Source organism: Belliella alkalica (genome assembly GCF_022549785.1).
In the GTDB taxonomy this organism is placed as follows: Bacteria; Bacteroidota; Bacteroidia; order Cytophagales; family Cyclobacteriaceae; genus Belliella; species Belliella alkalica.
Genome location: NZ_JAKZGO010000020.1, coordinates 1 through 57,671, shown reverse-complemented (window position 1 = coordinate 57,671; position 57,671 = coordinate 1). Strand labels below are relative to the sequence as shown.

At 36.9% G+C, this 57,671-nt stretch carries 54 protein-coding genes and 1 pseudogene (1 of these 55 running past the window's edge); 37 read left to right on the top strand and 18 right to left on the bottom strand.

What is annotated here, in order from left to right; translation table 11 throughout:
- The 3 genes in view from MM213_RS17790 to MM213_RS17780 are tightly spaced (at most 32 nt apart) and all read left to right on the top strand, a layout consistent with a single transcriptional unit that may run on beyond the window.
- Positions 1 to 32 carry the 3' end of a DUF6728 family protein gene (locus tag MM213_RS17790; RefSeq protein WP_241414248.1) on the top strand. It extends 160 nt beyond the left edge of the window, so only the last 32 of its 192 coding nucleotides appear in the window; the start codon falls outside the window, past its left edge; the stop codon is at positions 30 to 32.
- A gap of 32 nt (positions 33 to 64) precedes the next feature.
- Complete coding sequence (locus tag MM213_RS17785) at positions 65 to 418, top strand: MmcQ/YjbR family DNA-binding protein (RefSeq protein WP_241414247.1); 354 nt, start codon at positions 65 to 67, stop codon at positions 416 to 418.
- Positions 415 to 1,368 carry an ABC transporter ATP-binding protein gene (locus MM213_RS17780; protein WP_241414246.1) on the top strand — a complete coding sequence of 318 codons (954 nt, stop codon included), beginning with the start codon at positions 415 to 417 and terminating at the stop codon, positions 1,366 to 1,368. Before MM213_RS17785 ends, MM213_RS17780 begins: the two co-directional genes overlap by 4 nt.
- 196 nt (positions 1,369 to 1,564) lie before the next feature.
- Here the strand turns inward: MM213_RS17780 and MM213_RS17775 are convergent, their stop codons facing one another.
- The 5 genes from MM213_RS17775 to MM213_RS17755 form a co-directional block, all read right to left on the bottom strand.
- Positions 1,565 to 2,089 (bottom strand): FKBP-type peptidyl-prolyl cis-trans isomerase, encoded by a 525-nt coding sequence (locus tag MM213_RS17775; RefSeq protein ID WP_241414245.1) that lies wholly within the window; start codon positions 2,087 to 2,089, stop codon positions 1,565 to 1,567.
- 349 nt (positions 2,090 to 2,438) lie between these two features.
- Positions 2,439 to 2,756 (bottom strand): hypothetical protein, encoded by a 318-nt coding sequence (locus tag MM213_RS17770; protein WP_241414244.1) that lies wholly within the window; start codon positions 2,754 to 2,756, stop codon positions 2,439 to 2,441.
- A gap of 145 nt (positions 2,757 to 2,901) precedes the next feature.
- The gene (leuS, locus tag MM213_RS17765; RefSeq protein WP_241414243.1) at positions 2,902 to 5,676 is read right to left on the bottom strand and encodes a leucine--tRNA ligase; all 2,775 of its coding nucleotides are present in this window, start codon (positions 5,674 to 5,676) and stop codon (positions 2,902 to 2,904) included.
- Positions 5,677 to 5,790: 114 nt separating this feature from the next.
- The gene (locus MM213_RS17760) at positions 5,791 to 6,738 is read right to left on the bottom strand and encodes a hypothetical protein (RefSeq protein WP_241414242.1); all 948 of its coding nucleotides are present in this window, start codon (positions 6,736 to 6,738) and stop codon (positions 5,791 to 5,793) included.
- 55 nt (positions 6,739 to 6,793) lie between these two features.
- Positions 6,794 to 7,696 carry a mechanosensitive ion channel family protein gene (locus MM213_RS17755; RefSeq protein WP_241414241.1) on the bottom strand — a complete coding sequence of 301 codons (903 nt, stop codon included), beginning with the start codon at positions 7,694 to 7,696 and terminating at the stop codon, positions 6,794 to 6,796.
- Positions 7,697 to 7,859: 163 nt separating this feature from the next.
- On the opposite strand from MM213_RS17755, the gene MM213_RS17750 reads away from it, so the two are divergent.
- The 18 genes from MM213_RS17750 (at position 7,860) to MM213_RS17665 (ending at position 27,355) form a co-directional block, all read left to right on the top strand.
- Positions 7,860 to 9,401 carry a bifunctional GNAT family N-acetyltransferase/carbon-nitrogen hydrolase family protein gene (locus MM213_RS17750; RefSeq protein ID WP_241414240.1) on the top strand — a complete coding sequence of 514 codons (1,542 nt, stop codon included), beginning with the start codon at positions 7,860 to 7,862 and terminating at the stop codon, positions 9,399 to 9,401.
- A 3-nt stretch (positions 9,402 to 9,404) separates the two neighbouring features.
- A complete protein-coding gene (locus MM213_RS17745; protein WP_241414239.1) occupies positions 9,405 to 9,965 on the top strand; it encodes a KdsC family phosphatase in 561 nt (186 codons plus the stop codon).
- On the top strand, positions 9,958 to 10,806 hold the full coding sequence (gene kdsA, locus MM213_RS17740; RefSeq protein ID WP_241414238.1) for a 3-deoxy-8-phosphooctulonate synthase: 849 nt from the start codon (positions 9,958 to 9,960) through the stop codon (positions 10,804 to 10,806). Before MM213_RS17745 ends, kdsA begins: the two co-directional genes overlap by 8 nt.
- Before the next feature lie 66 nt (positions 10,807 to 10,872).
- Positions 10,873 to 12,558, top strand: coding sequence for a L,D-transpeptidase family protein (locus MM213_RS17735; RefSeq protein ID WP_241414237.1), 1,686 nt, complete (start codon positions 10,873 to 10,875; stop codon positions 12,556 to 12,558).
- A gap of 352 nt (positions 12,559 to 12,910) precedes the next feature.
- Positions 12,911 to 13,321: a 6-pyruvoyl trahydropterin synthase family protein gene (locus MM213_RS17730; RefSeq protein WP_241414236.1), complete on the top strand. Its 411-nt coding sequence runs from the start codon at positions 12,911 to 12,913 to the stop codon at positions 13,319 to 13,321.
- Positions 13,281 to 13,976 (top strand): GTP cyclohydrolase I FolE, encoded by a 696-nt coding sequence (gene folE, locus MM213_RS17725; RefSeq protein ID WP_241414235.1) that lies wholly within the window; start codon positions 13,281 to 13,283, stop codon positions 13,974 to 13,976. The genes MM213_RS17730 and folE overlap by 41 nt, the downstream gene beginning before the upstream one ends.
- A 114-nt stretch (positions 13,977 to 14,090) precedes the next feature.
- Complete coding sequence (locus MM213_RS17720; RefSeq protein ID WP_241414234.1) at positions 14,091 to 14,777, top strand: SDR family NAD(P)-dependent oxidoreductase; 687 nt, start codon at positions 14,091 to 14,093, stop codon at positions 14,775 to 14,777.
- An 80-nt stretch (positions 14,778 to 14,857) separates the two neighbouring features.
- Positions 14,858 to 15,121 carry a hypothetical protein gene (locus tag MM213_RS17715; RefSeq protein ID WP_241414233.1) on the top strand — a complete coding sequence of 88 codons (264 nt, stop codon included), beginning with the start codon at positions 14,858 to 14,860 and terminating at the stop codon, positions 15,119 to 15,121.
- A gap of 24 nt (positions 15,122 to 15,145) precedes the next feature.
- Positions 15,146 to 15,589, top strand: coding sequence for a hypothetical protein (locus MM213_RS17710; protein WP_241414232.1), 444 nt, complete (start codon positions 15,146 to 15,148; stop codon positions 15,587 to 15,589).
- Positions 15,586 to 16,218, top strand: a complete 633-nt coding sequence (locus MM213_RS17705) for a flavin reductase family protein (RefSeq protein ID WP_241414231.1) — start codon at positions 15,586 to 15,588, stop codon at positions 16,216 to 16,218. The genes MM213_RS17710 and MM213_RS17705 overlap by 4 nt, the downstream gene beginning before the upstream one ends.
- Positions 16,219 to 16,476: 258 nt before the next feature.
- Positions 16,477 to 17,625 (top strand): DUF4221 family protein, encoded by a 1,149-nt coding sequence (locus MM213_RS17700; RefSeq protein WP_241414230.1) that lies wholly within the window; start codon positions 16,477 to 16,479, stop codon positions 17,623 to 17,625.
- A 650-nt stretch (positions 17,626 to 18,275) separates the two neighbouring features.
- Positions 18,276 to 19,376: a DUF4221 family protein gene (locus MM213_RS17695; protein WP_241414229.1), complete on the top strand. Its 1,101-nt coding sequence runs from the start codon at positions 18,276 to 18,278 to the stop codon at positions 19,374 to 19,376.
- Positions 19,377 to 19,574: 198 nt separating this feature from the next.
- Positions 19,575 to 20,708, top strand: coding sequence for a hypothetical protein (locus MM213_RS17690; RefSeq protein WP_241414228.1), 1,134 nt, complete (start codon positions 19,575 to 19,577; stop codon positions 20,706 to 20,708).
- 19 nt (positions 20,709 to 20,727) lie between these two features.
- Positions 20,728 to 21,735: a ligase-associated DNA damage response exonuclease gene (locus tag MM213_RS17685; RefSeq protein ID WP_241414227.1), complete on the top strand. Its 1,008-nt coding sequence runs from the start codon at positions 20,728 to 20,730 to the stop codon at positions 21,733 to 21,735.
- Between the two features lie 131 nt (positions 21,736 to 21,866).
- Positions 21,867 to 23,396, top strand: coding sequence for a glutamine-hydrolyzing GMP synthase (guaA, locus tag MM213_RS17680; protein WP_241414226.1), 1,530 nt, complete (start codon positions 21,867 to 21,869; stop codon positions 23,394 to 23,396).
- 342 nt (positions 23,397 to 23,738) lie between these two features.
- Positions 23,739 to 25,412, top strand: a complete 1,674-nt coding sequence (locus MM213_RS17675) for an ABC transporter substrate-binding protein (RefSeq protein ID WP_241414225.1) — start codon at positions 23,739 to 23,741, stop codon at positions 25,410 to 25,412.
- Positions 25,413 to 25,423: 11 nt separating this feature from the next.
- Positions 25,424 to 26,719: a glutamate-1-semialdehyde 2,1-aminomutase gene (hemL, locus tag MM213_RS17670; protein ID WP_241414224.1), complete on the top strand. Its 1,296-nt coding sequence runs from the start codon at positions 25,424 to 25,426 to the stop codon at positions 26,717 to 26,719.
- Between the two features lie 285 nt (positions 26,720 to 27,004).
- A complete protein-coding gene (locus MM213_RS17665) occupies positions 27,005 to 27,355 on the top strand; it encodes a Spx/MgsR family RNA polymerase-binding regulatory protein (RefSeq protein ID WP_255807019.1) in 351 nt (116 codons plus the stop codon).
- 338 nt (positions 27,356 to 27,693) lie between these two features.
- Here MM213_RS17665 and MM213_RS17660 read toward each other — a convergent pair whose 3' ends face one another.
- Both MM213_RS17660 and MM213_RS17655 read right to left on the bottom strand, forming a co-directional pair.
- On the bottom strand, positions 27,694 to 28,455 hold the full coding sequence (locus tag MM213_RS17660) for a hypothetical protein (protein WP_241414222.1): 762 nt from the start codon (positions 28,453 to 28,455) through the stop codon (positions 27,694 to 27,696).
- Between the two features lie 25 nt (positions 28,456 to 28,480).
- Positions 28,481 to 29,317, bottom strand: coding sequence for a hypothetical protein (locus tag MM213_RS17655; protein ID WP_241414221.1), 837 nt, complete (start codon positions 29,315 to 29,317; stop codon positions 28,481 to 28,483).
- A 59-nt stretch (positions 29,318 to 29,376) separates the two neighbouring features.
- Here MM213_RS17655 and MM213_RS17650 point away from each other — a divergent pair, with 59 nt between their 5' ends.
- On the top strand, positions 29,377 to 29,595 hold the full coding sequence (locus MM213_RS17650) for a hypothetical protein (RefSeq protein ID WP_241414220.1): 219 nt from the start codon (positions 29,377 to 29,379) through the stop codon (positions 29,593 to 29,595).
- A gap of 105 nt (positions 29,596 to 29,700) precedes the next feature.
- Positions 29,701 to 31,632 (top strand): T9SS type A sorting domain-containing protein, encoded by a 1,932-nt coding sequence (locus MM213_RS17645; RefSeq protein WP_241414219.1) that lies wholly within the window; start codon positions 29,701 to 29,703, stop codon positions 31,630 to 31,632.
- A gap of 76 nt (positions 31,633 to 31,708) precedes the next feature.
- Here MM213_RS17645 and MM213_RS17640 read toward each other — a convergent pair whose 3' ends face one another.
- Positions 31,709 to 32,662 carry an NAD-dependent epimerase/dehydratase family protein gene (locus MM213_RS17640; protein WP_241414218.1) on the bottom strand — a complete coding sequence of 318 codons (954 nt, stop codon included), beginning with the start codon at positions 32,660 to 32,662 and terminating at the stop codon, positions 31,709 to 31,711.
- A gap of 149 nt (positions 32,663 to 32,811) precedes the next feature.
- Here MM213_RS17640 and kbl point away from each other — a divergent pair, with 149 nt between their 5' ends.
- The gene (gene kbl / locus MM213_RS17635) at positions 32,812 to 34,008 is read left to right on the top strand and encodes a glycine C-acetyltransferase (RefSeq protein ID WP_241414217.1); all 1,197 of its coding nucleotides are present in this window, start codon (positions 32,812 to 32,814) and stop codon (positions 34,006 to 34,008) included.
- Between the two features lie 673 nt (positions 34,009 to 34,681).
- On the opposite strand, the gene cdaA is transcribed toward kbl, so the two are convergent.
- Positions 34,682 to 35,554, bottom strand: coding sequence for a diadenylate cyclase CdaA (gene cdaA / locus MM213_RS17630; protein WP_241276020.1), 873 nt, complete (start codon positions 35,552 to 35,554; stop codon positions 34,682 to 34,684).
- Entirely contained in the window at positions 35,551 to 36,435 is an 885-nt protein-coding gene (folP, locus tag MM213_RS17625; RefSeq protein ID WP_241414216.1) for a dihydropteroate synthase, read from the bottom strand. Before folP ends, cdaA begins: the two co-directional genes overlap by 4 nt.
- A gap of 14 nt (positions 36,436 to 36,449) precedes the next feature.
- On the opposite strand from folP, the gene MM213_RS17620 reads away from it, so the two are divergent.
- Genes MM213_RS17620 through MM213_RS17610 form a run of 3 tightly spaced genes read left to right on the top strand, consistent with a single transcriptional unit; the run spans position 36,450 to position 38,622 of the window.
- Positions 36,450 to 36,995: a DUF1599 domain-containing protein gene (locus MM213_RS17620; protein ID WP_241414215.1), complete on the top strand. Its 546-nt coding sequence runs from the start codon at positions 36,450 to 36,452 to the stop codon at positions 36,993 to 36,995.
- On the top strand, positions 36,988 to 38,082 hold the full coding sequence (locus MM213_RS17615; protein WP_241414214.1) for a BT_3928 family protein: 1,095 nt from the start codon (positions 36,988 to 36,990) through the stop codon (positions 38,080 to 38,082). The genes MM213_RS17620 and MM213_RS17615 overlap by 8 nt, the downstream gene beginning before the upstream one ends.
- A 9-nt stretch (positions 38,083 to 38,091) precedes the next feature.
- Positions 38,092 to 38,622, top strand: a complete 531-nt coding sequence (locus MM213_RS17610; RefSeq protein ID WP_241414213.1) for a shikimate kinase — start codon at positions 38,092 to 38,094, stop codon at positions 38,620 to 38,622.
- Here MM213_RS17610 and MM213_RS17605 read toward each other — a convergent pair.
- Both MM213_RS17605 and MM213_RS17600 read right to left on the bottom strand, forming a co-directional pair.
- Positions 38,612 to 40,102, bottom strand: a complete 1,491-nt coding sequence (locus MM213_RS17605) for an OmpP1/FadL family transporter (RefSeq protein WP_241414212.1) — start codon at positions 40,100 to 40,102, stop codon at positions 38,612 to 38,614. The genes MM213_RS17610 and MM213_RS17605 overlap by 11 nt on opposite strands.
- 110 nt (positions 40,103 to 40,212) lie before the next feature.
- Positions 40,213 to 41,574 carry a hypothetical protein gene (locus MM213_RS17600; protein ID WP_241414211.1) on the bottom strand — a complete coding sequence of 454 codons (1,362 nt, stop codon included), beginning with the start codon at positions 41,572 to 41,574 and terminating at the stop codon, positions 40,213 to 40,215.
- Between the two features lie 131 nt (positions 41,575 to 41,705).
- Here MM213_RS17600 and proS point away from each other — a divergent pair, with 131 nt between their 5' ends.
- The 3 genes from proS to floA all read left to right on the top strand — a co-directional run bounded on the left by proS (position 41,706) and on the right by floA (position 45,305).
- Complete coding sequence (proS, locus tag MM213_RS17595) at positions 41,706 to 43,187, top strand: proline--tRNA ligase (protein ID WP_241414210.1); 1,482 nt, start codon at positions 41,706 to 41,708, stop codon at positions 43,185 to 43,187.
- Between the two features lie 642 nt (positions 43,188 to 43,829).
- Positions 43,830 to 44,291, top strand: coding sequence for an NfeD family protein (locus tag MM213_RS17590; protein WP_241414209.1), 462 nt, complete (start codon positions 43,830 to 43,832; stop codon positions 44,289 to 44,291).
- A 3-nt stretch (positions 44,292 to 44,294) separates the two neighbouring features.
- A complete protein-coding gene (gene floA / locus MM213_RS17585; RefSeq protein WP_305037101.1) occupies positions 44,295 to 45,305 on the top strand; it encodes a flotillin-like protein FloA in 1,011 nt (336 codons plus the stop codon).
- Positions 45,306 to 45,723: 418 nt separating this feature from the next.
- Here the strand turns inward: floA and ftsH are convergent, their stop codons facing one another.
- Positions 45,724 to 47,796: an ATP-dependent zinc metalloprotease FtsH gene (gene ftsH / locus MM213_RS17580; RefSeq protein ID WP_241414208.1), complete on the bottom strand. Its 2,073-nt coding sequence runs from the start codon at positions 47,794 to 47,796 to the stop codon at positions 45,724 to 45,726.
- 64 nt (positions 47,797 to 47,860) lie between these two features.
- A complete protein-coding gene (gene rsfS, locus MM213_RS17575) occupies positions 47,861 to 48,211 on the bottom strand; it encodes a ribosome silencing factor (RefSeq protein ID WP_241414207.1) in 351 nt (116 codons plus the stop codon).
- A gap of 87 nt (positions 48,212 to 48,298) precedes the next feature.
- On the opposite strand from rsfS, the gene MM213_RS17570 reads away from it, so the two are divergent.
- Positions 48,299 to 49,054, top strand: coding sequence for a biotin--[acetyl-CoA-carboxylase] ligase (locus tag MM213_RS17570; protein WP_241414206.1), 756 nt, complete (start codon positions 48,299 to 48,301; stop codon positions 49,052 to 49,054).
- Between the two features lie 78 nt (positions 49,055 to 49,132).
- Positions 49,133 to 50,452 (top strand): adenosylhomocysteinase, encoded by a 1,320-nt coding sequence (gene ahcY, locus MM213_RS17565; protein ID WP_241414205.1) that lies wholly within the window; start codon positions 49,133 to 49,135, stop codon positions 50,450 to 50,452.
- Positions 50,453 to 50,565: 113 nt separating this feature from the next.
- Here the strand turns inward: ahcY and MM213_RS17560 are convergent, their stop codons facing one another.
- The gene (locus MM213_RS17560) at positions 50,566 to 51,375 is read right to left on the bottom strand and encodes a hypothetical protein (RefSeq protein WP_241414204.1); all 810 of its coding nucleotides are present in this window, start codon (positions 51,373 to 51,375) and stop codon (positions 50,566 to 50,568) included.
- Positions 51,376 to 51,500: 125 nt separating this feature from the next.
- Between MM213_RS17560 and MM213_RS17555 the strand changes: the two genes are divergently transcribed.
- Positions 51,501 to 52,373 carry an SDR family oxidoreductase gene (locus MM213_RS17555; protein ID WP_241414203.1) on the top strand — a complete coding sequence of 291 codons (873 nt, stop codon included), beginning with the start codon at positions 51,501 to 51,503 and terminating at the stop codon, positions 52,371 to 52,373.
- A 56-nt stretch (positions 52,374 to 52,429) separates the two neighbouring features.
- Here MM213_RS17555 and MM213_RS17550 read toward each other — a convergent pair whose 3' ends face one another.
- Positions 52,430 to 52,945 (bottom strand): lipoprotein, encoded by a 516-nt coding sequence (locus MM213_RS17550; protein WP_241414202.1) that lies wholly within the window; start codon positions 52,943 to 52,945, stop codon positions 52,430 to 52,432.
- A 125-nt stretch (positions 52,946 to 53,070) separates the two neighbouring features.
- On the opposite strand from MM213_RS17550, the gene MM213_RS17545 reads away from it, so the two are divergent.
- Together MM213_RS17545 and MM213_RS17540 are read left to right on the top strand one after the other, a co-directional pair.
- Complete coding sequence (locus MM213_RS17545) at positions 53,071 to 53,544, top strand: DUF4198 domain-containing protein (protein WP_241414201.1); 474 nt, start codon at positions 53,071 to 53,073, stop codon at positions 53,542 to 53,544.
- On the top strand, positions 53,541 to 54,158 hold the full coding sequence (locus MM213_RS17540) for a hypothetical protein (protein WP_241414200.1): 618 nt from the start codon (positions 53,541 to 53,543) through the stop codon (positions 54,156 to 54,158). The genes MM213_RS17545 and MM213_RS17540 overlap by 4 nt, the downstream gene beginning before the upstream one ends.
- A 268-nt stretch (positions 54,159 to 54,426) precedes the next feature.
- Here MM213_RS17540 and MM213_RS17535 read toward each other — a convergent pair whose 3' ends face one another.
- The gene (locus MM213_RS17535) at positions 54,427 to 55,338 is read right to left on the bottom strand and encodes an NAD(P)/FAD-dependent oxidoreductase (protein ID WP_241414199.1); all 912 of its coding nucleotides are present in this window, start codon (positions 55,336 to 55,338) and stop codon (positions 54,427 to 54,429) included.
- Positions 55,339 to 55,739: 401 nt separating this feature from the next.
- Here MM213_RS17535 and pyrR point away from each other — a divergent pair, with 401 nt between their 5' ends.
- Together pyrR and MM213_RS17525 are read left to right on the top strand one after the other, a co-directional pair.
- Positions 55,740 to 56,282 (top strand): bifunctional pyr operon transcriptional regulator/uracil phosphoribosyltransferase PyrR, encoded by a 543-nt coding sequence (gene pyrR, locus MM213_RS17530; protein WP_241414198.1) that lies wholly within the window; start codon positions 55,740 to 55,742, stop codon positions 56,280 to 56,282.
- Positions 56,283 to 56,290: 8 nt separating this feature from the next.
- Complete coding sequence (locus tag MM213_RS17525; protein ID WP_241414197.1) at positions 56,291 to 57,214, top strand: aspartate carbamoyltransferase catalytic subunit; 924 nt, start codon at positions 56,291 to 56,293, stop codon at positions 57,212 to 57,214.
- Between the two features lie 237 nt (positions 57,215 to 57,451).
- Here MM213_RS17525 and MM213_RS17520 read toward each other — a convergent pair.
- A pseudogene (locus MM213_RS17520) lies at positions 57,452 to 57,671 on the bottom strand (IS1634 family transposase); the annotation flags it as partial.

Sequence of the window (57,671 nt, the reverse complement as noted above, 5' to 3'; positions counted from 1 at the left end):
TTCTCATTTGGATTGCCAAGAGATTATTCTGATTGCTTAACTTAGCAAAAAGAATATCGAAAAAATGAATATCACTTTCTTCAGAGAATATTGTCTTTCGAAACCAGGTGCCTCGGAAGACACACCCTTCGACGCCAATACGCTATGTTTTAAAGTAGGAGGGAAGATTTTTGCAATAATTGATATAGAACTTTTTGAAAGTGTAAATCTAAAATGTGAACCAGAGTATGCTGTAGAACTGCGTGAAAAGCATGATTCAATAGTGCCAGGATATCATATGAATAAAAAGCATTGGAATACAGTGATTTTCAATTCGGGATTGTCTGATAAATTTATTTTGCAGCTAGTAGATCATTCGTATGATTTGGTTTTTGATAGCTTATCGAAGAAAGTAAAAGAAAATATTCAAGAAGGATGAGTTACCTAAAAATCGAATCAGTCCAAAAAACTTATCAAAATGATAAGCCAGCGATCGTAGATTTTTCTTTGGAAATACCGAAAGGTCAGATCGTTTCACTGATAGGAGAAAGCGGTTCGGGCAAAAGTACACTTTTAAGGATTATCGCAGGATTGGAAAATAAGAATTCAGGAGAGGTGTTTTTGGGAGAAGAAAAAATTCTGACACCCAAAGAAAAATTAGTGCCTGGCTATGACGAAATCCAATTGGTGTTTCAGGAATATCATTTGTATCCTAATTCTACCGTAGAAGAAAATATTGGACGGCCTTTGATTCAATATGACAAGGCATATAAAAAGAAAAGGATCGATGAGCTTTTGAAATTGTTGGGTCTAGATGCATTTAGTACAAAACTCCCCCGGCAACTTTCGGGAGGGCAGCAGCAAAAGGTAGCTATAGGAAGAGCTTTGAGTTTAGAACCACAAGTAATCTTGCTTGATGAGCCATTTTCCAGCTTGGATACGATCCAAAGAAGGGAGTTGATTGTTGAGTTGAAGACTATTTTCAAACAGTTAGAGGTAACAGTTATTTTTGTTACGCACGATTTGGATGATGCTTTGCAAATGACAGATTCTTTGGTTCTGATGCACAAAGGGAAGTTACTACAAAAAGGTTCGCCCGAGTCTATTTTTGAAAAGCCTAAGAATCTCTATGCAGCCAAGCTTTTCAGTCATTTGAATTTAGTCAGTGAAAAGCCAAAGACTTACATCAGACCATCCGATATTCAGCTATTCAAAAGTGTGGGACTAGCTGGAAAGGTGCTAGAGAAACAGTATCTAGTTCATTACAATCAGCTAAATGTACGATTGGAAAATGGAGCGGAATGGCTCGTTGAAGACAAAAAAAGAATGTTTGAGCTTGGAGAAAAAGTTTGCCTACGATGGGATGAAAAAAAGGAAATTTCATTTTAAAAAATAAAGCCTCTGAAAAAAGATTTCAGAGGCTTTATTTTTACATGTGTATCCGCTTTCTTGCACGTAGCCAAGCAATAGATTTTTGGATGAACGATTTTTGTGTTGACTGTGAACTGTTGTCTGATGACGAGTATCCGCAACTTACAAAGCTACTTCTTACCCTACGTGCAACATTGCGGATACTCATATATTTTTAATGCTCGTGTCCGTGTTCGCCATGAACATGACCATGTTCCAGTTCTTCTTCAGTAGCTTCTCTAACTTCAAACACCTCACCGTCAAAATGTAAGTCAAATCCAACCAAAGGATGGTTGAAATCCAATAATATTTCTTCTCCAAGATCTTTGATTACTTTTGCTTGCATAGGAAAGCCATTTTCATCTATAAGCGGAAGAAAATTCCCTTCTTCCAACATGTTTGGCTCAAAACCGTTTTGTGAGTTGAATTGGTCTTTTGGGAGCGCCATGATCATTTCTTCATCCGCTTGACCATAAGCATCTTCAGCTGTGATGATGAAATTAAAGCTATCACCTTTTGCTTTTCCGGCAAGTAATTCTTCAAATTTCTCGGGTAATCCGCTGTTGCCAAACAAGAAAAAGAATGGGTCTTCGCCATCTCTTACTTCTACACTGAATGGAGCTGATTCTACTTCTTCCTCGTCCTTGCTTACTTTGAGTTCATAGGTAAGCCCTACTACTGAGTTGTTTGTGATTTTCATGTGTTTATAATTCTTTTTCTATGGTCATCCCGATTTGTCGGGACAGGCGATGGAATCTCGCAATGTGGATAATTATCTTATGTGTATCCGCTTTCATGCACGTAGCCAAGCAATAGATTGTTGGATGTACGATTTGTGAGTTGACTGTGAACTGTTGTCTGATGACGAGTATCCGCAACTTACAAAGCTACTTCTTATCATAAGCTACTTCTTACCATACGTGCGACATTGCGGATGCTCATAAAATATTTCTAAGTTTTGCTTGAATCATGCTCGATTTCATAATGATTTTTTCAGAATGCAAAGTTACATTTATTTTCATAAATGCCCTGAGAATCATTTCATTTCCTTATTTGATTGCCCCATTGACCATGGTGAGGAAGATACATAGCATGCTTAGTACAAAAGATAAAAAAACCAAGCCTTCTTTCTTCTTCCAAGAAGCGTAAACAGCCAATATGAAAATTGTCAAAAACAGTAACCCAAAAATAAGTGTATTTGTAAGGTATAAATTTTCCGATGCATGGAAATAGGGAGCCTCTGGATTTCCGGTTTGTAGATTGATTTTTTCTCCCAAGAATTTTATACCGACCCACTCTCTAATATAAGAGTAAGTAAATATTCCGGAAGCTAGAAGTGCAGCGAATGAGAAGAAAATCTTGTTCAAAATATTTTCGTTGAGGGAGATTAGGGAAAATGGCAGGATTTTTCGATACTTAAATCTAAAATTAAAGAAAAATGACCTCATTAGAAAAATAAAATTTATGTCCTTAGGGTAAATTACTCCGTAACCTACCCTAAGGACATAAATTTTAGATTACGATATTCACAATCTTCCCTGGTACCACGATCATCTTTTTCGGTACATTCCCTTCCAGCCATTTCTGAACTGTTTCGTCCTCCAAAGCTGCTTTTTCTATTTCCTCCTTTGTCAAACTCAATGAAAGAGAAAGTTTGGTCCTCATTTTTCCATTGATGGAAACTGGATACTCATGGCTGTTTTCCACTAAATATTCTTCTTTGAATTCTGGGAAACTAGCCTTGATAATAGAGTCCGTATTTCCCAACAAAGCCCATAACTCCTCGGCAATATGCGGGGCGTAAGGAGATACCAACACAGCAAGTGGTTCTAATATAGCTCTTTTGTTACATTTGATTGCTGTCAATTCATTGACACAAATCATGAATGAAGCTACTGAAGTGTTGAAAGAATAATTCTCTAGATCTTCTTCTGTTTTTTTGATTGTTTTGTGAAGTGTTTTCAACTCATCCTTGCTTGGAGCATCATTGGATATTGATACTTCACCGGCATTGTTATGATACAGCTTCCAAAGTTTCTTCAAAAACTTGGAAACACCATCGATTCCATTTGTATTCCAAGGCTTAAATTGCTCTAATGGTCCTAAGAACATTTCGTACAATCTCAATGTATCAGCACCATATCTTTCTATGATGTCATCTGGATTGACAACATTGTATTTAGATTTAGACATTTTTTCCACTTCAGAACCACAGTGGTATTTGCCATCTTCAAGTATGAATTCAGCATCCGCCAAATCAGGCCTCCAAGATTTGAATTTGTCCAAGTTCAATTGATCATTGTGGACAATGTTGACGTCTACATGCATTGCAGAAGTTTCATATTGGTCCTTCAAGCCTAAGCTGACAAATTTATTTGTCCCCTTTACTCTATACACAAAATTGGATCTACCTTGAATCATTCCTTGGTTGATCATTTTTTGGAATGGTTCCTCAATATCGATTACACCAAGGTCAAACAAGAATTTTGTCCAAAATCTGGAGTACAAGAGGTGTCCTGTAGCATGCTCAGCCCCACCAATGTAAAGATCTACTGCACCCCAATATTTGGCGATTTCTTGATCTACAAATTTATCTTCATTTTTGGGATCCATATAGCGTAGGAAGTACCAGCTTGACCCAGCCCATCCTGGCATTGTGCTTCTTTCCAAAGGAAATTCTCCTTCAGTTGTCTTGTAGTTCCAATCTTTCGCCCTTGCCAAAGGTGGCTCTCCGTCTTCAGTAGGTAAATATTTGTCAACCTCAGGCAATACCAATGGCAAGTCCTTTTCCTCAATCAAATATGGAAGACCATCTTTGAAATATACTGGAAGTGGCTCTCCCCAATAGCGTTGTCTGGTGAAAATCGCATCTCGCATCCTAAATTGGATTTTTCCCTTCCCTATTTTTCTAGCTTCTACAAATTCAATGGCTTTATCCATCGCAGCCTGCATTTCCAAGCCCGATAGGAAATCTGAATTCATGATGATACCGCCCTTTCCTGGGAAAGAACCTTCTTCCATACTTCCTTCTATCACTTGGCGGATTTCCAAGCCAAAATGCTTGGCAAAGTTATAATCCCTCTCATCATGTGCAGGTACAGCCATCACTGCTCCTGTTCCATACCCTGCCAAAACATAGTCAGCAATCCAAACTTGGATTTCTTCTCCATTGAAAGGATTGATGGCGTAGGAACCTGTGAATGCTCCTGAGATAGTTTTGACATCTGTCATTCTATCTCTTTCCGAACGGTTTTTGGCGACTTCCACATAAGCTTCTGCAGTTTTTCTCTGGTCTTCTGTGATTAAGTCTTGTACAAAATCATGTTCAGGTGCCAAAGCCAAATAGGTGACACCATAAATCGTGTCGATTCGAGTTGTGAAAACCTTGATTTGCTTATCATGACCTTTTACTTCAAAAACCATTTCCGCACCCTTTGATTTTCCGATCCAATTCCGCTGCATCTCCTTGATAGGTTCTGTCCACTCCACAGTGTCCAACCCTCTCAATAATCTATCTGCATAAGCCGTGATCCTCATAGACCACTGCATCATTTTTTTTCTTTCTACAGGATGGCCACCTCTTTCCGAAAAACCGTCTTTTACTTCATCATTGGAAAGTACGGTTCCTAATGCTGCGCACCAGTTTACGGTTGTTTCAGCTAAAAATGTCAATCTGTATTTTAGGAGGATTTCTTGTTTTTGTTTTGGAGAAAAATTCTCCCAATCCTCAGAATTAAATTCTGGCGTATCTTCATCACAGACTGCATTGATCCCAGCATTTCCTGATTTCTCAAAATGCTCTATCAAGGCGCCTATCCCTTTGGCTTTGTCTTCAGACTTGTCATAGTAGCTATTGAATAGCTGCATGAATATCCACTGTGTCCAGCGATAGTATGCAGGATCGGATGTTCTTACTTCTTTTTCCCAATCGAAAGCAAACCCAATATTCTTAAGCTGTTCTGTATATCTTTTGATATTTTCCTCGGTAGTAATGGCTGGATGTTGGCCAGTTTGGATGGCATATTGCTCAGCAGGAAGCCCAAATGAATCATAACCCATTGGGTGAAGCACATTGAATCCCTGAAGTCTTTTGTAACGCGTGATGATGTCAGAAGCAATATATCCTAGTGGATGTCCTACATGAAGTCCTGCACCGGATGGATACGGAAACATATCCAAGGAGTAAAACTTAGGTTTGCTTTTGTCAACTTTGGCATTGAAGATCTGGTTTTGTTCCCAGTAAGCCTGCCATTTTTTTTCTATTACCTGCGGATTATAATCAGCCATTTTGAAAGAATGCTTTACTTAAATAATGAATTGCTTGCAAAAATAGAAAAATATGTGGTAAATGCCGGCAGTAATACCAATACTTCATCGAGTATTTTGTTGATTAGACAAAGGTTACCAGAACCTAAATCTCTTCTCGTTGATTCTATTTCTAAAAATCCAGTTGTCCCAAATATCTGGAGAAAGGTAGATTTCTATTCCCAAATTCAAACTCAAATATCCATCAAATCGCTCGTCTAAACCAGATCCACGCCTTATTCTTCCTCCATTATTCAATATGTCTTGAACAGCAGGACGTCCATTTTCGTCCAAAAATCTTGGGTTACGGATTGCTAATCGCAATCTATCAGGGTTTGGGCCATCACCAAAAGTCCCGTAATCGGCAATCAAGTCTTGATAAAACTCACTCACGTTGTACGCACTTATATCATCTAAATAATCGGTCAAAGTCCACCTATAATTCAATTCCAATGTGAGGTCAGCGTAGACATTCAGCTTATATTTTGCCCCAATGCCCGTTGGGAAAACCATGATATATTTGTTGTAGGGATTGTTTTCGAGCTGTAAAGGTCTAAGTGCTTTCCATTCCCCATCCAATCTAGCCTTCGGATCATTGGTAGATACACCAACTCCTGCAAATGCATAGAGATTGAAGAAATTTCTGGTGATATTATATAGCTTTACTGGTTTCCAATGGTATTCACCTATCAGCGAAGCTTCTAAATTTCTTGCTCTAAAGTGTAAATTTCTAGGGGATCTATTAGATCTAGGATCAGCAGGAGGATCTTGTCCTGAGATTTGATAATAGGAAAAATCGGCTCTAAGGCGTGTCCTCGTCCCCATAGTTCTTCTTACTGCTACATTGGCATTCCAATCAGGTTGAACCCCCTCATTGTATTTCCATAGTGAATATAATTCACCAAAATATTGAGTTGGCCCAATCGAGGCAGAAACTGACCATGGCTCTTCAAATCTATATCTATATAAGCTTTGAGAGAATGCTTGGATAGAAATGAAATAAAGAAGAACAAGAGTTATTAATGATTTAAGCAGTCTCTGCATATTTTAAAATTCTTATCTGGGTGAAAGAAAAGATTCGTAAATAAAGTAATAAACTTTAATTTTTCAATTTTTCTTCGCCAGAGATTATATGAATATCTCTTTGAGGGAAAGGTATTTCTACACCTTCTTCACTGAATTTTCTGAAAATTTCATAATATAGTTGACTCTTAAGTACTTTAGGTTTACTGATATAATCAGAAGACCAGACTCTCAAAGTGAAATTCAAACTATTGTCTCCAAATTCATCAAACAGTACATCAGGCTCAGGGCTTTTTAGAACCCCGGAGTTTTCTTTTGCTACTTTGATTAATATTTCTTTGATTTTTTGAGGGTTTTCTTTGTAAGAAACTCCAACAGGAAAGTTAAACCTGATGTTTCTATCATTATGGGACCAGTTGATTACTTGGCTATCAATGAATTGGCTGTTTGGGATGATTACTGATATATTGTCATTGGTCACAATTGTGGTTGATCTGGCAGAAATGACAATTACATCCCCTGCTATATCTCCAACTTCTATTCTGTCACCAACTTTTATAGGTTGTTCGAATAGTATGATCAAGCCACTGATGAAGTTGTTGGTGATATTTTGCAATCCAAAACCAATACCGACACCCAATGCACCAGCTAGAATTCCGAACGCACTAAGATCTATCCCGCTGGTTTGAAGTATTGAAAACAAACCAGCTATGACAATTAGATATTTGACTATTGTGGCTACAGATTGCCTTGTGCCAGCTTCGATTTTATATTTTATCAACACTTTTTTTAACAAAAAGCGTCTTATCAATTCTGAAATAAAGAATAATAGGAATACTGAAAATATAAGAGAAATAAGTAGCCCTACAGTTAAACTTGATTCGCCTATAGAAAAAAGTTTAAAGCTTAAAATTTCATTCATGAATTCAAAAAAATCTGCAACTGTATTGTTTTTAAAATTATTTATTTTTTCTTCCATTTTATAAAAGTATTCTAATATTTACTACACGCTAAATTAGCATGAATATTTTAATCTATCAATTTGGCAAAGAGATTGTTCTAAATTCAGAATAAACTTCGGTATTGGATGGAGGAGAATGATGTTTTAGAATATTTGATTGAAAATTGATTAATTTTGTAATATGACTAAGCAAAAAGAAGAATTAGAACACCGCTTAAAATTAAGGAATATAAAACTTTCTGATTATGATGATATTAGAGAAATCATGGTCAGTATATATAAAGAACCAGGAGGTGCTTGGACTCGCCAAGAATTGAAAAATCAATTAAAGGTTTTTCCCGAAGGCCAAATTTGCATTGAAGACAATGGGAAAGTTGTAGCAGCTGCTTTGAGCCTTATCGTGGATTATGCGAAGTTTGGAGATAACCATACTTATGATCAAATTACTGGTTTTGGGAAGTTTGATACACATGATTCGGAAGGTGATACTTTGTATGGAACAGATGTTTTTGTTGACAAAGAATATAGAGGAATGCGTCTTGGCCGTAGATTGTATGATGCAAGAAAGGAATTGTGTGAAAATCTAAATCTAAGATCGATCATAGCAGGTGGCAGAATCCCTGGTTATTCGAAATATTATGACCAGATGACACCAAGGAAATATATTGATTTGGTGAAAAGTAAGGAGATTTTCGATCCTGTATTGTCTTTTCAACTTGCCAATGAATTTCACGTAAGGAAGGTCATTACAAAATATCTTCCCGAGGATACAGACTCCAGAGCTTATGCAACTTTACTGGAATGGATAAATATCTATTACGAAAAAGATGAAAAACTCATCGGTAACAAAAAATCAATTGTTAGGCTGGGGTTGGTTCAGTGGAAAATGCGTCGCTTCAACAATGTAGATGATCTGATGCAGCAAGTTGAGTTTTTTGTGGATACAGTCTCTGGTTACAAATCAGACTTTTGCTTGCTACCGGAGTTTTTCAACGCTCCATTGCTGGCGGAATTCAATGACATGGACGCTTCAGAAGCGATCAGGAATTTGGCTGATTATACCGATGAGATTGTTACTAGGATGAGAGATTTGGCATTGTCTTACAATGTAAATATCATCGCAGGAAGTATGCCAGAATATGATGGAAAGAAACTCAGAAACGTGAGCTACTTATGTAGAAGAGATGGGACAGTAGATAAGCAATACAAGCTTCATATTACTCCAGATGAGCAATCGTATTGGGGTTTGCAAGGAGGGAATGGTATCAAAGTGTTTGATACAGATGCAGGGAAAATTGGGATTTTGATCTGTTATGATGTGGAGTTTCCTGAATTGGGAAGGATATTGGCAGAGCAAGAGATGGATATTTTATTTGTGCCTTATTGGACAGATACAAAAAACGCATTCTTAAGAGTCAATACTTGTGCAAAGGCAAGAGCTGTAGAGAATGAGTGTTATGTTGCCATCACAGGTTCGGTCGGAAATTTGCCAAGAGTAGAAAACATGGATATTCAGTATTCCCAAGCAGCGATTTACTCACCTTCAGATTTTTCTTTTCCTCACGATGCCACGGTAGCGCAGGCTTCGGAAAATGCCGAAACAACCATTGTAGCAGATGTGGATTTGGATCTACTAACCAAACAAAGGAAAGCTGGTAGTGTAAGAAATCTTGATCAAAGAAGGTTGGATTTATATTCCATTCATTGGAAGAAAAAGAAATAAACTATGCAAAATTACCTCTCGGGATTGACCGAGGAAATCAAAATGAAAGCCAAAGAAATTCGGCTGATAATCACAGACGTAGATGGAGTACTTACTGATGGTGGAATTATTTATGATGACAACCGTCTTGAGTCAAAGAAATTCAATGTCAAGGATGGCTTGATCGTAAGTCATCTTCGAAAAAACGGAATTCTTGTAGGAGCCATTACAGGTAGGAAGTCAAAAGTTGTGGAAGACCGATGTGAGGAGTTGAATTTTGATTTTCACTACCATGGAATCAAGGACAAGGGCAGGAAACTTAAAGAAGTTTTGGAGACTTTGGAAATTGATCTTTCAAGTGTCGCATATATAGGTGATGATTTGATAGATCTACCGATTCTCACTCAGGTCGGACTTTCTGCTTGTCCAGCAGATGCACTTCCATATGTCAAAGACAAAGTGCACTTTGTTTCCTCTTTGGATGGAGGAAAAGGGGTGTTTAGGGAAGTAGGGGATATAGTATTGATCTCTAAAGGAATACTAGAAGAAATAATTGAGAAATTAGCGAACCAAAGCAATGAATAGAATTACACAACCAATGAAAATCACAGACAGTGTGGTTTTAGGAGAAAACAAACCAGTTCTTTTTGCAGGGCCATGTGCTGTAGAAAGTTTTGATATTTGCATAGAAATCGGGTCTACAGTAAAGGAGCTTGCTGAAAAGTTCGGGTTTTCGTATGTTTTCAAAGCGTCTTTTGACAAAGCAAACAGGACATCATCGGGTTCATTCAGAAGTATCGGGATGGACAAGTCTCTTGAAGTTTTACAAAGGGTTGGGAAGCAATTGAATGTACCATTGGTGACAGACATCCATGAAAGTTATCAAGCAGCCGAAGTAGCAGCAGTCGTAGATGTGCTTCAGATTCCAGCATTTCTATGTCGCCAAACAGATCTGCTTTTAGCCGCAGGAAATACAGGAAAAGCAGTGAAAATCAAGAGGGGACAGTTTATGGCTCCAGAAGATATGCAATATGCAGTCACAAAAGTTAGGTCAACCGGTAATGAAAATGTTTGTCTTACTGAAAGAGGTTTTTCATTAGGTTATCATAATTTGGTAGTTGATATGAGGGGCCTTCCAATAATGCGTCAATTTGCGCCGGTTGTATTTGATATCACACATAGTGTTCAGCAGCCAGGAGGACAAGGAGGGACAAGTGGTGGTCAGCGAGAATTTGCGCCTTTTTTGGCAAGAGCAGCAGCAGCCACTGGCGTTGATGGTTTCTTTATAGAAACACATCCAGATCCCTCAAAAGCTTTGAGCGATGGCCCAAATTTGATACCATTGGATAGAATGGAAGCCTTTTTGGAGATGTTGAAAGATTCATGGGAACTTGGTAGAAAATATCAAGATTTCTCGGTAAAATAGATAGTAATATAATGTAAAAGGGACTTCAAATTAGGTAAGTCCCTTTTTATTTTGGATTTTGTTGTTATGAAGAAAACTAGACTTAATTTTCTGTTTATCATCCTTCTTGGATTTCAGTTCGGTAACTTGTCTGCACAGAATAATCAAGTAGAAATCTCTGATTTGATCAGGAGCCTTATTGAAAAAGACAGTCCAGAATCAGATCAAAAGGTAGCAGGGCAGGAGTTGTTCAGTGCTGTGACAATTAAAAGTTTTTATGGAGATAGGGTTTTTGAGCCTGCTTGGTCAGATGGAAAAGTTTTACCTGAAATAGCATATGAAATGCGCTATGAAATTCAGCAAATCCAATTTGATGGACTCAATCCAGCCGATTATCACTTGTCAGCTATCAATGAGCTTTTTGTGAAATATGAAAATTCGAGAAAGTCGAAAGGGGTGTTTTTACCTAATGATTTTGCCACACTTGATGTTTTACTGAGTGATGCTTATTTGATTATTTCTTCACATTTATACTTAGGTAAAGTAAACCCCGCTAATCTTAAATCAATTTGGAACATACAGCGCTCTGCGCCTGAGCTTCAAGTCGGTGATAGATTGGTGACAGCTTTAGCAAAAGGAAGTATCAGAAAAAGCTTTGAAGAACTTTATCCCACATTTACTATTTATAAGAGAATGAGGGACGGACTTAGGTATATGTATGATCACGAAAAGAGATTCAATGCAAAATATATAGGAAGTTGGAAAAAGCTTAAAATTGACAAATCAATCAAAGTCGGAGATTCAGACAATCAGATTAATGAAATTAGATCTAGGTTGATGTTTTGGGAATTTATAGACAAGGATTTTGTCAGAGATGATAAAATCTACGATAGTATCATGGAGTTGGGCATCAAAAAGTTGCAGGTAAGGCATGGGTTGGAAGCTGATGGAGTCATAGGTCAGGGGACAATTTATGCCTTAAATCAAAGTCCAAGCGACTTGATAGCCACCGCAAAAGTGAATATGGAGAGATTGAGATGGCTTTCGGCAGATATCAAGGAGCAAGAGCTTATTTTGGTGAATACAGCTAATTATCAACTTGATTTTATTTCCAAAAGAGACACTTTGCTCAGTTCAAAAGTGATTGTGGGTAAAAGCTATCATGCTACTCCCCAGTTTGATGCAGAGATGTCCTATCTCGTGTTCAGTCCCACTTGGACAGTACCAAATTCAATAACAAGAAATGAAATAATCCCCGCTATCAAGAGAAATCCTAATTACTTGGCTAGTAAAAATATGGTCGTAATAAACAACTCCGGGGTGGTTATAGATCCGTCAACTATAGATTGGCAAAAAACCAATCCAAGGAAGTTTCCTTACATGATTCGACAAGAACCTGGAGAACAAAATTCTTTAGGTCTCGTGAAATTCATGTTTCCAAATCAATACAGTGTTTATATCCATGATACTCCAAGCCGTAGTTTGTTTTCGAGAGAAGATAGGGCATTGAGCCATGGTTGCATTAGACTTCAGAATCCTGCCGAATTAGCAAAGCTTTTATTGTCTTTTGATTCACAATGGACCGATGTAAAGATCAGAGAAGCTATGAAACAAAAAAAGGAGAGAGTGGTAACTTTGGATAGAAAAATTCCGGTTGTAATCTTTTACCTGACTTATTGGGCTGATTCCAAAGGGCAGGAGTGTTTTAGAAGAGATATTTATGACAGAGATGGGGAGATCCTCAAAGCGCTAGATCAAGTTCGGAAAACTTGATCTAGTTTACTGTTTTCTTCCTTGCTACTTCGATAGATTAAAACGCTATTTAGTTTGACCAAGCCTCAACATATGCTTTGATGGTAAGGATGTTTTTAATTCAAAATATCTAATAGCCATTTTTGAAAGCAGGAGCCAACCCAAACATTCCAATCTCTGAATTATTTTCGATGGAACTGTTTTTGAGTGGATAAATGTTGAGAAGAGTATTTTGCAAAAAAAAATGGGATGACAAAAAAACTCCAAATCGGCAAGAATATTTATTCAACTGTAATTCAGGTCTTTAGTGTTTTTGTTTAAAGAAAATGTGTTTTAATTAAACAAAAAATCAAATCATCAGGTTTAGAACATAATGAAAATAGCTGTATATAGAAAAGAGCACTTCAATTGTGCACATAGATTGCACAATCCAAATTGGTCTGAAGAAAAAAATCAAGAAATTTTTGGCAAGTGTAACAATAAAAACTATCATGGGCACAATTATGAATTGATTGTGAAACTGATAGGTCCCATAGATCCAGAGACAGGTTATGTATATGATATGAAAATCCTCTCAGACCTTATCAAGGAGCACGTTTTAAATAAATTTGATCATAAAAACTTAAATTTAGACACAGATGAATTTCAAAACCTTAACCCAACTGCGGAAAACATTGCTGTGGTTATTTGGAATATTCTAAGAACTAAAATTGACAAAAAACACGAATTAATTATTCGACTATATGAAACAGAAAGAAACTTTGTTGAATACGATGGGAATTAATATCAGTCGGGATATTGACGAAATTGGTGATGAACATGTAGGCACCTCATTTGACACACCATTGAGAGAAGACGCATTTGAAATGGATGATGAGCTGAAAATCGAGCTTATCGAAAAGCATTTCAGGGAAATTATGCATGTGCTAGGTCTAGACCTTACAGATGATAGCTTAAAAGGTACTCCTCGTAGAGTTGCCAAAATGTACATTCAGGAAATTTTTAGTGGTCTTGACCCTAAAAATAAACCTGATGCAAAGCTTTTTGAAAACAAGTATAAGTATAATGAAATGCTTGTCGAAAAGGATATAACATTCTTTTCGAACTGTGAACATCACTTTGTCCCAATATACGGGAAAGCCCACGTAGCTTATATTTCAAACGGCACGGTCATCGGGTTGTCCAAGATTAATAGAATTGTACAATATTTTGCCAAAAGACCTCAGGTTCAGGAAAGACTTACAATGCAGATCGGAAATGAATTGAAAGAAATCTTGGGAACGGATGATGTCGCAGTAGTTATCGATGCGCATCACATGTGTGTTTCATCAAGAGGTATCAAGGATGTAAATAGTTCTACAGTGACTTCTTTTTATAGCGGAAAATTCGAAAATGAAGAAAGTTCAAGAAATGAATTTATGAAATACATTTCTTTGTAAAAATTTACAAACTAAACCAGCAGGAAAAACCAAAACGACAAGTTTTGGTTTTTTTTATGTATCAAAAAATTAAACATTTTTTGATACAATAGCTTAATTATAAAAGGATAAATTATGGATAATAGGAATATTGTAGTCATTGGAGGGAATTCAGGTATAGGGAAGAGTTTAGTAGAAAAACTAGAGAAAATCGGAGCTAATGTGTTTAGCTATTCCAGAAGTGCAGAAGGGGAAAATGAGCTTGATGTCACCGAAGAATTTACTGAAATTTCAAATCTTCCAGATGTAATAGATGGATTGGTGTATTGCCCGGGATCAATTAATCTAAAACCATTTCACAGATTCTCTTTGGATGATTTCAGAAAGGATTACGAAATCAATGTGTTAGGAGCAATCAAAGTTCTTCAAGCATGTATGAAAGGATTAAAGAAATCAGACTCTGCATCAGTAGTTTTATATAGTACCGTGGCTGTACGGATTGGTTTAGGGTTTCATGCTTCCATTGCAAGTGCCAAAGGCGCTGTAGAGGGGTTGACCAAGTCTCTAGCAGCAGAATGGGCTCCAAATCGAATCAGGGTAAATGCTGTAGCTCCTTCGCTTACAGATACGCCTTTGGCAAATCAGCTTTTAGGTAATGATGATAAGAAAGAAGCCTCAAATAAAAGGCATCCATTAGGAAGATATGGTAAGCCTAGTGATATTGCTTCGGCTACATTATATTTGCTTTCGGAAGATGCATCTTGGATGACAGGCCAGATTTTACACTTGGATGGTGGTATTTCTTCTGTGAAAGGTATATAAATTTGTTTTTTTTTAAACAAAACATATACAGATAAAGTAGTAAAATAGGGTATGTTCCCAGAGTAATAAGTACAACGATTATGAAGACTCCACCGGAATCATTTTTGATTTTCAAGGAAGAATTGAAAAAAGCCAGACTCGAGAAGGAAAGGCTTCAAAAGGAATATGAGCAAAAGTTGTCTGAAATGAATGTTGAATTGGAGAGGTTGAAGGAACAAATCTCCGCACAACAAGAGCTTATGAAGACAACTTTGGAATATGCTATACGTTTGGAAGAAAACTTGGACACCTTCAAAGTAGAGGTGACAAATGCACCTACATTGAAAAAAAGGTCATTTCACTAACCCACCAAATTAACCTTTAATAAAATGAACGCTACTATCAATATCACTGAACTTAGTAATTTTGACTTGATTTTTGAAGAAAGAGATGCCAAAGTTTTCGCTAGTCCTGAAAAAGGGATAGTGATCTGTCAGCTTCTCTCAGACTATGTTCCAATAGAGAATTTCAAGAATATTTTCTTGAGAATCTCAGAGATAATCAAAGAAGGTGGGTACAGTAAATTTATATTCGATAAAAGATCTTTGAGAGCTTTCCATCAGCCAAGCATGGAATGGTATTTTTTGCACTGGAAAAATGAAATGCTCGAATATGGAGTTGATCAGCACAGAAAAATCTTGCCACCTGAGAAGTGGTTTGAAAAAATGGTGATGATTGCCAAAGAACAGATTCTCAGAAACAATCCCACCAATGTCATTGATAAGTTGGATATAAAATATTGTGATTCTATAGAAGAAGCCATTGCTGAATGATGAAAAATTTCACCAAAGAAGAACTACTAAATTCAGAAAGCGGATTTAGAAGAGATTTTGTAAATTCTTTGTCAGGTTACAAAAGTTTAAATCTAATAGGGACAAAAAATAAAGCAGGGATTTCCAATCTATCTCCATTTTCCCAAGTTTTCCATATTGGAGCGAGTCCTCCTTTAGTTGGGATATTGTTTCGCCCACATACTGTGGAAAGACATACCCTAGAAAATATTCTCGCAACCGAGTATTTCACCCTCAATCATGTGCATGAATCTTTTTACAAACAGGCACATCAGACAGCAGCGAGCTACAAAGAGTCTGAGTTTGTAGCGACAGGATTAAACGAAGTCTATAAAAATGATTTTTTTGCACCTTTTGTGGAGAACAGTCCAGTACAGTTGGCCTGTAAGTTGGTGGAGACGCAAACCTTGCAGGTAAATGGAACTGTGCTAGTTATAGCATCCATTGAGGAAGTCTGTGTAGATTCAAAAGGACTTAGAACGGATGGGTCCTTGGATTTAGAAGCCTTAGGAACTGTTACCGTTTCTGGTTTGGATGAATATTATGTTGGAAAGAGATTAGCTAAATTGAGCTATCCAAAGCCTGGGAAGGATTTGGAGGTTTTGATTTGAAGGGTTTTTAAATCTGACTATTTATAGTTTTCAGAATATTTAACCCCGTTTCAAGACCTTTCTTCATCTGAAGGGTTTTGAAAATGGTTCTTAAATCAAATTTGATTCTTCTTCATTCAGTATCTACCGTTTTATAATTATTTTTAACCAAGAATTTGTTTTCGAGTTTTTTTTTTTTTTTTTTTCTTTACTGACATTAAGTTTTTAGTCAAAATTCGTTTTATTTAATGAAATTCCAATTTTAATCTCCAATAGGATATGAGAAATCAGATCAAATGCATTGTTTTAATTGTTTTGCTTTCAAATTGTGAACAAAAATCTAAATCATTAGAATCAGAAAGTGCTAATAAACTTTTAAATTATGATGCAGAGGCTTCAGCACAAATAATATTGGATGAAGAGACTTCTTTAGTGAGTAGATTGAATAAAAAGATCACTTTAGATCAAAAGGAGAAGCTTTTAATATTCTCTTCATTAATCAATGGATTTAAAATTTATGATATCGAATCACAAAACATCGAACAAACCATAAAATTTCCGGTAACTGGACCAAATGCGGTCAATGGGATGGAGTTTGGTTCAGGAATTCATTTTGTCAATAAGGATACTGTTATCTTATTTAGTCAAGATTATGCGTCTTTTTATTTGGCAAATCTTCAAGGTGAAATTTATAAGAAGATCAAGTTAATGAATGACAGTATTAGCTTTGGAGCCACTGCGCTAGTTTCTCCATTGGCCTATCGTAAAGGGTCTGTCTATATTCAGTCTCTACCAAAGTACCCCGTCGGTAAGGAAGTTGAAATCAAGAAGCAGCTTAGTTTGAAAAAGATTGACTTAGAGTCAGGTGTTGTGTCAAATGTAGCTTTCCCAACTCCAAAAATCTATTTAGATAAGAGATATTCACAAAGCTTCAATGCGTTTGATATCGTTTACAACAGTAATTTAGATAAATTCATTGTTAGTTTCCCGCTCTCAGATTCTCTCTATTTGATAGATGCATCTGGTTCTTATGATAAAATATTAGCTAAAAGCAAATTGGTCGATGAGTATCAAGAGTTTAATGAGGACTTTAAAGAAATTCCAATTAGTCAATTAGATTCTTATTTTCAGTGGATCAGTGATTCATATGGAGCTTTATATTATGATGAAGTCAACAATAGGTATATCAGAGAAGCAAAATCAGGGATCAGTAAGGAAGATTTTTTGGAGAGGAAATTAAAGCCAAAGAAAGAATTGATGATATTAGATGAAAACTTTAATCAACTGGGGACGTACCAACATGATGGGAGTGGAATTCTTTATACTTTTTACAAAGACAGAACCTTCTACTTCAACAAAGACCTCCGAAAATTCAACCTTGATGTAGGCAATGAAGATACCCTGTACTTTGATAGGATTAAGTATTGAAGTTAAGCTTAGACTTATTTGCAATAAAGTCCATCAGCTTTATTTGGAGTGCTAAAAATATGATTTTGGTAAGTTTTTATATCGAAATGTATTGTGTTTGTAATTTTTATATAATAAAATTTTTCAAAAAATTTCAAACTAAAAATTTGCTTCTTTCTTTCTTTCTTTCTTGTAAATAGCTTTAATAGTAAGTTACTTTTAAAGTCATTAAAATTTTAACTAAAATATAAAAAAAGTTATGAGAAAAAATTGTTCGATTTTAATGTTAGTTGCATTGGGCATGTTTTTCAATATATCTAATGGTATCGCTAGTTGCGATGGGAATTTTGTGATATCGTGTAGTGTCGGAGATACGGTAGATATTATCAATAGTGCAAATGAAAATTGTTGTAAAGGAGATGTCATAGAAATTATTGATTGTGATACTAATGAATCTTACTCTTATACAGTTCCAACCAATGGATCTAGTTCTTCATGTGGGGAAGCGTAAGAATGAAATAAATATAGTGTGATTAAAAATCACACTATATTTATTTTTTCAATTGAAGATTAATTATTTTTTTCTTTTATAAATATGTCCAAAATTAATATGTGCTGTGAATATTACATTTCAATATTCCACATTCAGTGTTATCATAAAGCAATCTTGAATGAAAAATTTTCAAATAAATAAACAGATATCTCTTTTACTTTTATTGGGTTCTATTTTTGCGTGTAATAATCCAAGGTTATCATCGCTTAAATTGATACTTGAGGAGAAGCTAGAAATCCCTTTCAATGGAGAAATTTATCAGGCGCTACCAGTTTTTTATGACTTTAATTTGGTAGGAGATTTAGTAGTATATGATCACACAACCGATGAACTGCAACTTTATAATCTTCCGGAAAAGGAAATTGTTAAAAAGGTTAAAATCGAAAGAGAGGGGCCAAACGGAATTTTCTCCAACATCAACACGGCATTCTTACACAATAACCAATTTTATGTAATTGGAAACGATGCCTTTTATTTTTTAGATCGAAATGGGAATATGTTAAAGAAAATCACTTTCATTTCTATCATAGAGAAATTGAATTTAGATCCCGAAAAGAAAATTAACTCAATTCGTGGAGCATGGGATAAGACAACAGGTGAAATATATTTTAATTATTCAAGACGTAACGACCATGAAGATCAATTTCAGTCCCTACCAAAATTTTTTGAATTAGTACGGTTTGATCCTATCTCAGAATCAGGTGAGTTAATAAGAATACCTACTCCTGATGGTTTGGTAAAAGACGGCCAAGGACATTATTTTGCTCTAACTCCAACATTAAGTATAGCGAATGGCAAAGTAGTCTATATGTGGGCTTCGTTTCCAGAAGTGTATGTGTATGACCTCAAAACCAAAAATATTTTAGAAATAACCTGTATACCAGATGGTTTTTTAAAAATCCCGCCATTCCCATATAGCAACTATACCAAGACCTCACCTTTTTATTTCAAAAATGGAGGCACTTCTTTTTCTAAAATAACCTATGACTTTAGAAATGAAAGAATATATAGAGGTCATTTTAATTATTTAAATGGTCAACTAAAAGGTGGTCTTAATTTAACTGCAATATCAATGATAGGTGAATGTCTTGAACTAGATACTCCTGAGAATAGTGGAGTCTCAATTGATATTTATGATAGTGATTTACACATCGTTCAGAAAGATATAACTGATGAAAATGCGTTGAGAATCAATAGATATGCTTTAGTGAAAAAATGATCAATTTATTAGGTGAATAGTTAATACTTAAAGAAAAAGGCGTGTTTTTATTTCTTTTTTTTTGTGGATTTGTTCTTTTACAATTGGGTTTTACTTTCTATGAGTCCATAGATTTTTACTTTTAAACTAATTTTACCTATATACCTTTGATTTTCCAGTGTTTTTAGTTTGATTTAAGGAAGTTTTAAACTTAAAGCAATGAAGCAATCACTCCTTTTTCTCTCCTTGTTGATCATTTTCCAATATTGTAGCCCTGCAAATAAGGAACGGGTTGTACTTGAAGAGGTTGACCTAGTTGTTGCAGATAGTTTGGTGATTGATCACCTCGGCAAACTCTACATGATTGATCTCAAGGAAGATCATTCGGAGTTTCTCCTCTATGATATATTGACCAATGAGTTTCTGAGGGTGAACAAAAAAGGAGATATCCTTCAGCAAGTCAACCGAACAGGTGATGGGAAAGACAATTACCAATCAGATTACTTCCTTACTGCGCAGTATCTTGATTCTGGTGATATTTTGATAGAAACATTCGGACAGCAGTTCATCTATGATGGAGAATTCAACCTGAAAGAAAAAAGAAAGACTCCCTATAGTCCCATTACCAACCGCATCATGGGTTCTACGGTCAATCTGCCGATAGGAGACTTGATGTTTTCTTCGGCCTTCAAGACTGAAGAAAATAGAGATGCTTTCTGGGAGAGTTTTGGAATTGGCTATCCCTTATTGACGAGTTACAAAGTGGAGGATTTTTCAATCATATCAAGAACTGAATTTCCGAAAGAAAGTCAAATGGTACTTAATCCCGGAAGCTATAATTTTGACAGCCCACTGGCCGTTTATCATAAGGACGAACTATACATTAATTTTTCTTCTTCACCAGAGATTTATGTGTATGATTTCCCTTCCATGGAACTGAAAAGACATGTACCATTGCAACCGGGAGAAAACTACAAGCAAAATACACCTAGTGATCCAAATGAAAACTTTGGTAGCTTCTTCAATAGACTGGCATCCTCAGTCTATGAAGGCTTCAATTTTTCAAATGGCTATCTGATCACTTGGTACAAAGGTGCTGCGCCCCAAGAAGAAGTTGATGCACTGCCAAGGAATGTAGTAGGTCAGCCAGAATTTCAAGCACTCGCCAAGAAATATGAAAATACCTATTACCAAGTTTTTGAGGGTGATAGAAAATTGTGGGAAGGTGCCAAAGACGTCAAATTGAGCAGTTGCCGGAACTTAATGTACAGTAAACTTAAAGAGGGTGAAGAGGAAGATGAAATTGAAAAAGATTATGAAGTCTTTTATTTCTATGAATTAAACATTGATTGATTTTAGGAGTTAAAACCGTATGTCTTTATTGGAATTGACTCCTTCTGGGCTTTATTGTCCTCAAGCTGATATTTTTATTGATCCTTGGAAGCCTGTTGACAAGGCGGTAATTACACATGCACATGCCGATCATTCGCGATGGGGGATGAAGCATTACCTTGCGCACCACCACTCCGAAGAAGTGATGAAGCTAAGGTTGGGTCATGATATTAACATTCATACAGTTGGCTACAATGATCCCATTTCGATCAATGGAGTAGATATTTCACTGCATCCTGCTGGTCATATTCCAGGTTCATCCCAGATAAAATTGGCTTACAAAGGAAAAATAGTCGTAGTAAGTGGAGATTACAAAGTGGAGGACGATGGATTGTCTACTGCTTTTGAACCTGTAAAATGCCATGAATTTGTGTCAGAATGCACTTTTGGTTTGCCGATTTATAAATGGGAGTCACAAGACCTTATTTTTCAAAAAATAAATACTTGGTGGAAATCAAATGCTGATCAGGGCCGAAATACTGTTTTGTTTGCCTACTCACTAGGAAAAGCGCAACGAATAATCAATAATCTTGACCTGTCTATAGGGGAAGTTTTTGCACATGGAGCTGTATGGAATACTAATCAAGCATTGATTGCCAATGGGGTCAAAGTAGTAGATATCGAAAAAGTCACCCAAGATACTCTCAAAAATAGATTTAAAGGTTCGTTGATTATTGCACCTCCTTCTGCGATGGGTACGCCTTGGATGAAAAAGTTCACACCTTACCGAACAGGAATTTGTTCGGGGTGGATGAATATTCGTGGGGCAAGAAGAAGGCGTGCAGCAGACGCAGGGTTTGTATTGTCGGATCATGCTGATTGGGAAGGGTTGGTTTCTGCCATTCAAGCTACTGAGGCAGAGAAAGTTTTTTTAACTCACGGGAGTACAGCTGTTTTTGGAAAATATTTACAAGAGGAGCTGGGGATTCATTCAGTAGAACTTGAGACATTATTTGAAGGAGATAGGATGGATGCTAGTGAAGATTAATTATGGTGTTTGGTGTTTTTAGTCAATTTTTCCAGTTGTGATTTTAAGTACTCGAAATACAAAGCCAAATATTCTTCCGAAAATTTTCGCGTTTAATTTCATCAATTGTCAGGTGCTGATTACCTTTGCGCATGGCAGAACAGATTTTGATCCTAGATTTTGGTTCTCAGTACACACAGCTCATCGCCCGAAGAGTTAGAGAACTCAATGTATATTGTGAAATTCACCCTTACAACAAGATTCCAGAGATAACAAGTGACATCAAAGGTGTTATTTTGTCAGGAAGTCCTTGCTCAGTTAGAGACGAAGGCTCCCCAGACCTTGACTTGGATAGTCTTAGAGGTAAGCTTCCACTTTTGGGGGTTTGCTATGGTTCACAACTTCTCGCCCACAAGTATGGAGGCGAAGTACTACCTTCTGAGATTAGAGAATATGGACGTGCAAATTTGAGTCATTTGGATACCCACTATGATTTGCTCAAAGAAATGAGTCATGGGTCCACTGTATGGATGTCTCATGGTGACACGATCAAGGAATTGCCAGAAGGTTTTGATGTGATAGCAAGTACCTCTTCGGTAAGAGTAGCAGCATTCAAGATCCAAAATGAGGAAACTTACGGAATTCAGTTCCACCCAGAGGTGACCCATTCATCAGAAGGAAAAAATCTCCTGAGAAATTTTGTGGTCCAGATTTGTGGATGCTCCCAAGATTGGACATCGGATGTTTTTATAGACGCAACAGTAGAAGAGCTTAGAAATAAGTTAGGAGATGATAAGGTAGTCATGGGGCTTTCGGGAGGGGTGGATTCTTCTGTAGCGGCAACGTTGATTCACAGAGCTATTGGAGCTAATCTCTATTGTGTGTTTGTCGATAATGGACTTTTGAGAAAGAACGAATTCGAGGAAGTACTTCATTCTTACAAAGACATGGGGCTAAACGTGATCGGAGTAGATGCAAAGCAGCGTTTTTATGATGCTCTAGCAGGTGTGTCTGATCCAGAACTCAAGAGAAAGGCGATAGGAAATGCTTTTATCGAAGTATTTGATCTTGAGGCAAACAAGATTGATGGAGTCAAGTGGTTAGGTCAAGGGACAATTTACCCTGATGTGATCGAATCCATTTCTGTCAAAGGTCCTTCCGCGACCATCAAGTCTCACCACAACGTGGGTGGACTTCCTGATTTTATGAAATTATCTGTAGTGGAGCCTTTGAATACACTTTTCAAAGATGAAGTGAGAGAAGTGGGGAGAGCTTTGGAAATTCCAGAAACGATCGTAGGAAGGCATCCTTTCCCTGGGCCTGGACTTGCGATCAGGATTTTGGGAGATATTACAGCCGAAAAAGTAAAGACACTACAAGAAGTAGATTATATCTTTATCCAAGGCCTAAAAGACCATGGACTCTACGATCAGGTATGGCAAGCAGGAGCAATCCTTCTACCAATCCAATCTGTCGGAGTAATGGGAGATGAAAGAACCTATGAAAAAGTGGTAGCGCTCAGAGCCGTAGGTTCAGTAGATGGTATGACTGCAGATTGGATTCATTTGCCTTATGAATTCTTGGGGAAAATGTCCAATGAAATCATCAATAGAGTAAAAGGTGTGAATAGAGTAGTTTACGATATTTCATCTAAGCCACCTGCAACGATAGAGTGGGAATAGAGATCAAAAAAAGTGTTGTAAGGGTTTAAAGTTGAAAGATTAACTGCTTGATCAGGTAGTCCTAGAGAGTTTAATTGGGTAAAATATGTAAACCTTATTGGTCTTATTAAAACCTAACTTTACAAGAGCAAAGTGTGCTTTAAATTTGAAAGGGTTTTCCTATTTTTTATGAACTGATCATAAGAATTTAATGCTGATCTTACGAGCTTATAATAACTGTATGAATAGAAAGTCAATGGATCTCCATTGGCTTTTTTCTTTTCTATGACCTGAAAATGGATTAAATTCGTGTTCCCTAAAAATGGGAATGAAATTTGCCCTTTTTAACTGAAAAATCGAACTATGAAAAGCACTTTCCTTTTGATTCTGTTTGTGTCATTATTTTTTATTGAATCTCAAGCGCAAGATCCACTTGCAAACTACAATAGAGCTAAGACTTTAATTGGTTATGGAAACTATAAAGATGCAATGGATTTGTTACGTCCATATCTTGATGAAAAAAAATATGGAGAATTGTCTAAATATGCTACCTACCACTTTTCCCAAGCAGCATATTCCAATAAACAATATACTCTTGCCAAGACTACTTTAAATCCGCTATTGGCGCAAAAGTCATGGAGCAGTATCGATGATGTTCATTATTTGATGGCGATCATCCATTTTGAGGAAGGGAATAATTCAGAAGCACTTTCGGAAATCCTTAATATAAATGATCCTGCAATTAAATCTGAAGCAGAGAATGCTACTTTTAATTATCTAAAGGATGTTTCAGTTAGCTATCTCGTTGCTAATTTGAGGAGATTCGAAAGTAATAATGGCTATCTGTTTGCTTTAAAAAATCAACTTGAAAAGCAATCTGTAATGTCTACGAACGACAGGACCGTTTATAATCAGGTTAAGGATATAAGGTTGAGCGATACCAAAGCTATATCCTCCAAAAAAAACAAGAAACAACGAGATGACGTTTTAGATATTGCTATTATTTTGCCATTCAATTACTCTGGAGGCAAGGGAGTGCAAAGTCTGTCTATCGGTAATTTTATTTTTGAGCTGTATCAAGGTATCAATTTTGCAGTAAATGAAGCACAGAGAAAAGGTGTTAAATTAAACATCCGGACTTTTGATACTGAACGCAACCCAGCAAAAATTAAAAGTATTTTTGCTGATCCATTTTTTGAAAATGCTGACCTGATTATTGGTCCACTATATCCAGAGGAAACAGATGCTGTTGCTAGCTTTGCGGAAGACAATCGAATTCCATTTATCAATCCACTTTCGAATGTAGATGATAAATTGGCAATGTTCGATTACGCATATTTGTTTAGACCATCTATCAGCTCAATTTCGGAAGGTGTTTTTGACTATTCTAGGAAATACCTTGATGGAAAACGGATAGCTATAGCATATTCCAATTCAATTCGTGATGCTCAGTTAGCAAAAAAAATAGCAGAAGATGCTACAAAATATGGTTATCAAGTAATAGCCAATCAAGAAGTTACAGATAGAAATGTCCGTAAATTTTTTGAAAGTATCAATTTAAGAAGTGGGAGTAGGAGTTCTCAAGCAGATATAATCTTTGTTTTAAGTGATGATCCGAATGTTGCTTCTCCTACTTTTGGACTTTTGGAATCGATCTCTGGAAATACACCTGTGATTGTTATGGACACTTGGTTGTATTTCAATTTTGCGAATTTTGAGATGCTCCAAAACCAAAATTTTCATTTTATTTCAAACAATACCATACGTTTTGGTAGTTCTAAATTGGATGATTTTAGAGATAATTTCTTTTCGGTCAATCAAGCATTCCCTTCCTTAAATGCTCACTTAGGATATGAGTTGATGAATTGGATTGCGACGACAATCAACCATTCTAAAGGCTTTGATTTTAGAAAGAATCTTGATGATTCGGGAAGAGTAGAAGGGAAGATCTCTTACGGGCTGGATTTTAGAAATAGTAGAAACAATACCTATGTGCCAATTCTAAAATTGGAAAATGGAGTATTAGAGGGAAAATAAAATAAATTTCAATGCAAATTAGTAAAAGCAAAGCCTTGTTTGAAAAGGCACAAAATTATATTCCTGGTGGCGTAAACTCTCCTGTTAGAGCTTTTAGGGCAGTTGGAGGAGATCCGATTTTTATCGAAAAAGCTTCAGGTGCACATATTACGGATGTGGATGGCAACAGCTACATTGAGCTGATCAATAGCTGGGGGCCTATGATACTTGGTCACAATCATCCAATGATCAAAGAAGCCATCATCAAAGCCATGGAAAATGGCACTTCATTCGGTGCCCCTACAGCTAGGGAGGTTGAGATCGCAGAATTGATTACAGGAATGGTTCCTTCTATTGAAAAAGTCAGAATGGTAAATTCTGGAACAGAAGCCACCATGTCAGCAATCAGGGTAGCTAGAGGATTTACCGGAAAAGATAAGTTCATCAAAATGGAAGGACACTACCATGGACATGGTGATTCCTTTTTGATAGCAGCAGGATCTGGTGCTATCACGATGGGAGCTCCTGATTCTCCTGGGGTGACCAAAGGTACAGCAAAAGACACTTTGCTTGCTCCATACAATGATCTTGAAGCAATAGAAAAATTGGTGCAAGCCAATAAAAATGAAGTTGCGGCGCTAATACTTGAGCCAGTTCCTGGAAATATGGGTCTGGTTTTGCCGAAGTCTGGATACTTGGAAGGCTTGAGGAAAATCTGTGATCGTGAAGGGATTGTATTGATTTTTGATGAAGTAATGACAGGTTTTAGGTTGGCAAAAGGCGGTGCTCAAGAAGTCTTTGGAGTAACTCCAGATATGACAACATTGGGTAAAATCATCGGTGGAGGCATGCCTGTAGGTGCGTATGGAGGCAAGAAAGAAATCATGGAGTTTGTATCACCAGCAGGACCTGTGTATCAAGCAGGTACTTTGTCAGGCAACCCAATTGCAATGGCAGCTGGCTTGGCAATGCTTCATCATCTAAATTCTACTCCAGAAGTATATACAACTTTGAATTCAATAGGAGACAAGATTGTGTCAGGATATAGAAAGTCTTTGGATAAACTTGGGTTGAACTATACGATCAACCATATAGGGAGTATGTTTAGTCTTTTCTTCACTGATAAAGAAATCTTTGATTTTGAATCAGCAAAGCATTCTGACACAGCGCTTTTTGGAAAGTACTTCCAATCAATGCTTCACAAAGGAATCTACTTGGCACCTTCCCAATTTGAGAGCTTGTTTTTGTCAACTGTTTTGACAGATGATTTGATTTCTCAGATTGTAGCAGCCAATGAGGAATCTTTGAAAGAGATAATGGGTAAGTAAGACTACTAAGAGACGAGAAGCGAGAGACAAGAAGTAAGAGACAAGTTAGAGGCCATTTGCAACGTGAAATCAACCCCCAACGGGCCTGCCTGGCATCTGACAGGGTTGAACTTCTTTAATTTATAAAGAAAAAGTATCAAGTAATTTCAGGACTTGGCAAAGACATAGGCATCCCTTATTATGTTGGTCTTTACCATCTCACAAAATTAAATTAATGAACCCAATCAACCATTTCCCCAATTACCCCTTAACGATTTTAACATTTAACATCTTAACAACAAAATCATGCAAGTAAGAGTATATGGTATCAAAAACTGTAATACAATGAAAAAAACCTTTGATTTCTTGGAGTCAGAAGGGATTGAATATGAGTTTGTAGATTATAAGAAGCATGCTCCGGACGGAGCACTTCTGGTCAGGTTTGCAGATAAAGTAGGATATGAAGCTTTGATCAACAAGCGAGGGACCACTTACCGAAAGCTGGAAGATGAAGATAAAAAGAAACTTGAATCTGAGAAATCTGCATTAGTGGTTTTAGCAGAAAAGAGCTCTATGATCAAAAGACCCATTATAGAATTTCCCGATGGGGAAATTGTGTTGGGATTTGAGCCTGAGCAGATCAAGGAACAATTTTGATCTTAGATAAAGTAGATATTTTATACCGAACAGTTGATGCAAAACAACAAAGCACACATTTTTCTGTGTGCTTTGTTGTTTATCGGTATTCTTCCTGTCTTAGGAGATAAGTATACCTGACTGATATGTAAAAAAAAAAGCTATGATAAGGCTGTTTTTAATAGGTTAAACAGGGGGATCAATAATAGCCAAGAACCCCTAGAAGTTTAAACTTAATCATCTTGGTTTGTTTTCCCTATGGCCAAAAGTTGCCTTGGTTTGTGTCCTCACAGACCAAAAAGTCTGCCCTAGAAAGATTCCTCATTTTGAAATTTCCAACAGTTATTTTCCTGATAGGCTTAGTAATAATCATAAATCTTTCGGGTTAAAACAGTATAGCCCCATTGAGGAGAGTTTTCTCTTTCTTCATTCAATTTGCCTGTTGCATCATAAAAATACTGGAAAGCGTCACCACCTCCATGTAAATTTGTTTCTTTAGCTTCTAGCTGACCTTCGCTATTGTATCTGTATTGGTATTCCAAATAGACGGTCTCTCCAATTATATGGTTTTTTCTTATTGTGAGATTACCTTCATTTGTATATTCAAATCGTTCGTTGTCAGAAAACTCTGTCTTGAGAAGGAAGCCTTCTGTGTCAAAGACATTTCTTAATCTAAATTGGGGTGAAGGATTGTCAGGACTCTCAAGATGGACATTCTCAATCGTGCCGTTGGCCTCAAATGTGCTTTTGAGATTTCCTGTCCATGAAAAATCTCCGTCATGATATTCAAATGATTTTTTGGTTTCGAGCTTTCCAAGAAGGTCATAAAAGAAGATACTTGCTCCTAAGGTGTCATTTTGGTGATTTAAATTGACGGTTAGAATTTTATTCCTAGCCTCATCATAATACAGATTTTGTACATTTCGAAAGCTATCCTCATTTCCGGAAAATGTGTAAACTCTGGCCAGACTTCCACTTGGTGTCAACAAAGGTCCATTCAAAATATCTTTAAGCTCTTGTTGTTCAGTAGTGTTAATAGAGTTTGGACTCTCTTCATTTTGGCATCCCAAGAGTGTTGTCAGCAAAATAAAATAAATTGAGATTTTATAGGAGGTTTTCATGCCGATTTTTTTGAGATGAGCTTAATTATTCGTGGTATTTATAGGCTTTTCGGAAAAAAAGCTGAAATCCCATATTTGGATAATATTCCTTTTCCTCGATTAGCCTATCCATATTATCATAGAAATATTGATGAACATCTTTCTTTTCCAATTCTGCATTGTACAATTCCCCCGTTTCTTTGGCTGTCAGTAAATCTTTTTCATTATAACGGTAAAGATAAGTTCTGTAGGGCTCTTCAAATCTAGAAAATTTCCAAGTTTCTTTGTGTACCACTCCATGGACATCATGCTCATAGGCATGCCAGTCAATTGATTCATTATTCTGAAAATATTCTTTTGCTACCAATTGGTTTAAATCATTGTAGTGGAAGATCACCTTGGATTTTTGCTCCGAGTTTGGCATCAAGGTTTCTTTTTCAATCAATTTACCCTCTGTGTCATAATTAAAATAAACTGTCCTGAGCCATTCCAATTTATCAAGCGCTCCTCCATTTAGATTAGGTGAATGTTGCCAATCCGGATATTGGTATTCTTTTCGTTCAATTATTTCTCCTTTTTGATTATAATAAGTTAAGAGGGCTCCAATGGTGTCGTTTTCAGCTGAAAAGCCTAGATCCAGTATTTCTCTTTCTTCGTGGTCGTAAAAAGTTTTTCTATAACTAACCATAGATGATTCATCTTCACCTCTATAGTGATAGATAAGATTCAACTTACCCTCAGGTTCTGAAAGCTCCCTCTGTAAGATAGATATTACTTCACCCAACCAAACATTTTGATCTTCAAGAGATTCCATGATTTCGGAATCCGTACATGACAACAAACCAAGAACCAGAATCAGTGATATTTTTTTTACCGAACTCATATTTGAATAAACGAATTTTTTACTAATTTAGATTATAATTAATTAAATCACAAAATGTTATGAGAAAAATTACACTTTTACTCAGTTCTTTTTTATTGTATTCTTCTGTGTTTTCTCAAATAAAAACGGGTCAAGTTACCTCAAGTGAAATACCTACTAAAAGGATGGTTTCAAATAATAATCATTTTGAATTACGATTTGAGAACAAGGCAAAAATCAATAAAGAATTAGAACAGGAAATTTTAACAGAGAAACAGGATTTGGCTCCAGCTATATAAGCTAAGTTCACAACATTAAAGATTAATTTTAAGGAGTTAGAAATTAATTGTGACGATAAAAATTGCTATTTTGAAGTAGAAATAACTTCTAAAGGTGCAAATATTTTGAGTGTTCTGTTTGAAAAAATTGATTTAAGCAGAAATGCTAAGGTTTACATTGTAAATGATAAAGAAAATTATCTTCAGGGACCCTTGACTGCGGAATCGATTAATAAAAGTGAAAATTTTATAACACCACCAATGCCAGGAGAGAAAATACGTGTCATCTTGATTGAGCCAATAGAAGAAAAGTATCAAAGTAACATCCTTATTTCGAAAGTTTCCCATGGAATTGTTGATATGTTTGGTGTAAACAACTATGAATACAAGAGTCTTCAATCTGAATCTTGTTTAGGTTTTGGGTGTTCGGCTCCTTGCAATTCGAATATTATTTGCTGGCCGTCTCTTGATCTTGCGTCAAAAGGGATTGCGCTAATTTTATATCAAAGTGAGTTTAGTAATGATGTTTTATCTTATGGATCAGGAGTGCTCCTTAATAATGGTAAACAGGATAAAAAGCCAATTGTACTCACCCCAATTCATACTTACGCAGGTTACATGATTGAGGATTTACAGTTCATGTTTCATTATAAAAGTTCAAGTTGTAATCCTACTACACAGGGACCAGAAAATATCGTCGCATATGGTGCTACTGCTTTAAGTAATCCAAATTTAACAGGTAATGTGGATTTGAGATTACTTGAATTGAATGAAAATCCCTTCACTAGCCCTGTATTTTCAAATAATCCAGTTTCCTATTTAGGTTGGAGTATCATTGATCACCCAATTTTATCAACTTTAGGAATTCATCATCCCCGAGGAGATGTTCAGAAATATATTGCTGGGGGAGTTCCTACTAAAGATAATCAGACAAACAATCAATATTTTGCATGGAGAGTTACAATGCAAGATGGTGCTTTACAAACTTTAAGTTCAGGAAGCCCTCTTCTTGATGATCAACTTAGGTTGATTGGAGCAAATATTGGTGCTTATGGACTTTTGGAAGGTGCATGTGAAGAAACAGATGGTGATGGGAGATATAGTAGAATTAGTATGGCTTGGCACGAATTTCAACAATATCTTGATCCAGACGATGAAGGTATAGTAGCAATGAATACTATAACAAATCAGGCTGGGCCAAAAATATTTAGTGAAATATCCGGATCCGATCAATTATGTAGTGCTAATAGTTACACGGTCTTAAATAGCCCATTAGATGCCACGATAACTTGGACCGCAACTCCTTCAAACTTATTTTCCAATAGTACAGGAACTGGAAAGATAGCCAATTTAAGCCCTGCCACAGCTTCCTCTTCAGGAACGGGGACTTTGACTTTTACCTTTACTCAAAATGGGGAATCGTGGTACGTTTCTAAAAATATAACTGTAGGTTCTCCAAAAATAAATATGGGAACCTATTCCTATAATAATAACACCCAACCCACCCAGCCCTATTTTTCGATTATTAACAACGTGGTATGTGATTTGTATACACCAGTTAGTGCAGAAATACCAATTGAAGCTGGTATTTCTAACTTTCATAATCTTCAGATTCTTCATGTTTCGGACCCTAGTCTTACTTATTATGCAACATTCAGTGATGATTTGGCGACAATTTATTTTGATTTCTGGGACTATGGTCAAGAAGTAATATTTAGGCTGACAACTCAGAATGATTGTGGAAGCGATTTCAAAGATTTTGCATTTAGGTCAGAACAATGTTATGGATATCTCAGTAATTACAAGGTATACCCAAACCCCTCTTCCGATGTACTCAATATTGAAATCAATCGGTCGGAAAATCCGGAAAGTAAATATTCCAAAAACGGGAAGATAGAACTAAAGCTGTTTGATGCATCTGGCAATGAAGTTCATTCTGTGGTAACTTCCGAAAAGAAAACCATTATTGATGTTCGGAAATTTAAATATGGATTTTATTACCTTCATATAATTCATCAAGAAGGCATTATTCGAAAACAAATCAGAATAGAAAAATAAATGATTTGTAGCAAAACACCATATAATCAAAATTTTTAGAAAAAGGGGGATAAAGCTTAGCTTTATCCCCCTTTTTCTAAAAATTCACCAAATACGCTGGCAGATTGCTTAGAATATCTTCAGTCATTTTTTTAAGGTCATATTCATGCTTCCATCCCCAATCTTCCCTTGCCCTTGTATCATCTATGCTGTCCGGCCAACTATCAGCAATTGCTTGTCTGAAATCAGGCTCATATGAGATCCTGAAATCTGGGTGATGGATTTTGATGCTTTCATAAATTTCTTTTGGAGAAAAGCTTATTGCCGACAAATTATAACTTGATCTGATTTTGACTTGCTCTTTGGGTGCATGCATCAAATCCAAGGTGCCTTTGATAGCATCGGGCATGTACATCATAGGTAGAAAGCTGTCCTCGCGAAGGAAAGAGATAAAGTGTTCTCCTGCTATGGCTTTGTGATAAATGTCAACGGCATAATCTGTGGTGCCACCACCAGGTAAGGATTTGTAACCTATCAAGCCAGGATATCTCAAGCTCCTTACATCAACTCCGAATTTTTGGAAATAATATTCACACCATCTTTCTCCTGCTTGTTTAGAAATCCCATAGACTGTATTTGGTTCTTTGACACAATATTGAGGTGTATTTACTTTAGGCGTATTTGGTCCGAATACAGCAATCGAGGAGGGCCAATATATTTTGTCAAGCTTTTCTTGCTTCGCCAATTCAAGTATAAAAAGCAAACTATCCATATTCAATCCCCAAGCAAAAAGCGGGTTTTTCTCTCCTGTGGCTGATAAAACTGCAGCAAGGTGATAGATCTGCTTTACATTTTCATTTTTGACAAGCTGTCTCGTAGCGTCATGGTCCATGATGTCAAGGACAGCAGTTTTGCAGTAATCAAATTTTTCCAAAGCTTTGGGATTGATATCCGTAGCGATGACGTTTTCTCCTCCATACTGAGAAGTAAGGGCAAGTGTTAATTCAGAACCGAGTTGTCCTGCGGCTCCAATGATAAGAATTCTCTCCATTTTTAAACTTTCGATCTCTTTGGTTTTTTAGACCCTGATGGTTTTGATATATTTGGGTATTGATTGAGACAAAAATAATGAATTCATTTTAGGATTCTTATTTTATTCCATTTGATGTCACATACATTTCATGTTTAAAACAAAATATTATGTTTGATACCCTTAAACCCAAGTTGGAAAAAGAGTTAAAAGAAATAGAAGAGGCAGGATTGTTCAAAAAGGAAAGAATAATCACCTCACCACAGTCAGCTGAAATCACAATCCAAGGAGGACAGAAAGTTTTGAATTTTTGTGCCAACAATTATCTTGGGTTGTCGTCACATCCAAGAGTGATTGAAGCAGCAAAGGCAGCTATTGATACCCATGGTTTTGGCTTGTCATCTGTACGCTTCATTTGCGGAACGCAAGATATACATAAAGAGTTGGAGGAAAAGATATCCAAATTTCTCGGTACTGAGGATACAATTTTATATGCAGCAGCTTTTGATGCCAATGGTGGTGTTTTTGAACCTATTCTGGGACCTGAAGATGCGATTATTTCTGATGCATTGAACCATGCTTCCATTATTGATGGAGTGAGACTTTGCAAAGCGATGCGTTTCAGGTATCAGCACAATGACATGCAGGATTTGGAAAAGCAATTGCAAGATGCCGATGCCAAAGGAGCAAAGAGCAAGATCATCGTAACAGATGGCGTGTTCTCAATGGATGGTACCATCGCCCAATTGGATAAAATCGTAGAATTAGCTGAAAAATACAATGCCCTTGTGATGTCAGATGAGTGCCACTCAACAGGATTTATGGGCAAAACAGGCAGGGGAGTTCATGAGTTGAAAGGGGTGATGGGAAAGATGGATATTATCACCGGTACTTTGGGAAAAGCGCTGGGTGGTGCATCAGGAGGATTTACGTCAGGGAAAAAGGAAATTATAGAGATTTTAAGACAAAGATCACGTCCTTATTTGTTTTCTAATACTTTGGCCCCATCGATTACAGGAGCTTCAATTGCAGTGTTTGATCTATTATCGGAGACGACCGAATTGAGGGATAAGTTGGAGGAAAACACAAAATACTTCAGGGAGAAAATGACAGCTGCTGGTTTTGATATCAAGCCAGGCGAGCATCCTATCGTACCCATTATGCTTTATGAAGCAGTGTTGTCTCAAAAGATGGCAGAGAAGCTATTGGAAAAAGGAATTTACGTCATTGGATTCTACTATCCTGTAGTTCCAAAAGGACAAGCCAGAATCCGTGTTCAAATCTCAGCAGGTCATGATAAAGCGCATTTAGATACAGCTATCAATGCATTCATTGAAGTAGGAAAAGAGCTTGGAGTGATTAAATAGACACTAGGCACAAGAATTAAAATACAAGAGCTAAGACGTAAGAGTCAGAGAGACGAGAAGCGAGATAGAGCAAAATGCAAGAAGATAAAAACCACGAAGTGCTTGCCTGCTGCAGGCAGGGTTAAACTTTGAATAACCCCGGGTTGCTACGCGGGGATCAAAGTTGGTGACGATATCTAACAACCCCGAAGTGGGTTGAACTCCTCTAATTGAAAGAGAAAGTGCTAACTATTTTCAGAAGAGACAAGCATCATGCCCTGACAGGGCATAAGATTTAAACATAGGGTTTCTAACCCTATGTAAAGGCTAGAGAGTTGTTGATTTTGCCCTGAAAAGCCTGTCCCGCATCCTTATCGGGAGGCAATTGAAAGACTTTTGGAAATGTTTAAATCAATTGAAAAATATGTCAAACAATTGCAGTGTGCGCTAAAGAGGTTAAAACCCTTGCTTAAGCCCTTATGCAATTCGGGGTGAATTAAATGGTTAAGCCATCACAGTTCATTCAACCCTTTTAGGCTAAATTTTCTTCAGTAAAATGACGGATATGTCAAGTAATTTCGGGATTTAATTTAAAACAGAAAGGTCAAGAGATTTATTTCCCTTGACCTTTCACTTTATACTTTTCACAGAATGATTGAATATTTTTTTCTCAACTTGAAAGACCCCAAATATATCATGATGTGGAAGCTGATCGGCTACCTCGGTACCTGTTTCTTTCATAGATTGTGATTGGTTCAAATTTTTCATCAATATCCACTCCTGTAAGATAATCATTGATGAACTCCCTAACTTCCTGAAAAGAAAGGTTGTGGAGGATCTTTCCATTTTTTGCCAATGAAATTTGACCAGTTTCTTCTGATACAATTAAAATCAGCGTATCTGTGGCTTCCGACATTCCGATTGCAGCTCTATGTCGCAGACCAAACTGCGCAGGAACATCACGTTCAGTCACGGGTAAAATACATCTTGCCGCTTTTACTTTTCCGTTGTAGATTATCACAGCTCCATCATGCAATGGGCTATACTTGTTGAAAATTGAAATCAGTAACCTTTTGGAGATAATTGCATCGATGATGTCGCCACTTTCTGCATAAAATTTCAATTCGGAATTTCTTGAAATGACCATCAATGCTCCCATATTTGTTCCAGAAAGTGATTTTGAGGCTTCGAGGATTGGGTTGATGTTGAAAGCTTGTGTTTCTCTTTTTCTCCAGAAAAGCAATTCTTGCCAAACATTTTCATTTGATAAGATTGATGACCTTCCGATGATTAGCAAAAACTTTCTGATTTCTGGTGCGAAAATAATGATGGCTGCAATAACACCCACACCCATAAACTGCCCCAAAATAATAGATAGCAATTCCATTCTGAATGCACTTACCATCAAGTACACCAGGTAGATAGATAAAAATCCCAAGAAAATCTTGATTGCTACGCTTCCTCTCAGAAGTTTGTAAACTTGATACAATAATAGGCTCACTAACGTAATATCAATGATATTGACGATGGAGATTTCTAAAAATCCTATTTTGAAAAGTAAATTCAAGGGTATAGTTGTTTATATAATTTGACTGTTTCTATTGCTTCTTTGACATCATGCACTCGTAATATATTTGCTCCATTGATCAATGCGGCCATGTTTAAGGCGGTAGTTCCATTGAGCGCATTTTCAGCAGTCGTCTCAAGTTTTTTATAAATCATGGACTTTCTAGATAATCCTACTAAAAGGGGTGCTTGAATAGTCTTAAAATAAGATAAATTTTTGAGAATCCAATAATTTTGTTCAAGAGTTTTCGCAAAACCAAATCCCGGATCAATTATTACATCTTTAATGCCAGCTTCTTTACATTCGTTCATTTTTTCAGAAAAATATTTCAAAAGTTCCAAAAGAATGTCTTCATAATTCGTCTGACCTTGCATATTACTTGGATTTCCCCTCATGTGCATGGCAATGTAAGGCACATCAAGATTTCCGACAACAGGGATCATTTGAGGATCCAAAGTGCCAGCTGATATGTCATTAACGAAATCTGCACCACTTTGGACGGATTTTTTTGCGACTTCTGATCGAAATGTATCTACTGAAATCAAAATTTCCGGAAACACTTTTTTTATAGTCTCTATGGCACCAATCACCCTGTCCATTTCTTCCGCAAGAGAGACTTCTTGAGCACCGGGTCTGCTGCTGTATCCACCGATATCTAGAATGTTGGCTCCATCCGATATCATCGCCGCTGCATTTTTCAATATTTTATCCTCATCTTTACCAAGCCTACTTCCTTCAAAAAATGAATCAGGTGTAATGTTCAAAATCCCCATTACCCAAGGTCTTTCTATTAAAAGTAGCTTTCCTTTACTTCGAAGTGTTATTTTTGAGGGAAATAATTTATCTTCGATCCCCGAAGTAGCATTTAAAATATTGTCCATTAAACTAAATTGCTTTGAAAACGCAAACTGTCAGCGAATATAATCAAGTTATCCACCTTTGTAAAGAACTTTTTAAGAAGAAAACAATTGACTATGGTACAGCATGGAGGATTTTGAGATTGCCTTCTATTACTGACCAGATTTTTATCAAAGCACAACGTGTAAGATCGATTCAGGAAAAAGGTAACCAAAAAGTAAATGACCCTATTTCAGATGAATTTGTAGGGATCATCAATTATTGCATTATGGCTCTTATTCAGATTTCTTTGCAAGACGATGATCGGTTGGAATTGGGAGTAGAGGAACTGGAGCCTTTATATGACCATTGGGCAAATGCGACAAGAAGTCTTTTGGAAAATAAAAACCATGACTATGGCGAAGCTTGGAGGGATATGAGGGTGTCTTCCATCACCGATATTATCCTGATGAAATTATACCGTGTCAAACAAATTGAAGACAATCAAGGCAAAACCATCGTGTCTGAAGGTATTGAAGCTAACTACCAAGACATGATCAATTATGCAGTTTTCTGTCTTATCAAACTAGGTCATCATGCTTAAAAATATAATTTTATACATAATCAGACTTATAGTCGGTGGATTATTTATTTTCTCAGGATTAATAAAAGTCAACGACCCTGTAGGGACTGCGATCAAATTGGAAGAGTACTTTGATGTATTTTCTTACGACATAGCCCCGTTTTTTGAATATTTCAAAGCTTTTGCTTTAGAGATTGGTGTGGTAATGGTGGTTGCTGAAGTAGTGCTTGGTGTCATGTTGATTTTGGGAGTGAGGTTAAAGTTTACCGTCTGGGCATTGGGATTGATGATTTTGTTCTTCACATTCTTGACATTTTATTCAGCATATTTTGATAAAGTCACAGATTGCGGATGCTTTGGAGATGCGATCAAATTAACTCCTTGGGAGTCTTTTTATAAAGACATTATCTTACTCTTGCTGATAGCGGTATTGTTTTTCTTTAAAAACCAACTCAAGAGCAATCAGCAATCATGGGCCCTATGGACTGCGAGGCTGTCATTGGTTTTTTCTTTGGTATTAGCAATAACAGCAATAAGAAATTTACCATTTATAGATTTTAGGGCTTACAAAGAGGGTGTCAATATTCCTGTGGGAATGCAGCCATCAGCACCTCTTGAATATAGTTATATCATGACTAAAGATGGTGAAGAGTTCGTTTTCGATCAGTATCCTTCAGATGAGAGTTATGAGTTTGTGGATATGAAACTCAAGAATGAAGATGCGCTGCCGAAAATCTCTGATTTTGCTGTTTGGAATGAGGACGGTGATTTTACGGATGAGATTTTGTCTGGAAACAAGGCAGTCATTTTGGTTACCTATTTGTCAAAAATTGGGACAAGTCACTTGGAGGAAATTGACGATTTGGTAAAAGGATTGAAAAATTCAAATATTGAAACAGTATTTGTAGCAGCATCATCAGAGGAGGAGATAAGCACATTCTTAGCCCAAAGAGGCTGGGAAATGGATAGCTATCAAGCCGATGCTACAGTAGTAAAGACAATCATGAGGTCAAATCCAGGGATAATGCTACTCAAGGATGGGGTGGTGTTAAAAAAATATCATTTCAGAAATACGCCAAAAGCTGAAACTGTAATAGGATTATTTTAGCATTGAGTCATGAGAAAACCGTTGAAAATAGTTTTGGTAGGAATGCCTGGGTCTGGCAAATCAACTTTTGGAAGAAAGCTTGCAAAGGAGTTGAACTTTGTATTTGTAGATCTAGATCATTTGATAGAAAAAGAAGAAGGGAGAGAGATTAAGGATATTTTCTCGAATGAAGGAGAAGGAGCTTTTAGGGAAATAGAAACAAAGTACTTGAATAAGGCTCTTGATTTTGTAGAGGGCTTTGTACTTTCAACAGGAGGAGGTACCCCATGTTTCAACGATAATATGAGTATAATCAATGAAAAGGGTATTTCGGTATACCTTGATGTACCTGTCAATGAAATATTCAAAAGGCTTTCAAAAGATTCCGGTGGTGATAGACCAATGTTTTCGGGACTTTCCAGTGGCGAAATTACCTTAAAACTTAAAGACCTTTTGGCAGTGAGAGAAGAGTACTATGATCTGGCAAAAATAAAGCTCAGTGGAGAGGATATCTCTACTGAGCTTTTGGTATCTGAACTTTTAACTTACTTTAGAAATTAAAACCCAAAGTTAGCATCCCCTGAGTCAAATTGTTTTTAGTTTCAGTAAATGGCCCTACATTTTGTCCGCTATTATTGAAAATCGCATATGAGTTATACAAAGTGTTGAATTGGGTATTGATCAATGCAAAATCAACATACATATTTTTAAGCTTCACTCCAACACCTCCAGTAATCTGTTGCGTTGTTCTGTCAAAGGATTCATCCACTAAAGGATTGCCGTAGAATCCATAACCTCCTCGTAGTCTCCAGATGTTTACTCTGTATTCCCCACCTATTCTATAGTTGAAAGTCGAACCAAGAGCATTTCGGATATCGGAGTTTTCGAAAGAAGTATCAAAGTCTCTTGAACTGATTCTGTTTTGACTATAATCTAGGTAGTCAACATCAGCTGAGATAAATCCATTCTTTCCAACAAAGAAAGTAGCTCCTGCGCTAAGTGTTAGAGGCGTGCTTAGTGTCGTTGTGTTGATGAATAGGTCACTGTCTGATCTCTCAGTGAATTCAACTTGTCCTGTTGTAGTGAAAAAATCACCGATGATATTTGCATCAGTTTCTTTATTTAACCTATACCATGTAGGGCTTTTAAAGTTGAACCCCAAATTAACAGTTTCGATCGGTTTATAAATGATACCAAAATTGATATTAGCACCAAATCCATTGATCCTTGTGTTATCTTCAATAGAGTAAATTAAAGATGTTACATTACTTGGATCTAAGAACTCTTCCTCATAAATCCTATTTTGGAAAAAGTTTACTGACGAAATACCCAAGCCTGCTCCGATAAAGATTTTGTTATTGAAATTTGCACCGTAAGAGAATGATGTTTGATTAATACCTCCTTCAGTAATTACTGTTTCGTTGCTAAAAGGATTTCCAAATACATATTCAGGATCTTTTACATATCCTGAAGCAGGATTGCCTTGTACCAATTCTATATCCAGAACTAAACCGTCTGTCGCACCAACTGGAGGTTCTCCAAAACTAGTATACTGATTGATATAAAAATCAAGTAGCGAATTGTTGCTTCTTAGGTTTGAAAAGTATCCGAATTGGCTATTGAAATTCGCAGTTCTATTAAAACTTATTCCAAAAGAACCTCCTCTGAAGCTCCCAGGTTGTAACTCTCCTTTTGGCCTGCTGATTACCACTCCTAGGTTAGGGATGCTAAAGTTTGGAGTACGATCATCTTGAAATTGTCCCAAGAAATTTGATTCGGAATTCCATGTGCCAAATGATGGGGAGATTGAGAATTCAGATCTTCTGAAGAATCCCAGACCAGCAGCATTACCATGAACATTGGATATATCACCTCCAAGCGACATTTGTGCTCCGCCTATTGCACCGATTCTAGCAGATCCTGTTGAATTGAATTGACTAAATCTCAAAGCATCTTCAAAATAAGATGTCTGTGCATAAGATTCCGAAAGGATCAGGCCTGTAGCCAAGAAGCCAAGTATTAACTTTTTGATAGAAATCATAGAATTAAATTTGATTTTGCATTTGGAGCATCAGACACAAATTGTATGCTCAATATGTTATCTAACGAATGAATTGATAAAAAGATAGAAAAAAATAAAAAAAAGGGGGATTAATTCCCCCTTCCTCCTCGTGATGAACCTCCGCCACCGCTGCTGCGGCTTCCGCCACCTACACTACCACCAGAGCTTCTGCTTGGTGCTGAATATGAAGGTGTGCTTCTAGTTGGTGTACTTGTTCTGCTTGGCGTAGAATAAGTGCTTCTAGAAGGAGTAGTTGTACGACTGTTATATGATGGGCTAGAGCTTCTGTTATAACTTGGCGAAGACGACCTAGAAGGAGCCGTATTTACAGTAGATCTAGTATTTCTATTTGTTGGAGCTGTATTTCTGTAAGAAGGAGCGGCACTTCTAGTACCTACTCTGCTTGCTCCACGATCTGTAGCAGGCGAACTTACGTTTCTGCTTGTAGGAGCAGCCGATCTGGTAGTAGTACCAGTTCTACTACGTGAGCTATTGTAGTAATCGTTTTGAGAGGATCTAAAGTCCGTTCTGCCATTTCTGGTTGAAGGTGTAGAAGTCAAAGATCTACTACCTGCTGTAGCATCTCTTCTGGCTGCGGCTCTTGAAGTACTTGGACTTGCCACATTGTTCGATCTTGTTCCAGAGTTGGCTAGTGAAGAACCTCTTGAAGGTCGAGCACCTCTTACAATTTGCCTGTTGTTGAATTCACCACCTGGTATTACATAGATTGGTCTTCCAAATCCTCCGTAGCCAAAGCCTCCGCCCCAGCCCATTCCCATCATTCCGAATCTAGGGAAGAACGGATCAAAGAATGGATCATAAAATCCTCCCATGCCCCATCCAAAACCTCTTCTCATCATCCATGGATTTCCGAACCCAAATCCCATTCCAATAGACACGTTGAAACCTGGTCTGAATCCGAATCCTGGCATCATGCCAAAACCTGGGCCCCAGAATGGATCATAAAATCCACCCATGCCCCATGGAGAAAATCCACCCATGCCCATGCCCCAAGGAGAAAATCCTCCCATCATCATTGGGTTGAAAAATGGTCCACCGAAGCCGGAATTAAAATTGTTTCCAGCATTACTATAGTAGTTATTATATACGTTTATATTCGGGTTGTTTTCAGCTACTTGATTATCATCAAAGTAAACGGACCCATCATCACCTGTATTGGTTTCTGATTGATATCTTGCGATATATTCAGGGTTAACATTTCTCGCTGAAAAATTCTCTTGTTCGAATTGTTCAGAAGTCGTATTGTTGAGTGATTGAAAATTATTTGGGTTGTTGTTGTTTACAGCGAACTCTGTTGCCACTTGAGCATCCGAAGCCATGAAATACAGATCATCTGTTTCGCCTTGCATTGCATTATAGCTTGTGCTACAAGACGATAGCAGGACAATCACGCCAGCTCCGAGAGTTAAGAAATTGTTTAATCGTTTCATTTTAATTGTTGTTTACAGTCTCCAACACTATTATACGTGTTATATCTAAGAGGGTTATCATTATTTAATTTATATTTGCCCCCGAAAGTAAAAACGAATATAAATAGAATTTTGATATCAACAAATAAATCATGAGCAAAGGATTGCCTAAAAGAAGTGAAGACTACTCTTTGTGGTACAACGAATTAGTAAAGAAAGCTGACTTGGCTGAGAACTCCGCGGTAAGGGGATGTATGGTCATCAAACCATATGGATATTCGATATGGGAAAAGATGCAGGCCCAACTTGACAAGATGTTCAAAGAAACAGGTCATTCAAATGCATATTTCCCCCTTTTCATACCAAAATCTTTTCTTTCCAAAGAGGCAAGTCACGTAGAAGGTTTTGCGAAAGAGTGTGCAGTAGTAACACACTACAGATTGAAAAATTCCGAGGATGGAAAAAGTGTCATTGTAGATCCAGATGCAAAGTTAGAAGAAGAATTGATTGTAAGGCCAACATCAGAAACTGTCATTTGGAGTACTTACAAAAATTGGATTCAATCTTATAGAGACCTTCCACTCCTTGTCAACCAATGGGCAAATGTAGTTCGTTGGGAAATGAGGACAAGGTTATTTTTGAGGACGACTGAGTTTCTTTGGCAAGAAGGACATACTGCACATGCTACAAGGCAAGAGGCAATTGACGAAACCGTCCAAATGCTTAATGTCTACGCTACTTTTGCGGAGACATTTATGGCACTTTCTGTCGTAAAAGGTGTGAAAAGTGCTAATGAAAGATTTGCAGGTGCTGAAGATACCTATTGCATAGAAGCAATGATGCAGGATGGAAAGGCTCTTCAAGCAGGAACTTCACACTTTCTGGGACAGAATTTTGCAAAAGCTTTTGATGTGAAATTTGCTACGAAAGAAGGAGGACTTGAGCATGTTTGGGGTACATCTTGGGGAGTAAGTACAAGACTGATGGGTGCATTGATTATGGCGCACTCAGATGATAACGGATTGGTTTTACCTCCTAAATTGGCTCCAATACAAGTCGTTATTGTGCCTATTTATAAGACTGATGAAGAGTTTGATAAAATAGCTGATAAGGCAAATGAAATAACAAAGAAGCTATTGGCGAAAGGTGTTTCAGTTCATTTTGATAAAAGAGATACGCACAAGCCAGGCTGGAAATTTGCGGAATATGAATTGAAAGGAGTTCCCTTGAGAATAGCTATGGGGCCAAGAGATTTGGAAAATAATACTATCGAAGTAGCTAGAAGGGACACCTTGTCCAAAGAGACAGTGGATTTGGCACAAATCCAAATTGAGGATTATGTTACTGAGATGTTGGATAAGATTCAGGAGACTATTTATCAAAAAGCCTTTGATTTCAGAAAGGAAATGACAACCGAAGTGAATACTTGGGATGAATTTTTGGATAAGATAGAGTCAAAGGGAGGATTCCTTTCTGCTCATTGGGATGGAACTTCTGAAACAGAAGAAAAAATCAAGGAACTTACAAAAGCGACAATAAGATGTATTCCTCTGGATCAAAATGAAGAAAAAGGAAATTGTGTCTTGACAGGAAATCCTTCAAATGGTAGGGTACTCTTTGCGAGAGCATATTAATTTGACGTAAATTTAGTTTAAAAAAGCCCTTTAAAACTATAATGTTTCGAAGGGCTTTTTTAATTAAATTAGCTTTTGGATTTTCAATTGATGATGGAGTTGGTGTTTTTTATGATTATCCTGAGTGACACATGTATGTGATCATTTCTCTTATAAATCATCGACAGTGCTCAATAATCCATCCACAGCTGATAGAAATGAACTTCAAACAATACAATACTATAAATGACTACTAGTGTGAAAGCGGATATGCATATTATTTAACATGTGTATCCGCTTTCTTGCACGTAGCCAATCAATAGATTGTTTGATGAATGATTTGAGATTCAGTTGACACTTGTCCGGTAACGAGAATCAGCAACACAAAAAAACTAATCTTAGCCAATATGCAACATTGCGGATACTCATATTATTTATTATGATTATCCGCAATTACACCATAAGGTAAATAAGACAATTGGATCAAGCGGATAATCGTCGACGGATGACAGTCGACAGTCGACAGCAGCTGAATTCAAAGTTTGTACCTAATTAAATATGGGTACTGGTTTGAAAGCGGATATTCATATTATTTATATTATCCCTGCATTTAGTACATTGTAGAAATTAAATTACTTTTACTAAAAATATACCCTTTCAATTATGACTTGGTTTATACTTATTTCTCTACTAACAATTGGTTTGATATTGATCCTCACGGAAATAATTTTTGTTCCTGGCACGACAATAATTGGTGTGTTAGGATTAATTGTGTCAGCAGCAGGCGTATACTATTCATTTTTGAAATTTGATACTTCCACAGCTTGGATTGTTTTGGGGATTACATTATTTATTAATTTTGTGGCGCTTTTTTACGGCTTTAAGGCTGGGGTTTGGAATAAATTTGCCTTGAAGGACTCCATTCAAAGTAGGTCCTTTGATGGAAGGTTGCTTGGATTGGAATTGGGTATGGAAGGTAAGGCTGTTTCAGACATCAAGCCTATAGGAAAAGCTGAGTTTTTGGATAAAATATATGAAGTAAAATCCGATTCTGGATTTATTTCTGTCGGTTCAATCGTATTTATTACTAAATTGGGAGATAATAGAATCACCGTAAAAAAATAACTTATGGACATGACTAATTCGGCATTCATTTTATTTGCAGCATTTGCCGCGCTGATACTTCTTTTCGTCTTTTTATATTTCGTTCCAGTCAATCTTTGGATCACTGCAATTTTCTCAAATGTGAAGGTCGGTATAGGTGAGTTGATAGGGATGAGGATAAGGAAAGTACCACCAAGCATTATCGTCAATTCTTTGATTACTGCCACTAAAGCAGGTCTCGATTTGACTACAAATGATCTGGAGACGCATTATCTAGCAAGTGGAAATGTCCCCAATGTGATAAGGGCATTGATCTCTGCAGACAAAGCAAATATTAATTTGAGTTTTAAGCAAGCTACTGCGATTGATTTGGCAGGTAGGGATGTTTTTGAGGCAGTTCAGATTTCAGTAAATCCAAAAGTAATCAATACGCCAAATGTGGCGGCTGTTGCCGCAGATGGTATTCAGCTGATTGCAAAAGCAAGGGTTACTGTAAGAGCTAATATTGCTCAGCTAGTAGGTGGTGCAGGCGAAGAGACAATCCTTGCTAGAGTAGGTGAAGGGATTGTAACTTCAATTGGTTCTGCTCAGAACCATAAAAGTGTATTGGAAAATCCTGATAAAATATCAAAACTTGTGTTGGAAAGAGGTTTGGATGCAGGTACTGCATTTGAGATTCTTTCAATAGATATTGCGGATATAGATGTTGGGACAAACATTGGTGCAAAGCTTCAGATAGATCAAGCATCTGCTGATTTGAAAGTAGCAGAAGCTAGAGCAGAGGAAAGAAGAGCAATGGCCGTGGCATTGGAGCAAGAGATGAAAGCTAAGTCTGTAGAGATGAGAGCCAAAGTAATCGAGGCTGAAGCTGAAATTCCGAAGGCAATAGCAGAAGCATTTAGATCTGGAAATCTTGGGATTATGGATTACTACAGAATGGAAAATATCAAGTCTGATACAGATATGAGATCGACCATTGCTGGGGATGATTCAGGTGGTTCTGACAGCTCCAGAGGTAAGATTACAGATAAATAAGGCTAACCCAATTTTTTTCAGAATGCTTGTTTAAGCTAAATCAAGGATTCATAATTTGGGAATATAGATCTGAAATATAAGTAAAAGGATAAAGGACATCATTGGTTCTTTATCCTTTTTTTGTTCGCAGAAGTGATTCGTTTTTTGCTCGGGATTGAATTATGCCTTTCTAAAAAGTTGTCGGGGAGGAGAAATGCTTTTGGTACTAGAACCCAGTCTGTATTCCTATATAACATCTTTGTTGGTAAGTGGTCCTACTCCATATGTCAGGGTTAGAGTAGTCATGCATGTATTTATTTGGGAATATTTTTTCTCTTAACATTAAGTGGCTTCAATGAATCTTTGAAGCTTTAGTTTAAAAGAAAAAGCCCTGACCAATTTCTTGATCAGGGCTTTGTTTATGTTATTTTATGAAATGTTAATCTTTGTTTTCGCCAATTTGAGATGTTATATCTACACTTTCACTTGAGGCATCATCTTTTTTGGCTTGAGCTTCTTCGATAAGCTTTTTCTCCGCAGCAGCCTTGTCATTAGCATCTACTTTTTTGGTAAATGCTTCATAAGTAGTCTCTTTTTCGAAAGGTCTTTTACCAATAAGTCTTTCAAGATCCATTTGGAATAAGATTTCTTTTTCTAGAAGTTCCTTAGCCAAGATCTCAAGCTCAGGTCTTCTTTGAGTCAGTAGATCTTTTGTTCTTTCATAAGCAAACCCAATTAACTTTCTAACTTCTTCATCTATCGTTTCTGAAGTCTTCTCAGAATATGGTTTAGAAGTTCTATATTCAGATGCTTTACTATCGTAGAAAGAAACATTTCCAATTTTCTCGTTCATACCATATATCGAAACTATCGAGTATGCCATTTTTGTAATTCTTTCCAAATCACTCAAAGCTCCTGTTGAGATTTTACCGAAGATGATTTCCTCGGCTGCTCTACCTCCTAGAGTCATACACATCTCATCTATCAACTGCTCTGTCTGATAAAGAAACTGCTCTTTAGGGAGATATTGTGCATAACCTAATGCAGCTACTCCTCTTGGTACAATACTCACCTTTACCAAAGGATCTGCATGCTCAAGGAACCAACCAGCTACTGCATGACCAGCTTCGTGGTAGGCTACAATCTTTTTCTCTTCTGGAGAAATAATTTTATTTTTCTTCTCAAGACCACCGATAACTCTATCTACAGCATCTTGGAAATCTTGCATATCTACAGCTGCTTTATTCCTTCTTGCAGCAATCAAAGCTGCTTCATTACATACGTTAGCGATTTCAGCTCCTGCAAAACCTGGGGTTTGAGCAGCCAATTTTTTGGCATCAATATCATCTGCTGTCTTGATTGGTGCAAGGTGTACTTTGAAGATGGCTTCTCTGCCAATAATGTCTGGCTTGTCAATGCTGATTTGTCTATCAAACCTTCCTGCTCTCAACAATGCACTGTCTAATACATCAGGTCTATTTGTAGCTGCCAATACAATAACTCCAGAGTCAGTTCCGAAACCATCCATTTCTACAAGCAGTGAATTGAGGGTGTTTTCTCTTTCATCATTTGATCCAGGCATTTGGCCTTTCCCTCTTGATCTACCAATAGCATCTATTTCATCTATGAAGATGATGCATGGTGCTTTTTCTTTTGCTTGCTTAAATAGATCTCTTACCCTTGCTGCCCCAACGCCGACAAACATCTCTACGAAATCAGAACCAGAAAGTGTGAAGAAAGGTACTCCGGCTTCTCCAGCTACTGCCTTCGCGAGCAAAGTTTTCCCTGTGCCTGGAGGGCCTACAAGTAGTGCTCCTTTAGGGATTTTTCCTCCTAGTTTGGTGAATTTAGCAGGTGTTTTTAAGAATTCAACTATTTCCTGAACCTCTTCTTTAGCCTCATCTAATCCAGCCACATTGTCAAATGTGATTTTGACTTTGTTTTCCGCATCAAATAGTTGTGCTTTTGATTTTCCTACATTGAAGATTTGACCACCTGGGCCGCTTGGACCAGCCATTCTCCTCATCATTACCCAGAATAAGACAAATAGGATAATGAAGAATCCAAACGTGGAAAATAGGTTTGTCCAACTTTCCTCATTTTTAACATCATAACCTATTCTTTGATTTTCGGGTACTGAGGCTTCTAGATCCTTGAAATCGGCAGCGAATTTTTCACCACTTACCACCTCAATTGAATAATGAGGGCCTCCTGGATTATAAAATGGACCATTCCCTTCTAACTCAGTTTTATAACGTTCGTTTTCTAACGAAGACTCCTTGAGTGTTATGTCAACTCTATTTTGATTTCTTATAATCATCACCTTTGCCACATCATTGGCAAGATACATGTCCTCAAATCTAGTGCTGGTAATGTTGATTACAGAATTTCTTTGATTGAACCAAGTAACTCCTACCAATACAATTACAGCCGTAATAATCAACCAAAGTTGGAAATTTGGTTTTTGGGGAGTTTTTGGGATGAATTTTTTGCTCTTATTATTTTCGCTCATCGCTCGATATTTAATGCTATTTTAACTTTTGTAAAACGAATTAGGGTGCCGAAAGTTCAAATCTTTATCTGTCTATATATGTAAACTTTGCATCTCCCCAAAGTTCTTCAAGTCCATAGAAGTTTCTTTGGTCTTTGAGAAAGATGTGAACAACTACATTAAAATAGTCCATCAATACCCATTGATTGTTGTTTTTACCTTCAGTTCTCCAAGGTTTTTCTTTATTTGTTTTTATTACTTCATCTTCAATTGCATCCGCTATTGCCTCTACTTGAGTGTCAGAATTGCCCGAACAAACCACAAAAAAATCTGTCATTGAATTTTTCACCCCTCTCAAATCCATAATTACGATGTCGGAAGCCTTCTTTTCTTCCATGCCTTTAACAATTACTTTACTCAGCGCTTCTGCTGTCATATTTTTAAATTAATTTTACTAAATCTTTATTTTTGTTTCCTGTAGATTTTAAATATCTACATAGAAGTACAAATTAACTAATATAAAATGTATAAAATCCTTGCCAATACTTTATTTCTCGGTAAAGATATCATTTCTCTGCCAGAGTGTCACTCTACCAATGATGTGGCCGTGGAAAAAATTAAATCTAGGGAAGCTGCCGAAGGGACTATAGTGATTACCGAAAAGCAAACAAAAGGAAAAGGTCAAAGAGGAAATGTGTGGGAAAGTCAAGCGGGGAAAAATTTAACTTTCTCTTTAGTCCTTTCTCCAAAATTTCTTCAGCCAATGCAGCAATTTGACCTGAATATTGCGGTTTCTGTAGCTGTACACGAGCTTTTGTCTGAATATGTGAGTGGATTGAAGATAAAATGGCCGAATGATATCGTTCATGAAACTGATGGTAAGTTGGGAGGGATGTTGATAGAAAATATTATTGGTCAAAAAGGAATCGAGTTTTCGGTGGCTGGAATTGGATTGAATATTAATCAAAGGTTTTTCGAAAATTTATCTGCCACATCTCTGACGAATCTGTCAGGTATTGATTTTGACAAATGGGAAATCTTCAAACTTCTTATCCATAAGATAGAAGTTTATTATCTTGAGTTGAAAAAAGGAAATCTGAAAAAGCTCAATTTGTATTATTTAAACAATTTGTTTAGGTATCAGGAATGGGCTAATTATTGTGATTCTGAAAATTTTGTCGGTATGATTATGGGGGTTCAAGATGATGGAAAGCTAATAATTCAAAAAGAAGACGGAATCAAGAACTATTATGGAGTCAAAGAAGTTAGTTTTCTCTAGAAGACAAGTTTCCATTTGTCTTAAAAAGCTGTAAATTTGCGTTTTCTATATTGAAATTTATCAATTAAAAATTTAAATATGTCCGAAATTAAATCCGACAAATTCATCAAGTATAAGGTGAAAGACATTTCTCTAGCAGAGTGGGGAAGAAAAGAAATTAAATTAGCTGAAGCCGAAATGCCAGGTTTGATGGCATTGAGAGAAGAATATGGCGCTGCCCAGCCACTTAAAGGAGCTAGGATAGCAGGCTGTCTTCACATGACAATACAGACAGCAGTGTTGATTGAGACTTTGGTGGCTTTGGGTGCTGAGGTAACTTGGTCTTCATGCAACATCTTCTCCACGCAAGACCATGCTGCGGCAGCAATTGCAGCAGCAGGAATATCTGTATATGCTTGGAAAGGTCTTACTGAAGAGGAATTTGATTGGTGTATTGAGCAGACTATTTTCTTTGGAGAAGATAGACAGCCATTGAACATGATTTTGGATGATGGTGGAGATTTGACTAACATGGTTTTGGATCACTATCCAGAGTTGGTAAAAGGAATCAAAGGCTTGTCAGAGGAAACTACGACGGGCGTACATAGATTGTACGAAAGAATGAAAAAAGGTACGCTCCCTATGCCTGCAATCAATGTCAATGACTCTGTGACTAAGTCCAAATTTGATAACAAATATGGATGTAAAGAATCTTTGGTAGATGCTATCAGAAGAGCTACCGACGTTATGATGGCAGGTAAAGTAGCTGTTGTGGCAGGATACGGTGATGTAGGAAAAGGTTCTGCAGCTTCCTTGAGAGGTGCAGGTGCAAGGGTGATTGTCACTGAGATTGACCCAATCTGTGCGCTACAAGCTGCTATGGATGGTTTTGCAGTGAAGAAAATGGTGGATGCTGTAAAAGAAGCTGACATCGTAGTGACTGCAACTGGAAATAAAGACATTATTTCTGAGCCACATTTCAGAGCGATGAAGGACAAAGCTATCGTTTGTAACATTGGTCATTTTGATAATGAAATTGATATGGCTTGGTTGAATAAAAACTATGGCAATACTAAAGATGTTATTAAGCCTCAAGTGGATCTTTATACCATCGATGGGAAGGAAATTATTGTACTTGCTGAAGGTAGATTGGTAAACCTTGGTTGTGCAACTGGTCACCCTTCTTTCGTAATGTCCAATTCATTTACAAACCAAACTTTAGCACAATTGGAGCTTTGGACGAATACAGATCAGTATGAACCAGGTGTATATGTATTGCCAAAGCATTTGGATGAAAAAGTAGCCGCCTTGCATTTAGCTAAGTTGGGTGTAGAGTTGGATACGCTTTCTACTGATCAAGCTGAATATATCGGTGTGACACCAGAAGGTCCATATAAGCCTGAATATTATAGATATTAATAAAAAAGGCAGATTTGATTTCAACTTTTCATATAGCAAATAGCTTATTTTGAATAAACTGAAATTTCATTTTCCAAATAAAAAAACCGGACAATTTTGCCCGGTTTTTTTATTTATTGTTCCAATATGATTGTCCTTCCGTCAGATAGCAAAATACTGATTTTTGATTCGCAATCATCTTCCGACACGAAAGTGACGGTGTGTGCTAGTGATCTGTTTGGATTTCTAAATATTTCCCAAACTTCAATTCCACTAGTAGGTAATACCCAACCTTCCAAAATGCAAGCGATTGAATATCTTCGCTGCGTTGTTGATCCCATTTTTAGTGGCCTTCCTGTAATGTTGCGTCCTTCAATTTGCCCCATGCTACTAATTGAAGTGAATTCACCATTGGTGTATTCCAAGTTGTAGGAAAAAGAGCCTGATATTTTTGTTGTGGAATTGAATTCATCAATGATAATTAAATCCTCAAACTCCTCAGTCCAGCGAGGATTTGTAGAGTTACTTTGGGCTTTTGTGAAAGTCCTAGACCCTTGTGTTTCAAAGTTTTTTAACTTATAGTTTTCATATTGAAGAATTACTTTTTCATTTTGCAAGCTGTCTTCGGTAAAATCTAAGATGATTCTTCCAGTTCTAGTAATTCTTTGACTAGCACATGTTGCCTTGGTTGAAAAATCCAAAGTAACGGTTTTTGAAATATCTGAGATGGTAAGTTCGGGGCAACCCGGCAAAGAATCAATTGTGGCATTTTGATAATCTTGGAAAGAATAGAAAGCATATATAATCGATTCTTCCAAGGCTAATGAAGTTCTTGAAATCTCGTTTGCTTCTACTTGAAGATTTGTAGTAATATTTTTGTCAATGTCATTGGTGCATGACCAAATAAGGATTAGACAAAGAATTGTGAAAAATATTCGATTCATGGTGATATATTGTAGAGTCAAAGTTAAGTCCTTTGTCCTATAAAAAAAATGATGCCAAATCTGAAAGCACATTCTTTTTTATGCTTGAAAGAATCTTTATCTTAAAACTTTAAACCCAATAAACAATGAGTTACACAGAAGGAATGTTAAAAGAAGGTGCCCTCAAAGGCAAAAATATACTTGTGACAGGTGGCGGGACAGGTCTGGGGAAATCTATGGGATTGTACTTTTTAAAGTTGGGAGCCAATCTGGTAATCACAAGCAGAAAGCTAGAGGTATTGCAAGAGACTGCTCAAGAAATGGAGAAAGAAACTGGAGGAAAAGTCTTGGCGCTTGCATGCGATGTTAGGGAAATTGACCAAGTAGAGAAAATGTGGACAGATGCAGTTGAACATTTTGGTCAGATTCATGCAGTATTGAATAATGCAGCTGGGAATTTTATCAGTCCTACGGAGCGACTTTCTACAAATGCATTTAATACTGTTCTTGATATTGTTTTAAAAGGCACTTCCCAAGTCACTCTTACAGCAGGAAAGTATTGGATAAAAGAAAAACAGAAAGGCACATTTTTGAATATAGTCACGACTTATGCATGGACTGGTTCTGGCTATGTAGTCCCAAGTGCAGCAGCCAAAGCGGGCGTATTGGCAATGACAAGATCATTAGCTGTAGAATGGGCAAAATATAACATTAGATCGAATGCAATCGCACCTGGCCCTTTTCCTACAGAAGGGGCTTGGAGTAGATTATTGCCTGGAGATCTGGTCAAGAAATTTGATCCTGCAAAAAAAGTTCCTGTGGGTAGGGTAGGGGAGCATCAAGAATTGGCAAATTTGGCAGCATACCTGATGTCGGATTTTTCTGCTTATGTAAATGGTGAAGTGATTACCATTGATGGAGGCGAATGGCTTCAAGGTGCCGGCGAATTCAATAATTTGGATCAAATACCTCAAGAGCTTTGGGATATGATGGAGGCATCAAGAGGAAAAAAGGGATGAGCCCCAAATTGCTTTGGGGCTATTTGAAAGCTAAATGGAAAATTAGGAACTTATAACTATTGTCCCTGCATTTTCTTTGCTTGGGTATATTTTCTGTCTAATTTCCTGTTCAGCTGCTTTACCAAGTAGTTGAGATTATAGTTGGTGTCTGTAGAGGATTCTTTGAAGGTATTCTCTACTATTTCACCATTTTTATTTCTAATGTTGAGCTGAACGAGGTATTGATTTCCTCGTTCACCATAATTTTCGGTAATGTCAATTGTAGCATAGAAACTAACATCTTTTTGTTCAGAATCCATTGCGAATTGGAGGTCTGAAAATCTGTAATTTTCTTTAAAAGCTTTTTCTAATTTCAGGTTGAATGAATCTGTTTCTTTTTGTAGTCGATTAGCACGACGGTTTTGGTTGTATTTTTTGTGGAGGTTGATGTCTGACTCTCTGTCTGATAAGAACACATATAAAGTGTCACCTTTGAGTGCCTGTACATCTTCCAATTTCATGAGACCGACTATTCCGGGTGAACAGGAAGATAAAATTATAGTTATACAGAAGTAGAAAAAGTATTTGTTCATAGTCTTCATATTTTAGGACATTTATAAATAGGAATACGTCAATATAAATGATAGTGTTATATTTTAATCTTCCATTTAGCTTTACTCATTAAATTGACCTTAAAATTTGCTTCAAAAATTAAAATATGGATAAAATCAATTTTAGATTAATTTATTTAATCGGAGTTTTTGCATTTAGTTTTTTATTAATTACTAGCTGTAAATTATATGAAGACAATGAATTTACCACTTTTCAAGGGGTTTTAATTTTTGAAGATGGAACTCCTGCACAAAATATAGAGGTAGTGTTTGCTAATGAAATATTGCTAGTAGAATTGGAAGACTTTTCATGGGATGATACTTCAAATGGTATTTATAGAGGAAAGACAAATGAAAGGGGGGTGTTCAAATTTGTTGTTCCCAAGAAAAACTTTCAGTTTGCATTAGCCGCAAGAGATAATTTCGATCCTCTTTATTATTTGTATATAGAACCAGATTTTGTTTTTGGAGTTGAAAAAAATGATGAAATAACGGAGGAGATCTATTTGTTTTTGAATGAATATTACACAAATGAACAACAGGTGCTAGACTTATCAAACGTTTTCATCAAGCCATTATGAAAAAAGCACTATTAATCATTTGTGTTGTTTTACCCTTACTGGGTTTTTCCCAAAATATCAAAAACAAAAACGAAGGCATAGAATGGGGGCTTTCTGGCAGTCTTTATCAGCCTTTTTTGCAAGGGAATAATTTTTTGGCAAATGATTATTCGGTTTTTCCGGGAGTTCAGTTTACTTTGAAAGCGAGATATAATAATTTGCCCGGAATAGGTGGAGTTTTGTCTGGAAATATTACTAGGATTAATAACTCCCAATTTCTAGCTGATTTTTTCGAAAGCTCAAGATTTCAAGAAACCGGATTGTTTGTCTATCATATAATACCAATATCAGAAAAAGTATCAGTGGAACCGCGGATCGGATATGGGAATTTTGTTGCTGTAAATATAGATGAAACCCAAAAATTCCGTTTAAATTATGACAGGATTTTTGGTCAAGTTAACGTAAGTTATTTTTTGATGAAATCGGGTGACTATGGGGAGTGTAATCTTATAGGTGGATTCGCTTATGGTATTTTGAATGGACATAGAATCAATATCAATCAAGATGATAGAAACTATGTCCAAAAGTCCAGTGTTTTGGCTTTTAACTTGGGGATAGAATTGGTTTTTCATTAACACAAAAACCCAAATAAATGCTTAATAAAACAATCAATAAAATTTTTAATTGCTTAATATAATAATCATTAATATGATTATCCGCAATTACACCATAAGGTAAATAAAACAATTGGATCAAGCGGATAATCGTCGACGGATGACAGTCGACAGTCGACAGCAGCTGAATTCAAAGTTTGTACCTAATTAAATATGGGTACTGGTTTGAAAGCGGATATTCATAATCATTAATTTAATTTATTGCTTATTACGATAAGCAGTAAATTAATTACGAAAATTCTTCCATAGTCAAATCATTGTTGATCATCGCCCCAGCGAGGTTTCCAGTAGCTACGGCATTGGCAACGGATCGCATCATGCTCGTACTGTCTCCACAAGCTAGGACATTGTCAATGTTGGTCTTTTGAAACATATCTACTTTGATGTGGCCTTGTTCGGTGATTTCACAGCCGAGGTTTTCAGGGATCTTGCAGTGCTGTTCAAATGCTGGACGTGAATATATGGCTGTCAGATCAAAGGTGGATTTGTCCTTGAATACAATCTGTCTGACTTTTCCATCTTCATGATTAAGGAAGTCGATTTCCTTTTCAACGATAGAGATATTGTGTTTTTTGATTCGATCTGTCTGTTCCTGTGTCAAAGTAGCTTTTCCATTTGTGAAGATAGTCAGGTCTTTTGTCCAATTGTTGATCAATTGCGCATAATGGAAAGCAAAATCACCATTGGCCAAGATTCCGGTTTTCTCATTCCTCACTTCATAACCGTGGCAGTATGGGCAGTGGATCACCGAGATTCCCCAACATTCTGAAAATCCTTTTATGTCAGGCATAATGTCTTTGACTCCTGTCGCGAAAAGTAGCTTTTTGGCCTTGAAGCTTTCTCCAGTTTCTGTTGTGATAATAAAACCAGAATTAGTTTTGGTACCATTGATGGCAAGTCCTTCGTGGAATTTGACAGTGTCATATTGTAAGACTTGGGCCTTAGCCTTTTTGGCTATTTCGTATGGTTTTTCTCCGTCCTGTGTAATAAAATTGTGTGAATGTGGAGTTTGCCTATTGCATGGTAAACCACTGTCGATAATCAATACGTTTCTCAATGCCCTACCCAATGCCATAGCTGCAGAAAGTCCGGCATAGCTTCCTCCAATGATGATTACATCGTAATATTTTTCGTTTTTCATATAACTTTGTTTAATTGATTTTTCTGTAAAAACATATGGAGAAAAACTTGACAGCGTAGTAACAGCAATACTACATTGGACTAGAAATTCTCGTCTAGTTTGGCTTAGGGTTTACATAAGGTTCGATTTACAAAACGCAACAATGTTGCATTTAATTCAGTTCAATCAATTTTGTGAAATGTTTTATTCGATTAAGATTCAATTTTTGAAATTGGATTTGTAAAGGAAAGAAATCAAATCTAGAAGAATTTTATGGGATAAAAACTGTGAAATGAAAATGGACTGTAATCTTAGTATGGAGAATTGAAAATGTGATTAGCAACAAATTCTACGATCTAACTTTGAGATCTTTTCCTTTATTCCAATCCAATTCTTTTTATATTTGCACCCAAACGAAAGCCATGCAAAAAAGACTTGTCCTTGATCAGCAGCAAATCGAAATTATTCTGAAGCGATTTTGTCACCAATTGATCGAAAACCATGATACTTTTGAGAATACCGTCCTTCTAGGTTTGCAGCCACGTGGGCCGATCGTATTGGATAAGCTAGTGAAATTATTGGAAGAAATCTCTGGAATCAAAGTTCCCTCCGGCTATTTGGATGCTACTTTCCACAGAGATGATTTTAGAAGGAGAGACTTTCCGTTGAAAGCCAATGAAACCAAAATCAATTTTTTGATCGAAGGAAAAAAAGTCATTTTGGTAGATGATGTGCTGTACAAAGGGAGGTCTGTCCGAGCTGCAATGGATGCGATGATTGCTTTTGGAAGACCAGCAAAAGTTGAATTAATGGTGTTGGTCGATAGAAAATTCACCAGAGATTATCCAATCATGCCGGATTACTACGGTTTGAAAGTCAATACCCTTGAAAGCCAGTATGTAATGGTGGAATGGGCAGACAATGGATATGATAAAGACGCAATTTGGATAACTGAAAAAGCTTAAGAGAAGATATGTCACAACTCAGCACGAAACATCTTTTGGGAATCAAAGACATCAGCACAGAAGATATCCAATTGATCTTTGAGACCGCCGATAATTTTAAAGATGTACTCAATCGTCCCATCAAAAAAGTACCTTCCCTAAGAGATATTACAATCGCCAATATATTTTTTGAAAATTCCACGAGGACCAAACTTTCCTTTGAGCTTGCAGAAAAAAGACTTTCAGCCGATGTTGTGAATTTTTCTTCAAGTAATAGTTCTGTGAAAAAAGGGGAGACTTTGATCGACACTGTCAACAACATCCTTTCTATGAAAGTAGATATGGTGGTCATGAGGCATAGTAGTCCAGGAGCTCCGCATTTTCTATCAAAAAACATCAAAGCTAATATCGTCAATGCCGGTGACGGAACACACGAACATCCTACACAGGCACTTTTGGATTCATTTTCCATCAGGGAAAAGTTGGGGGATGTGGAAGGGAAAAAAGTCGCCATCATTGGAGATATCTTGCACTCTAGGGTAGCACTTTCAAACATTTTTTGTCTGCAAAAACTCGGTGCTGAAGTGATGGTTTGTGGACCGATTACCTTGATCCCTAAGCATATTGCAAGTCTGGGAGTAAAAGTCGAATACGATGTGCAAAAAGCCCTCGCCTGGTGTGATGTGGCCAATGTGCTTAGGATACAGTTGGAAAGACAGCAGATCAAGTATTTTCCTTCCTTGAGAGAATACTCACTTTACTATGGAGTCAATAAAAAGATGCTGGATCGATTGGATAAAGAAATCGTCATCATGCACCCAGGGCCAATCAATAGAGGAGTAGAACTGAATTCTGATGTAGCAGACAGTGAGCACTCCATCATCCTCAACCAAGTTGAAAATGGGGTAGCGATTAGGATGGCGGTTTTATATCTGTTGGCTGGGGTGAAGTAGGTTTTTCTTCTGATGGAAACAGGTCTTTTCAGCAGTTAGGTGGATTGGTTGGATTTAACCCCAATTGACGCTAGGAATTTTACAAAATTCACGAGAAGATGATTGCGRAAATATTCTTTGTACTACGCACTTCAAAGCGGCAATAGCCCTGTAATCTTCGCAGATAATGAATATGTGACCAATCCTATAGCGGCTTAGCACACATATCTTCCTGTTTTGTGCGATGGGACACCCACTCTAAATTTTCATGATAATAGAGATAAGTTCCTGTTGTTGCTCTGTGGGTTTTAGTGGTATAGTTGTATAAGTTTTTGATTCTGGCAGGAATACTTTTATCTGATACATGTTCTTTGTCAGCTCTATTGCACTTGTTGCAGAAAACTCTGCTTTGGCGATTTTAAGCAGTCGTTCCAGCTCCTTAAAGACTGCATAAGACACAAAGCAGATGCAGATGTGT

Excerpts from the sequence above, each read along its gene's own strand:
- MM213_RS17760 (WP_241414242.1), bottom strand. The coding sequence starts at position 6,738 with ATGCAGAGACTGCTTAAATCATTAATAACTCTTGTTCTTCTTTATTTC.
- MM213_RS17545 (WP_241414201.1), top strand. The coding sequence starts at position 53,071 with ATGGATAAAATCAATTTTAGATTAATTTATTTAATCGGAGTTTTTGCA.
- pyrR (WP_241414198.1), top strand. The coding sequence starts at position 55,740 with ATGCAAAAAAGACTTGTCCTTGATCAGCAGCAAATCGAAATTATTCTG.
- hemL (WP_241414224.1), top strand. The coding sequence starts at position 25,424 with ATGCAAATTAGTAAAAGCAAAGCCTTGTTTGAAAAGGCACAAAATTAT.
- MM213_RS17775 (WP_241414245.1), bottom strand. The coding sequence starts at position 2,089 with ATGAAAATCACAAACAACTCAGTAGTAGGGCTTACCTATGAACTCAAA.
- folE (WP_241414235.1), top strand. The coding sequence starts at position 13,281 with ATGAAACAGAAAGAAACTTTGTTGAATACGATGGGAATTAATATCAGT.
- MM213_RS17715 (WP_241414233.1), top strand. The coding sequence starts at position 14,858 with ATGAAGACTCCACCGGAATCATTTTTGATTTTCAAGGAAGAATTGAAA.
- MM213_RS17540 (WP_241414200.1), top strand. The coding sequence starts at position 53,541 with ATGAAAAAAGCACTATTAATCATTTGTGTTGTTTTACCCTTACTGGGT.
- MM213_RS17745 (WP_241414239.1), top strand. The coding sequence starts at position 9,405 with ATGCAAAATTACCTCTCGGGATTGACCGAGGAAATCAAAATGAAAGCC.
- MM213_RS17685 (WP_241414227.1), top strand. The coding sequence starts at position 20,728 with ATGTCTTTATTGGAATTGACTCCTTCTGGGCTTTATTGTCCTCAAGCT.
- MM213_RS17690 (WP_241414228.1), top strand. The coding sequence starts at position 19,575 with ATGAAGCAATCACTCCTTTTTCTCTCCTTGTTGATCATTTTCCAATAT.
- rsfS (WP_241414207.1), bottom strand. The coding sequence starts at position 48,211 with ATGACAGCAGAAGCGCTGAGTAAAGTAATTGTTAAAGGCATGGAAGAA.
- MM213_RS17590 (WP_241414209.1), top strand. The coding sequence starts at position 43,830 with ATGACTTGGTTTATACTTATTTCTCTACTAACAATTGGTTTGATATTG.
- kbl (WP_241414217.1), top strand. The coding sequence starts at position 32,812 with ATGTTTGATACCCTTAAACCCAAGTTGGAAAAAGAGTTAAAAGAAATA.
- MM213_RS17600 (WP_241414211.1), bottom strand. The coding sequence starts at position 41,574 with ATGAAACGATTAAACAATTTCTTAACTCTCGGAGCTGGCGTGATTGTC.
- MM213_RS17700 (WP_241414230.1), top strand. The coding sequence starts at position 16,477 with ATGAGAAATCAGATCAAATGCATTGTTTTAATTGTTTTGCTTTCAAAT.
- MM213_RS17730 (WP_241414236.1), top strand. The coding sequence starts at position 12,911 with ATGAAAATAGCTGTATATAGAAAAGAGCACTTCAATTGTGCACATAGA.
- leuS (WP_241414243.1), bottom strand. The coding sequence starts at position 5,676 with ATGGCTGATTATAATCCGCAGGTAATAGAAAAAAAATGGCAGGCTTAC.
- MM213_RS17710 (WP_241414232.1), top strand. The coding sequence starts at position 15,146 with ATGAACGCTACTATCAATATCACTGAACTTAGTAATTTTGACTTGATT.
- MM213_RS17785 (WP_241414247.1), top strand. The coding sequence starts at position 65 with ATGAATATCACTTTCTTCAGAGAATATTGTCTTTCGAAACCAGGTGCC.
- floA (WP_305037101.1), top strand. The coding sequence starts at position 44,295 with ATGGACATGACTAATTCGGCATTCATTTTATTTGCAGCATTTGCCGCG.
- MM213_RS17655 (WP_241414221.1), bottom strand. The coding sequence starts at position 29,317 with ATGAGTTCGGTAAAAAAAATATCACTGATTCTGGTTCTTGGTTTGTTG.
- MM213_RS17605 (WP_241414212.1), bottom strand. The coding sequence starts at position 40,102 with ATGATTTCTATCAAAAAGTTAATACTTGGCTTCTTGGCTACAGGCCTG.
- MM213_RS17570 (WP_241414206.1), top strand. The coding sequence starts at position 48,299 with ATGTATAAAATCCTTGCCAATACTTTATTTCTCGGTAAAGATATCATT.
- MM213_RS17560 (WP_241414204.1), bottom strand. The coding sequence starts at position 51,375 with ATGAATCGAATATTTTTCACAATTCTTTGTCTAATCCTTATTTGGTCA.
- MM213_RS17720 (WP_241414234.1), top strand. The coding sequence starts at position 14,091 with ATGGATAATAGGAATATTGTAGTCATTGGAGGGAATTCAGGTATAGGG.
- MM213_RS17695 (WP_241414229.1), top strand. The coding sequence starts at position 18,276 with ATGAAAAATTTTCAAATAAATAAACAGATATCTCTTTTACTTTTATTG.
- MM213_RS17750 (WP_241414240.1), top strand. The coding sequence starts at position 7,860 with ATGACTAAGCAAAAAGAAGAATTAGAACACCGCTTAAAATTAAGGAAT.
- kdsA (WP_241414238.1), top strand. The coding sequence starts at position 9,958 with ATGAATAGAATTACACAACCAATGAAAATCACAGACAGTGTGGTTTTA.
- MM213_RS17705 (WP_241414231.1), top strand. The coding sequence starts at position 15,586 with ATGATGAAAAATTTCACCAAAGAAGAACTACTAAATTCAGAAAGCGGA.
- ahcY (WP_241414205.1), top strand. The coding sequence starts at position 49,133 with ATGTCCGAAATTAAATCCGACAAATTCATCAAGTATAAGGTGAAAGAC.
- MM213_RS17650 (WP_241414220.1), top strand. The coding sequence starts at position 29,377 with ATGAGAAAAATTACACTTTTACTCAGTTCTTTTTTATTGTATTCTTCT.
- MM213_RS17610 (WP_241414213.1), top strand. The coding sequence starts at position 38,092 with ATGAGAAAACCGTTGAAAATAGTTTTGGTAGGAATGCCTGGGTCTGGC.
- folP (WP_241414216.1), bottom strand. The coding sequence starts at position 36,435 with ATGGACAATATTTTAAATGCTACTTCGGGGATCGAAGATAAATTATTT.
- proS (WP_241414210.1), top strand. The coding sequence starts at position 41,706 with ATGAGCAAAGGATTGCCTAAAAGAAGTGAAGACTACTCTTTGTGGTAC.
- ftsH (WP_241414208.1), bottom strand. The coding sequence starts at position 47,796 with ATGAGCGAAAATAATAAGAGCAAAAAATTCATCCCAAAAACTCCCCAA.
- MM213_RS17550 (WP_241414202.1), bottom strand. The coding sequence starts at position 52,945 with ATGAACAAATACTTTTTCTACTTCTGTATAACTATAATTTTATCTTCC.
- MM213_RS17660 (WP_241414222.1), bottom strand. The coding sequence starts at position 28,455 with ATGAAAACCTCCTATAAAATCTCAATTTATTTTATTTTGCTGACAACA.
- MM213_RS17780 (WP_241414246.1), top strand. The coding sequence starts at position 415 with ATGAGTTACCTAAAAATCGAATCAGTCCAAAAAACTTATCAAAATGAT.
- MM213_RS17675 (WP_241414225.1), top strand. The coding sequence starts at position 23,739 with ATGAAAAGCACTTTCCTTTTGATTCTGTTTGTGTCATTATTTTTTATT.
- MM213_RS17615 (WP_241414214.1), top strand. The coding sequence starts at position 36,988 with ATGCTTAAAAATATAATTTTATACATAATCAGACTTATAGTCGGTGGA.
- MM213_RS17535 (WP_241414199.1), bottom strand. The coding sequence starts at position 55,338 with ATGAAAAACGAAAAATATTACGATGTAATCATCATTGGAGGAAGCTAT.
- MM213_RS17640 (WP_241414218.1), bottom strand. The coding sequence starts at position 32,662 with ATGGAGAGAATTCTTATCATTGGAGCCGCAGGACAACTCGGTTCTGAA.
- MM213_RS17555 (WP_241414203.1), top strand. The coding sequence starts at position 51,501 with ATGAGTTACACAGAAGGAATGTTAAAAGAAGGTGCCCTCAAAGGCAAA.
- MM213_RS17665 (WP_255807019.1), top strand. The coding sequence starts at position 27,005 with ATGCAAGTAAGAGTATATGGTATCAAAAACTGTAATACAATGAAAAAA.
- MM213_RS17735 (WP_241414237.1), top strand. The coding sequence starts at position 10,873 with ATGAAGAAAACTAGACTTAATTTTCTGTTTATCATCCTTCTTGGATTT.
- guaA (WP_241414226.1), top strand. The coding sequence starts at position 21,867 with ATGGCAGAACAGATTTTGATCCTAGATTTTGGTTCTCAGTACACACAG.
- MM213_RS17525 (WP_241414197.1), top strand. The coding sequence starts at position 56,291 with ATGTCACAACTCAGCACGAAACATCTTTTGGGAATCAAAGACATCAGC.
- MM213_RS17755 (WP_241414241.1), bottom strand. The coding sequence starts at position 7,696 with ATGGAAGAAAAAATAAATAATTTTAAAAACAATACAGTTGCAGATTTT.